Here is a 57,671-nt window from a genome sequence, read left to right on the forward strand (position 1 = left end):
CACCGTTAAGGGTATCGTTATCCAGCACATTGCTGTCAGGGATCACTCCGCTAACACCCGTATCCACGGTATAGCTATCGTCCACAGCATCCAATACATTGTCCATATCAGGACCTACCTGAATGGTTACCGTACCGGAATCACAATTGTCCGTATTGGCCGCCTCGCAGATCGTATAGTCTATGGTATAGGTACCGTCAGCAGTGCCAGGGGCTACGCTCACGCTGCCATCCTCGTTTATCGTCAGTTCGTCCGTTGGGGTCGAAGTAAGCACTACATCCGTAGGCGCTACAGGATCACCGTTAAGGGTATCGTTATCCAGCACATTGCTGTCAGGGATCACTCCGCTAACACCCGTATCCACGGTATAGCTATCGTCCACAGCATCCAATACATTGTCCATATCAGGACCTACCTGAATGGTCACCGTTGCCGAAGCACAAACATTTGGATCGGGGATTACATTACAAACTTGATAAATAATGGTAACAGTCGAATTAGATTCTGACTCTACTGGGGTGTAGGTTACAAAACCTGTTTCTGCATCAAAAGAAACTGTACCTAGGGCACTACCACCAATCATGGTCAAACTGGTAATGCCTAAATTATTGGAATCATTATTTGGCAAGTAATCATCGTTCTCCAAAATATTGATAGCGACTTCGGTCAAAGCAGGGGTTGAACCCGAGTCATCCCTTGCAGTGGCTACAAGTGGATCTGGATCCGTTCCATTGGGATTGCCATCATCATCACAGTCAAGTATCTCCCATGCTGGACTAGGTGTTAAGGTTATACTTTCGGGAAGATAATCACATGGATCCAAAGGATCTGTACCATCTTTTTTCTCGTCCTCATTGGTCACCCCGTCACCGTCACAGTCCAAATCGTTCCAAGTATTGGAAGTTTCCACTGTTTGGTGGGCCAATACAAAATCACAGGAATCCTTGGGATCTGTTCCGTCCTCTATCTCTTTTTCATTTGTTACTCCGTCCCCATCACAATCGGCGGTTAGATAGGCTCCATTTTGTATCAAGGTTATACTTTCCGGATTATAGTCACAGGGATCTAGTGGATTAGTTTCATCTTCTTTCTCCTTTACTGTGGTTACCCCATCCCCGTCATCATCAATATCCCGATAATTCACGTCATCGGTACCATCGGTATTTGGAAGGTCTCCAGCTGGATTATTTATTTCATCATTTACATCGAAGTCATCATTTGCATCATCACCCTCATAACCATCGTCCAAACCATCTTCATCACTATCTATTCCTGTATAAACTTGATTCGGAGTACCATCGAAATTGAAGTCATTTCCTTCGATATTATCTGGGACTCCATCATTATCTGTATCCAAGTCCAAATAATCCGGTAGATCCGTACCATCGGTATTCACTGGAATAAGTCCCTGGTTAACCGGCCCATCATAAGCATTGTCCAACCCATCTTTGTCCTCATCCAGGCCGGTTGGCGGAATATAACCATCAGTAAGCTGGGCCTCCACATTATCAGGAATACCGTCATTGTCCGAATCGATATCTACCCTATCCGGATAGCCATCCCCGTCAGAATCTATATCCTTACTAAAAGTAATTGTCTGAGGATCAATGAAGTTTTCTAGACAAGAAAATTGAATTCCTGACTGCCTAGGGACATCTGTAGTGAAATTCGCTGTAGTCTGGGTTTGTATTCCAAATCTGAAAACAAATGTATTTATGTTAATAAATTGGACAGCTACATTAACCGACGGATGAATATTGGATATTCCGTCATATTCCTTTATTCCACCATTAATTAATAGCCCACCTGATGTATAGTTAAGCCCTACTTCAGTAGGGTTGTCATAAGTATAACTTACAGGAGTATCGAATCTATTGAATTCCTGATATTGAATGTTCCCATCTACGTCTATAAAATTGGCAATTAGTTCATTAAGAACGGTAGTTTCATTGGTTCCTGTTTTCACCATGGTAATTCTTAAATCTACGTAGGGCCTTCTTGTACCATCAGTTGTTGTAAACTCAATTTCAGGTTTAAAAAATTCGGGGTCAACCGAATTTTGGTCCAATGTGCTAATTCTGCCACTTACCACACTTTCAATGGTTACTAAAGCATCAAGATCATTTGTAATATTAGAAAACCTGTATACGGCACCTTCTGACAAAGCATCACCAGATTCCAAGATCGGCGCATTACTGAAATTCAATTTCGGTATACTTTCACAATCAAAACCTGAACTTAGTTCACTGGATTCAAGACTATCGAGTATTCCATCATTGTCAGAATCCAAATCCAGATAATCAGGAATTCCATCCTTATCTGTATCGACAGGAATAAGACCTTCGCCACTTCCTGCAGTTGTCTCATATGCATCATCCAATCCATTTTTATCATTATCCGTCTTGGAAGGAAAGATGTAATTCCGCGAAGCCTGTGCTTCAATATTATCCAATATACCGTCATTATCCGAATCAACATCCAGGTAATTCGGAATTCCATCGCCATCAGTATCAATATCGCCTTCAATTGAATCTATTATACCATCACCATCTGAATCAATATCATCTGAATCTATAATCCCATCACCATCAGAATCCACATAAACAATGTCATATGGTTGAAAAGTAGAAATATTGTCAAAAGAGGCAGTAAGTAGTAAGGCCAAAAAAGCTATTGGCAAAATTAAGGCACCACTCACTTTTCCCTTAAAATTAAAGAAAGTAATTTTTTCCATAAATGATAGTTTTGTTTCAACTAATCACCATGGCATAATAGGTAATAATAGATGTAAGAAGTTGGGGCCAACTCCAAAATTACATGCAAGATATGTCTAAAAAATCAATACTCATAAGGTTTTCAAGCCATAAATTAAAGAAAATCTGCCAATAACCGTATTACTCGACAAAGTGTTAATATTAATTATAATGGACCTTAAATTTGCACCGTTTATCCAATAAAAAGTCTTAAAATCACAATGGCACTTCGTATCTATTTTCTTACGCATTAAGTAGGGAAAAGTGCTTGACATTTTAATGATGATCTTAGAATTAAATCCAATAATCACAATATTCAACAATGCCTAAAAACAAAAAATTAGGCCTTAGACTTATATTAAATTTATGGATTTTACGCACATGAAAAAGTAACCCCAAAAACTTAATAATTAAACCAAAAATCGTTCGCAAAATTTAGCGACTTTACCAACCTCAATAATTACAAAAGGGAATCACTGTAGTCATAATTCCACATTATGCCGATCCATAAACTAGAATATCTTCCAATTATGAAATCTTTGTTGTATTTACCCGAGATTGCCTATTGAAAAAAATTATTTTGACTTATTTTTGCCGAAATCAAATGATCAATGAGTTTTAGGGAACAAATTGAAAGAAGAAGGACTTTCGGAATAATATCGCATCCCGATGCGGGAAAGACAACACTTACAGAAAAATTACTACTATTTGGCGGAGCCATTCAGGAAGCAGGGGCAGTAAAGAACAATAAAATAAAGAAAACTGCAACGAGCGACTTTATGGAAATTGAAAAGCAAAGGGGTATTTCCGTTGCTACCTCTGTACTTGCCTTTCTTTACAAAGACAAAAAAATAAATATCCTGGACACCCCGGGCCACAAAGATTTTGCAGAGGACACTTTTAGGACCCTTACGGCTGTTGACAGTGTAATTGTGGTGGTTGACGTTGCAAAAGGTGTGGAAGAGCAAACTGAAAAATTAGTAGAAGTTTGTAGGATGCGAAACATTCCCATGATTGTTTTCATAAACAAATTGGACCGGGAAGGAAAGGATGCTTTCGACTTATTGGACGAAGTGGAACAAAAACTTGGCCTTTCCGTAACACCTTTAAGTTTCCCCATTGGAATGGGCTATGATTTTAAAGGAATTTACAATATCTACGAAAAAAACATTAATCTATTTAGCGGGGATAGCAAAAAGAATATTGAAGATACCATTGCTTTCGATGACATAAACAACCCACAACTCGAAAAAATTATCGGAGCAAAGGCAGCCACAGAACTAAGGGACAATCTAGAATTGGTTAACGGTGTTTACCCTCCCTTTGACAAGGAAAGTTACCTTAAAGGAACTCAACAACCCGTATTTTTTGGTTCCGCCCTTAACAATTTCGGGGTACGTGAACTGTTGGATTGTTTTATAGACATTGCCCCTTCTCCACGTGCAAAAATGGCCGAAGAGCGTTTGGTACAAGCCAATGAAAAGGAGTTGACTGGTTTTGTTTTTAAAATACACGCCAATATGGATCCCAAGCATAGGGACCGCCTAGCTTTCATAAAAATAGTTTCAGGGACCTTCGAAAGAAACAAACCCTATCTTCATGTCCGCCAAAAAAAGAATTTAAAATTCTCCAGTCCCAACGCTTTTTTTGCCGAGAAAAAAGAAATCGTAGATATTTCGTATCCCGGGGATATTGTGGGATTGCATGATACCGGAAATTTTAAAATTGGTGATACCCTAACAGAGGGTGAAATATTACATTATAAAGGAATCCCGAGTTTTTCACCAGAGCATTTCAGATATATCAACAATGCCGACCCCATGAAAGCCAAACAACTCAACAAGGGCATTGATCAATTAATGGATGAAGGAGTGGCCCAATTGTTCACCTTGGAAATGAATAATAGAAAAGTCATAGGAACCGTAGGTGCTTTACAGTTTGAAGTAATTCAATACCGTTTGGAGCATGAATATGGAGCTAAATGTACCTATGAAAATTTTCCCGTCTACAAAGCGTGTTGGGTGGATCCAAAAGACAAGAACAGTGATGAATTTAAAGAATTTAAACGTGTTAAACAGAAGTTTTTGGCCATGGATAAACGAAAACAACTTGTTTTTCTTGCGGATTCCCAATTTTCACTGCAAATGACACAGCAAAAATATCCGAATGTAAAACTTCATTTCACTTCCGAATTTGATTAAGCTTTACCATAAAACGAAAAAAACCTTCTGCACAAACAGAAGGTTTTTTTTTAAGCTTCACCCGTAGGCCCAAAATTTAAGGGTATCGGAGGCTGTTCATAATCTTTAATAGTGCCATGAGCCTTTTCAAAGCGACTCACATTATCCCCTAATGCCTTTAAGAATTTTTTGGCATGTTGAGGGGTGAGTACAATTCTACTTTTAACCTTTGCTTTGGGAGCACCGGGCATCATACTAATAAAGTCCACTACAAACTCCGACACGGAATGATTGATTATAGCTAGATTGGAATAAATCCCTTCAGCTGTCTTTTCATCCAATTCTATATTGATCTGCTTTTGGTTTTGATCTTTATCACTCATTCTAAAAAATGATTAACTATTACTTTTATGTTAAACTACATTAAACTATTTCTTGGACTTATCCAAAAAAAAACCTCGGTGAATAACACCGAGGTTCTAATTATTTAGAATTTCAATTCCTCTTTTCGAGCCATGATTTCATCGTATTCCTCTTTTGAGCCTACAATGATATTCTCATAATCCCTCATTCCGGTACCTGCAGGTATTTTATGACCTACAATTACATTTTCTTTCAATCCTTCCAGAGTATCAATCTTACCGCTTACTGCAGCTTCGTTAAGTACTTTGGTCGTTTCCTGGAATGAAGCAGCCGATATAAATGATTTGGTCTGTAAGGACGCACGTGTAATTCCTTGAAGAATTGGTGTCGCCGTAGCAGCAACAGCATCCCTAGCAGTTACTAAATTCTTATCATTACGTTTAAGAATTGAGTTTTCATCCCTCAATTCTCGGGCACTTACAATCTGACCCGGTTTCAAGTTCTCCGATTCTCCAGCATCCTCAACTACTTTCTGTCCATAAATCTCATCGTTCTCCTGGATGAAATCATCCTTGTGAACCAATTGATTTTCTAAGAATATAGTATCTCCCGGATCCTCAATACGCACTTTACGCATCATTTGACGAACTACTACCTCAAAATGCTTATCATTGATCTTCACGCCCTGTAAACGATATACTTCCTGAACTTCGTTCACCAAGTATTGCTGTACAGCTGAAGGTCCTTTAATGGACAAAATATCTTCAGGCGTAATTGATCCATCGGATAATGGCATACCGGCACGTACATAATCATTTTCTTGAACAAGAATTTGATTGGACAATTTAACCAAGTATTTTTTAACCTCACCCAATTTGGATTCGATGATTATCTCACGGTTACCTCTTTTAATTTTACCAAAAGAAACAACACCATCAATTTCGGAAACAACCGCAGGGTTAGATGGGTTACGTGCTTCGAACAATTCGGTAACTCTTGGAAGACCACCAGTAATATCCCCAGCCTTGGCTGATTTACGTGGTATCTTAACCAAAATTTTACCTTCTTTAATTTTGTCTCCATCATCTACCATGATGTGCGATCCAACAGGAAGGTTATAAGAACGTAATACTTCATCCTTATTGTTCTTGATCAATAGGGTTGGTATTAATTTCTTGTTCCTAGATTCAGAAATTACTTTCTCTTGGAATCCGGTTTGCTCATCGATCTCTACCTGATAGGTAACACCTTGTTCAATATTCTCATATGCAATCTGTCCAGGGAATTCTGATACAATAACCCCGTTATATGGATCCCAAGAACAAACAACCTGACCTTTTTCGATTTTTTCACCGTTCTTAATGAACAATTGAGAACCGTAAGGAATATTATTGGTACTCAGGGTTATTCCAGACTTGGCATCTACAACCTTAATTTCAGAAGTCCTAGAAATAACGATTTCAGATTTTTTACCTTCACCATCCTGACTGGAAACAGTCCTTAAATCTTCAATTTCTGCAATTCCGCCAAACTTGGCCTCCAATTTATTTTCTTCGGAAATGTTACCTGCAATACCTCCAACGTGGAAAGTACGCAACGTTAACTGTGTTCCTGGTTCACCGATCGACTGAGCAGCAACAACACCCACAGCTTCACCTCGTTGTACCATTTTATTGGTAGACAAGTTTCTTCCGTAGCATTTACCACAAATACCTTTCTGAGCCTCACATGTAAGGGCTGAACGTACCTCTACTTTATCAACCGGAGAAGCCTCAATTTTCTTAACATCGGACTCCATAATTTCTTGACCTGCCCTTAAAAGCAATTCTTCAGAAATAGGGTCATAAACATCATGTAAAGAAACCCTTCCAAGGATACGCTCCCCTAAAGTTTCAACAATCTCTTCGTTTTTCTTAAGAGCCTCTACCTGAACACCTCTTAGCGTTTCACAATCTTCAATATTGATGATTACATCTTGTGAAACATCCACTAGACGACGAGTCAAGTAACCAGCATCCGCCGTTTTCAACGCCGTATCTGCAAGACCTTTACGTGCACCGTGAGTAGAAATAAAGTATTCCAAAATGGATAGACCCTCTTTAAAGTTGGATAAAATAGGGTTTTCAATAATTTCCCCACCTCCAGCTGTAGATTTCTTTGGTTTCGCCATCAATCCACGCATACCGGTCAACTGGCGAATCTGCTCCTTGGAACCCCTTGCACCAGAATCCAACATCATGTACACTGAGTTGAAACCTTGTTGATCTTCACGAATACGCTTCATGGCCAATTCCGTCAACATTGCATTGGTAGAAGTCCAAACGTCAATTACCTGATTGTAACGTTCGTTATTGGTAATGAGCCCCATGTTATAGTTGGCCATAATTCCATCTACCTGAGTATTGGCATCAGCAATCATTTCGTGCTTTTCTGGTGGAATAATAATATCCCCCAAACTAAAGGACAAACCACCTTTAAAAGCGAATTCATACCCCATAGTTTTTATCTTGTCCAAGAAATCTGCTGTTGTTGGTACATCGGTAACTCTTAAAATATTACCAATAATATCCCTTAGCGATTTCTTGTTCAATACCTCATTGATATATCCTGCTTCTTCAGGAACTACCATATTAAACAATACTCTACCTACTGTAGTTGGTATAATTTGATTAACCAATTCCCCAGCTTCATTAAAATCTTTGGCACGTACCTTAATACCTGCGTTAAGATCCAATCTTCCTTCATTAAAGGCGATAACCACCTCTTCATAGGAGTAGAAAGTTAATCCTTGGCCTTTCACAGCTACCTCTGGGGTAGACTTTCTTTCTTTGGTCATATAATATAGACCCAAGACCATATCCTGAGATGGTACGGTAATAGGTGAACCATTTGCAGGGTTCAAAATATTATGCGAAGCCAACATTAACAATTGGCATTCCAGAATAGCTTCTGGTCCCAATGGTAAGTGAACTGCCATTTGATCCCCGTCAAAATCCGCATTAAATGCAGTACATACCAATGGATGTAACCTAATGGCTTTTCCTTCAATAAGTTTTGGCTGGAACGCCTGGATACCCAATCTGTGCAATGTAGGGGCCCTGTTCAACATTACAGGATGTCCTTTTAATACATTTTCCAGAATATCCCAGACAACCGGTTCTTTCTTATCTATGATCTTTTTGGCCGATTTTACGGTTTTTACAATACCTCTTTCTATCAGCTTACGGATAACAAAAGGTTTGTAAAGCTCAGCTGCCATATCTTTTGGCAGACCACATTCGAACAATTTCATTTCAGGTCCAACAACGATTACCGAACGGGCGGAGTAATCCACACGTTTACCCAATAGGTTTTGACGGAAACGTCCTTGCTTACCTTTTAATGAATCTGAAAGTGACTTTAATGGCCTATTGGATTCAGTTTTAACTGCAGATGCCTTACGAGTATTATCAAATAAGGAATCTACCGCTTCCTGAAGCATACGTTTCTCATTTCTAAGAATCACCTCAGGTGCCTTAATCTCTACCAATCTTTTTAGACGGTTGTTTCTAATAATAACCCTTCTATAAAGATCATTTAAATCCGAGGTTGCAAAACGACCTCCATCCAATGGCACCAATGGACGTAATTCCGGTGGAATAACAGGGATAACCTTCATGATCATCCAATCTGGCCTGTTTTCCCTATTTTCCTGTGATTCCCTTAAAGCTTCAACAACTTGAAGTCTTTTCAGGGCCTCGGTTTTACGTTGTTTGGAAGTTTCAGTATTGGCTTTATGTCTTAAATCATAAGACAATTGGCTCAAGTCTATTCTGGCCAAAAGATCAATAAGACATTCCGCACCCATTTTAGCGATAAACTTGTTGGGGTCAGAATCTTCCAAGTACTGATTCTCTTGTGGAATGGACTCTAATATATTTAAATACTCCTCTTCACTTAAGAAATCCATTTTTTGAATTTCCTCGCCTTCTGGTCCTTTGGCAATACCTGGTTGAATTACTACATAACGTTCGTAGTAAATGATCATATCCAATTTCTTGGAAGGTAAACCTAAAAGGTAACCAATTTTATTGGGCAGGGAACGGAAATACCAGATATGGGCAACAGGAACCACCAAATTAATGTGTCCTACCCTATCTCTACGTACCTTTTTCTCTGTTACTTCTACCCCGCAACGATCACAAACAATACCACGGTAACGGATTCTTTTGTATTTTCCACAGGCACACTCATAATCCTTTACAGGACCAAAAATACGCTCACAGAATAGACCGTCCCGCTCAGGCTTGTGCGTTCTATAGTTAATAGTTTCAGGTTTTAAAACCTCACCTCTTGACTCTGCCAAAATAGCTTCTGGAGATGCCAAACCGATTGAAATTTTATCGAACCTTTTAATGGTATTATTATCTTTTAGTCTAGCCATAACTATAATCTGATACTAATTTAATTCTTGTTATTAGGAATAGTGTTCAAAACCTATCCTTGTTATTCTTCCAATCTAATATCCAAACCTAATCCCTTAAGTTCGTGCATTAATACGTTGAAAGATTCTGGCAAACCAGGTTCTGGCATGGTCTCTCCTTTTACGATCGCCTCGTAAGTCTTGGCCCTACCTATAACATCATCCGACTTAACGGTCAATATTTCACGAAGTGTAGCAGAGGCACCATAAGCTTCAAGTGCCCAAACTTCCATCTCTCCAAAACGCTGTCCACCAAATTGTGCTTTACCACCCAATGGTTGTTGCGTAATAAGTGAGTATGGTCCAATGGATCTAGCATGCATCTTATCATCAACCATATGTCCTAATTTTAACATATAGATAACTCCAACCGTTGCTGGTTGATCAAAACGCTGACCTGTACCACCATCATAAAGATACGTATGTCCAAATCTTGGGATTCCAGCTTCATCAGTATAGGCATTAATTTGATCCAAGGTTGCACCGTCAAAAATTGGGGTCGCATATTTCTTCCCTAATTTTAGACCAGCCCATCCCAATACGGTTTCATATATCTGCCCAATGTTCATACGGGAAGGTACCCCAAGTGGATTCAATACAATATCCACAGGTGTTCCATCCTCCAAGAACGGCATGTCCTCATGACGTACAATTCTTGATACGATACCTTTGTTACCGTGACGACCTGCCATTTTATCACCAACCTTAAGTTTACGTTTTTTAGCGATATAAACTTTGGCCAATTTCATAATTCCAGCTGGCAATTCATCTCCTACAGAAATAGTAAACTTATCCCTTCTAAGGTTACCTTGAAGATCGTTAAGTTTTATCTTATAGTTATGTAAAAGGTCCGTTACCAGAGTATTGCTTTCCTTATCCGTTGTCCAAGTTCCACCAACCAGATGGGCAAAATCATCAACAGCGTTCAACATTTTCATGGTATACTTCTTTCCTTTAGGAAGCACTTCTTCCCCAAGGTCATTCAATACCCCTTGTGAAGTTTTACCGTTGACCAATGTAAATAGCTTTTCAACCAATACATCTTTTAACTGTTCAAATTTCACTTCGTATTCCAACTCCAATTTAGCAAGGTCTTCCTTATCTTCAGAACGTTTACGCTTGTCCTTAACAGACCTAGAAAACAACTTCTTTTCAATAACTACTCCCCTTAAAGATGGAGAAGCCTTCAAAGAAGCATCTTTTACATCACCGGCTTTGTCACCGAAAATGGCTCGTAATAATTTTTCTTCAGGTGTAGGATCTGATTCACCTTTGGGAGTAATCTTACCAATTAGAATATCTCCAGGCTTAACTTCTGCACCAATACGGATCATTCCGTGCTCATCCAAATCCTTGGTCGCTTCTTCAGAAACGTTAGGAATATCATTGGTCAACTCTTCAGCACCCAATTTCGTATCCCTTACCTCCAAAGCGTACTCATCTACGTGAATAGAAGTAAAGATGTCCTCACGTACCACTTTTTCAGAAATCACGATAGCATCCTCAAAGTTATAACCTTTCCATGGCATAAATGCCACTACCAAGTTTCTTCCAAGTGCCAATTCGCCACTTTCAGTTGCATATCCTTCACATAGAACCTGTCCTTTTTTAACCTTGTAACCTTTTTTAACAATAGGCTTAAGGTTAATACTGGTTCCTTGGTTTGTTTTCCTAAACTTGACCAACTCATAAGTCTTGGAGTCCTCTTCGAAGCTCACCAATCTTTGTTCTTCTGTGCGGTCGTATTTTATGGTGATTTTTTGGGAATCAACATATTCAATAACCCCATCTCCCTCTGCATTGATCAACACCCTTGAATCAGAAGCTACCTGACGCTCCAAACCTGTACCTACAATTGGAGATTCTGGTTTCAACAAAGGAACTGCCTGGCGCATCATGTTTGATCCCATCAATGCCCTGTTAGCATCATCATGCTCCAAAAATGGAATTAAAGATGCTGAAATAGAAGCGATTTGATTTGGTGCAACATCGGTATACTGAATTTCCGCAGGGTCTACTACCGGGAAATCCCCTTCTTCCCTTGCAATTACCTTCTCCGCAGTAATTTTACCTTTTTCATCCATAGGAATGTTTGCCTGGGCAATTTTCATTCCTTCTTCCTCTTCTGCACTTAGGTACCTGAAATCGTTAATATCTACCGTACCATTTTCCACTTTACGATATGGTGTTTCCAAGAAGCCCATAGGGTTTACCTTGGCAAATACCGAAAGTGAAGATATCAATCCAATATTCGGTCCCTCCGGTGTTTCAATAGGACAAAGTCTTCCGTAGTGAGTATAGTGAACATCACGTACTTCAAACCCTGCTCTTTCCCTAGAAAGTCCACCTGGTCCCAATGCCGATAATCTTCTTTTGTGCGTAATCTCCGCCAATGGATTTGTTTGATCCATAAACTGAGATAACTGGTTGGTACCAAAGAACGAATTGATAACCGAAGACAAGGTCTTGGCATTGATCAAATCGATCGGGGTAAACACTTCATTATCACGTACGTTCATACGCTCACGAATTGTTCTGGCCATACGTGCCAGACCAACACCAAATTGCTGGGATAATTGCTCACCTACAGTCCTAACCCTACGGTTGGAAAGGTGATCAATATCATCGATCTCAGCTTTTGAGTTGATCAACTCGATCAAATATTTAATAATGGTAATGATATCTTCCTTGGTCAAAACCTGCTTGTCCATTCCAATATCCAATCCCAATTTTTTGTTCATTCTATAACGCCCAACCTCACCAAGGTTATAACGCTGATCAGAGAAGAACAATTTATCTATAATACCGCGAGCTGTTTCCTCATCTGGCGGTTCTGCATTACGCAGTTGACGATAAATATGTTCAACAGCCTCTTTTTCAGAGTTTGTTGGATCCTTTTGAAGGGTGTTATGGATAATGGCATAATCGCTCTGTGCGTTATTCTCTTTATGCAAAAGAATAGTTTTCACATCAGCTTCCAATATCTCATTAATATGATCTTTTTCTAAAATAGTATCACGGTCAAGGATAATCTCATTTCTTTCAATAGATACCACTTCGCCAGTATCCTCATCCACAAAATCCTCGTGCCATGTGTTCAACACTCTAGCCGCCAATTTACGACCCAATACTTTTTTCAAGCCGGCATTGGAAACCTTAACCTCTTCAGAAAGGTCAAATATCTCCAAAATATCCTTATCCCTTTCAAAGCCAATAGCTCTGAACAAGGTGGTAACCGGTAATTTTTTCTTTCTATCAATATAGGCGTACATAACACCATTGATATCTGTTGCAAATTCTATCCAAGAACCTTTAAAAGGAATAACCCTAGCAGAATACAACTTAGTTCCGTTAGCATGGAAAGATTGACCAAAGAAAACCCCTGGAGAACGGTGCAACTGAGAAACAACAACACGTTCCGCACCATTGATAACAAAGGTACCACTAGGAGTCATATAAGGAATGGTTCCTAAGTACACATCTTGTACAATGGTCTCGAAATCCTCATGCTCGGGATCTGTACAATATAATTTTAATCTTGCTTTTAATGGAACACTATAAGTAAGTCCACGCTCAATACATTCTTGAATGGAATATCTCGGTGGATCAATGAAGTAATCTAAAAATTCTAATACGAACTGGTTCCTCGTGTCTGTAATGGGAAAGTTTTCCATGAAGGTGTTATACAACCCTTCATTGCCCCTCTCGTCAGATTTAGTTTCAAGCTGAAAAAAATCTTGAAATGATTTAATCTGAATGTCCAAGAAATCCGGATAGTTCGGAGTGTTCTTAGCGGATGCGAAACTTATTCTTTCAGTCTGATTTGTGAACATCTATGGACAAAATTTTGAACGTGAATATTTTAATTGGGTAGTGTACTACAATATACACGGTATGTATAAAAAGGCTTAGGTCTAGCCACAAAAAGCGGAAAGACCTAAACCAAAATAATAATGGTTGTTGTTACTATTATTTAAGCTCAACTTCCGCTCCTGCTTCTTCCAAAGATTTTTTAATTCCTTCAGCTTCGTCTTTAGAAACACCTTCCTTAACGGCTTTTGGTGCGCTATCAACGATATCTTTAGCATCTTTCAATCCTAAACCAGTTAATTCCTTAACCAATTTAACTACTGCTAATTTAGAAGCACCAGCTGCTTTCAATATAACATCAAATTCAGTTTGAGCTTCAGCAGCCTCACCACCTTCAGCAGCACCGCCACCAGCAGCAACAGCAACTGCAGCAGCTGCAGGCTCTATACCGTACTCATCTTTTAATATATTAGCCAACTCATTTACTTCCTTTACTGTAAGGTTAACCAATTGTTCTGCGAAATCTTTTAAATCTGCCATTTTTCTATCGTTTAATAAAATTTTAAAATATAATTGTTTTTAGTGCGTACGTATTATCTTTCTGATAATGTCTTAAGGATTCCGGCAAGTTTACCACCACCAGATTTAAGTCCAGAAATAACATTCTTGGCTGGGGATTGTAACAATCCAATAATTTCTCCAACCATTTCCTCTTTAGACTTAATGCTTTCTAAAGCATCCAATTGATCATCACCAACATAAATTGCTTCGGCAATATATGCTCCTTTCAACAAAGGCTTGTTAGACTTCTTTCTAAAAGTCTTGATAAGCTTTGCAGGTGCATTTCCGGTTTCCGAAAACATTAAAGAGGTATTCCCCTTTAATACAGTAGGAAGTTCACCGAAATCTTTATCCGAAGCCTCCATTGCTTTTGCAAGCAAGGTATTTTTAACTACAGCAAGTTTTATATCAGCCTTGTAGCACGCCCTTCTTAAAGCCGAAGTTGTTTCAGCATTTAATCCAGAAATGTCAGCTAAATATATAGTGGAGCTATCCCCTAACTGTGCAGTTAAATCTTGTATAACATTTAATTTCTCTTCTCTTGTCATAATAAAAATTTTTAACTACCAGTTAAACTACTTTTGGATCTAATGCAACACTTGGACTCATTGTACTGGACATGTAAATAGTCTTTACATATATCCCCTTAGCTGCTGTTGGTTTCAATTTCATCAAGGTTTCCAAAAGTTCATTGGCATTATCTGCTATTTTATCAGCTGAGAAAGAAACTTTCCCGATTGCAGCATGCACAATTCCTGTTTTATCCACTTTAAAATCGATTTTACCAGCTTTTACTTCTGTAACCGCTTTGACAACATCCATAGTAACCGTACCTGTTTTTGGGTTTGGCATAAGACCTCTTGGTCCCAAGACTCTACCTAAAGGACCTAGCTTACCCATAACACTTGGCATAGTGATGATTACATCAACATCGGTCCAACCGCCTTTAATTTTCTCCAAATATTCGTCCAACCCTACGAAATCAGCTCCAGCTTCTTTAGCCTCTGCCTCTTTGTCCGGTGTTACCAAAGCCAAAACTTTTACATCTTTACCGGTACCGTGGGGAAGTGTAACAACTCCACGAACCATTTGATTGGCTTTTCTTGGATCAACGCCCAAACGTACTGCCAATTCAATAGATGAATCAAATTTTGTATTGGTTATTTCTTTTACTAAAGCAGATGCCTCTTCAACAGAATAGAGTTTATTCTTATCTATTTTACCGTGGGCTTCTTTTTGCTTCTTTGTTAATTTTGCCATTCTAAATTGCTTTTAAGATTTTAAAAAGGTCTATTGCCCGAAACTTTTAAACCCATAGATCTAGCTGTACCTGCAACCATACTCATTGCGGATTCTACCGTAAAGGCATTTAGATCTACCATTTTGTCTTCTGCGATCAACTTGACCTGGTCCCAAGATACACTTGCAACCTTGTTTCTGTTAGGCTCGCCAGATCCTTTTTTAATCTTAGCCGCTTCCATTAATTGAACTGCCGCCGGCGGTGTCTTTACAACGAAGTCGAACGACTTGTCTTTATAAACCGTGATCGCAACTGGCAATACTTTGCCTGGTTTATCCTGTGTACGCGCATTGAATTGCTTACAGAATTCCATAATGTTGACCCCGGCAGCACCTAAAGCGGGTCCAACCGGTGGCGACGGATTCGCTGCACCTCCCCTAACTTGTAGTTTAACTACTTTACTTACTTCTTTTGCCATTGTTTAAAATTAAATTTAAAAAGTGTTAATTTGGAAGCAACACTTCTTTTAACTATGTAACAGTTCTTATTAAACTTTTTCTACTTGCATATAACTGAGCTCCAATGGCGTCTTTCTTCCAAAGATTTTCACCATTACTTCCAGTTTGCGTTTTTCTTCGTTAATTTTTTCAACAGTCCCGTTAAAACCATTAAATGGCCCATCAATCACCTTTACAGTTTCACCAAACACAAATGGTATAGCTACACTATCGGTCTTAACAGCCAATTCATCAACTTTCCCTAGCATTCTATTCACTTCCGACTTTCTCAAAGGAACGGGATCCCCGCCTTTGGTCTCACCCAAAAATCCAATTACATTGGTGATCGAACGGATAATATGAATCATCTCCCCTCCAAGGTTCGCTTTGATCATTATATATCCCGGAAAATAAACTCGTTCTTTATTTATCTTTTTTCCATTCCTAATCTGCACCACTTTTTCAGTAGGAACTAGAACCTCCTCCAAATAATCTTCAAAACCAAGCCTAGCAATTTCTGCCTCTATATAGCCTTTTATTTTATTTTCCTGACCACTTACAGCTCTTACAACATACCATTTCTTATCCAATACTTCTGACATACAGTGCTTCTTAATTGATTATGTTATTGAAATACAGTTGTATCAACTTACCAAACAAACTATCAACACCCCAGGTCGCAAGCGCAAAAATTATAGAAAACACGGCCACGATCACCATCAAGTTGGAAGACTCCGCTCTTGAAGGTAATGTAACATTATTTCTAAGTTCGTCTATAGATTCCTTTATATATGTAAACATGCTGCGAAATATTTTTTTTCTTAACAATAAAACAAGGTCTTAAAAATACACTGACGACATCATCCCAATCAGAAAAGAACCCATTATTTTTTTTGCACGGGCGGAGAGGCTCGAACTCCCGACACCTGGTTTTGGAGACCAGTGCTCTACCAACTGAGCTACACCCGTTTATATTTACATTGAAAGGTATCCCGCTTTAGCAAGACACCCTCAATGTAAACAATACTATACTAAAATATTAATCTAATATCTTGGTAACCTGACCAGCACCAACTGTTCTACCACCCTCACGGATCGCAAAACGCAAACCTTCACTAAGTGCAATTGGAGACAACAAGTCAACAATAATAGTAAGGTTATCACCAGGCATAACCATTTCTACTCCACTAGGAAGATTAATAGTACCAGTAACATCGGTAGTTCTTACATAGAACTGAGGACGATAGTTATTATGGAATGGAGTGTGACGTCCACCTTCTTCTTTTTTAAGGATATAAACCTCAGCTTCAAATTTAGCATGTGGCTTAACAGAACCTGGCTTACAAATTACCATCCCTCTTTTAATTTGAGATTTTTCAATACCTCTCAAAAGGATACCAACGTTATCACCAGCTTCACCTCTATCCAATATTTTACGGAACATTTCAACCCCAGTAATTGTAGAGTTCAATTTCTCAGCTCCCATACCGATGATTTCAACAGGATCTCCTGTATTTGCAACTCCAGTCTCAATACGACCAGTAGCAACAGTACCACGACCTGTAATAGTAAATACATCTTCAACTGGCATCAAGAAAGGTTTATCAACATCTCTTTGTGGCAATTCAATCCAGCTATCAACAGCTTCCATCAAAGACATAACTGTATCAACCCATTTTTGTTCACCGTTAAGGGCACCTAAAGCAGAACCAGAGATAACAGGACCATTGTCACCATCATACTCATAGAAAGAAAGCAATTCTCTTACTTCCATTTCAACCAATTCCAAAAGCTCCTCATCATCAACCATATCAACCTTGTTCAAGAAAACAACGATTCTTGGAATACCAACCTGACGTCCTAAAAGGATGTGCTCACGAGTCTGTGGCATAGGACCATCAGTAGCAGCAACAACCAAAATAGCACCGTCCATTTGAGCAGCACCAGTAACCATGTTCTTTACGTAATCCGCGTGACCTGGACAATCCACGTGAGCATAGTGACGGTTCGCGGTAGAGTATTCTACGTGTGAAGTATTAATAGTAATACCTCTTTCCTTTTCTTCAGGAGCGTTATCGATAGAATCGAAACTTCTCATTTCAGAAAGTCCTGCGTTTGCCAATACCGTAGTAATCGCAGCAGTCAATGTAGTTTTACCGTGATCCACGTGTCCAATAGTACCTATATTTAAATGCGGTTTGGAACGATCAAATGTTGCCTTTGCCATGTTTGTTAATTTTAATTCTTAGTTTATATTAGTGTACAAATAATGCCTTAATTGAGCCAATGATGAGATTTGAACTCATGACCTCTTCCTTACCAAGGAAACGCTCTACCCCTGAGCTACACCGGCATCTTTAATTTTAATAATTGAGCTAGGCCCAATTTAAAACTATAACCCTATACCCAAAGTTTTAGAGCGTTGACGAAGTTTACCCTCGGCGGCGCTCTGGACAGGATACGAAAATCTCGTCCATTTAATTTTAATTGCGCAAAGCCCCATCAAAGGAGCTTTTGCTTTTAAAATCTTGAGCGGGAGACCGGGTTCGAACCGGCGACATTCAGCTTGGAAGGCTGACGCTCTACCAACTGAGCTACTCCCGCATTGTAATTTTTAGGCAAACCTAAAAATTAATTTCATTATTTCAAAAAAAACTTTCTGTATTTTCATACAAAGACTAATAAAAGCCTTTTTGTGGGGAGAGCAGGATTCGAACCTGCGAAGACGTAGTCAGCAGATTTACAGTCTGCCCTCGTTGGCCGCTTGAGTATCTCCCCAAACCATATTTTAAAGAACTTAAGAAAATTTAATTTTCTTACTTTTTCAGAGCCGAAAGAGGAACTTCCCTCGACTACGCTCGGGCTAAACTTCTCGCCCCGGACGCTTTTCAACTCTATTTCAAAAATCCAAACAAAAATAAAACTATTTCTGTTTTTTTTGAGCCGATAGAGGGACTCGAACCCACGACCTGCTGATTACAAATCAGCTGCTCTAGCCAGCTGAGCTACATCGGCTTTTGTTACTTTTTTCGTTAAAAAAAAGTCCGCTATTTCTAACGGACTGCAAATGTAGATATTTATTTATTTAATCAAAACTTTTTTTGATAATTTTTTTAAGCATTTAATCTTATTTTTTCTTTTCGCTTAACCAGCTTTCTTTCCAACGAACTACAAGCGGTGTCTATAGCCTCTTCAAAAGACTTACATTGCTTTTTAACCACGAACTTATCTTTTGGAACTAGCACCTTGATTTCCACAATTTTATTCTCCTTGGCACTTGTGTTTTCAACCTTAAGATATACATCGGAACTAATTACTTTATCATAAAACAGTTCCATTTTATTCAACCTTGTCTGAATAAAATCAATAAGCTTTCCGTCTGCAGTGAAATTCACCGATTGTGCATTTACTTTCATAGAATGAAGTTTTAATAGAGTTAAACAATCTAATACAACTAGAGTACTATTTCTTGTTTCTAGGATGAGCCGAGAAATGTACTTTTTTTAATTCCGCAATACTATTATGGGTGTATACTTGTGTTGACGCCAAACTGGAGTGCCCCAACAACTCCTTTACGGAGTTTAAATCCGCACCCTTATTCAGCAAATGTGTAGCAAAGGTATGTCTTAAAATATGCGGACTCTTTTTTACCTTGGCCGACACTAAACTAAAATACTTATTAATAATTCTATAAACAAGTGTTTCATACATTTTATTGCCTTTTTCGGTGAGAAAAATATACGCATCATCCTCAACTGTCTCCAATTCATTGCGCTGAAGATTATAACTCAAAAACAATTCTTTGGTTGCCTCCAAAAGAGGAATTATTCTTTCCTTGTTGCGCTTCCCCAAAACCTTTATCGTCATGGCCTGACAATCTACATCTTTCACTTTAAGCCCAATCAGTTCGGCCCGTCTTATACCTGTCGTATATAACAATTCAATAATTAATTTATCCCGTCTACCTTCAAAATTATCCTCGAAGGGCATTTGGGAAAGCACTCCCTCCATTTCTACTTCAGAAAATGGAATCTCAATTTTTTTTGCAGTTTTAAGAGCCTTATGCTTTGCCAAGGGGTTGATAGATATAATTCCAAGCCCCAACAAAAACTTGTAATATGCTTTTAAGGAAGCTATTTTTCTATTTACAGACCTATGGGAGACCCCTGATTCCACTAAAGCAACAACCCAACTTCTAATTAAGCTATAGGACACCTGATCAATATCACCTACATCGAACTGTTGCTTACAAAAGTTCTGGAATGCAATCAAATCGTTATGGTAGGCTTTGGTAGTGTGTGGAGAATAGTTCTTCTCCAATGATAAATAGGAAATAAAGGATTTAATAGCCATAAATCAAAGTTACAAAAGATAATACCCAATATAATATGGCACAAAAAAAAAGTCCCACCATAAGTGGAACTTTTTATACTGATATGCATTCAAGCAGGATTAGATTTCTTCCTTATCCCTTAAACCTTGAATATATTGAGCTTTCTGAATCTTCGCTCTATTCTCTACAGATGGCTTTGTAAACTGCTGACGCTTTCTCAACTGTCTCATTGTACCTGTCTTATCGAACTTACGCTTGAAACGCTTTAAAGCTCTATCGATGTTTTCTCCTTCTTTTATTGGTATTATTAACATGGGCAATAACCTCCTCTCTTTTGTGATTAAGGCTGCAAATATAAACCTTAAAACTGAATTACAAATATTTATTTTAAAATTTTTCTAGCTATGACCACTTTCTGTATTTCGGTGGTGCCTTCCCCAATAGTGCAAAGCTTGGAATCCCTATAAAATTTTTCTACAGGAAAATCTTTTGTATAGCCATATCCACCGTGAATTTGTACCGCTTCATTAGCTGCTTTAACACATACTTCGGAGGCAAACATTTTGGCCATAGCTCCCAATTTGGTAACATTACGACCCTCGTTTTTAAGAAAAGCAGCCTTATGCAACAGTAATTCCGAAGCCTCAATTTCCGTAGCCATATCTGCAAGTTTAAAGGAAATGCCTTGAAATTGACTAATAGGCTTTCCAAACTGCACTCTTTCTTTAGAATATTTTAGTGCCGCTTCATAAGCCCCTTTGGCAATACCAAGGGACAAAGCTCCAATGCTAATTCTTCCACCATCCAAGATTTTCATAGACTGTACAAACCCTTCTCCTACTCCACCCAGCCTGTTGGCATCGGGAATCTTACAATTATCAAAGACTAATTCGGCCGTTTCACTGGCCCTCATCCCCAACTTATTTTCTTTCTTACCGCTGGCAAATCCAGGTGTTCCTTTTTCTACGACAAAGGCTGTCATACCATGACTATCCCCTTTATCTCCTGTCCGTACAATTACGACGGCAATATCACCACTCTTGCCATGTGTAATAAAATTTTTTGCCCCGTTTAAGACCCAGGAGTCGCCTTCCTTAACCGCTGTAGTATTCATACCTGCGGCATCGGAACCCGTATTGTGCTCGGTTAGGCCCCAGGCCCCAATCCATTCGGCAGTGGCCAATTTTGGAATCCATTTTTTCTTTTGCTCCTCATTTCCAAAGGTGAGAATATGATTTGTACACAAGGAATTATGTGCAGCCACAGATAATCCAATGGAGGGATCCACTTTGGAAATTTCTTCTAGAATAGCTATATATTCATGGTAGCCTAAACCCGATCCACCCAGTTCCGCAGGAACCAAAACCCCCATAAAACCCATTTCCCCGGCCTTTTTAAAAACTTCAATTGGGAAAATCTGCGCCTCATCCCATTCCATTACATAGGGCCTAATATATTGTTCAGCAAATTCTTTGGCAGAGGCTGCCACCATTTGCTGGGTTTCGGAGTAATCAAAACTCATTGTCGAAGAGGTATCAATAACCATTTTAGCAATTTTTTTTATAATTGCAAATATAACTCAATTATATCTAATTTTTCCGTGGGAAAATCTTCGATACCTAATAATTCATCAAATGAATTTATACCACCATTCTTCTCCCTATAAGCCACAATCCTTGCTGCAACGGCATATTTTATATAAACCAATTTTGCAAGATCATATGGGGACGCTTGGTTGATATTGATTTTGGATATGGACGGGCTTTCCAATATTTTATATCGGCCTAGAAGTCTTGCAACCACCTCGGATTCCAGGCCGTAGACGTGACTCAATTGTTTTTCGACCACAAATCCACCTAACATATCTCTAAATTTAACAATGCGCCGGGACAAAACATCTCCAATTCCTTTAATCGACTTTAATTCCTCTGCAGTGACTTTGTTAAGGTCATTGACCTCACTATAAACGGCGGAGTTCCCTATATTCTGAATTGGAACGGTTTTCGAGGTACTTGAAGGGCCCAACTCGTTACTACCTTTGGAATGGCTATTACCCTTATTTGTCCATTCCGGAAATTTAAAATAAGGGGAAATAATTTGCAGAAGGGAATCTGAAACCAAAGTTACATTTTGAAATTCCTTACTGGAATTAACATATTGGTTTTTAGCCCTAAAGGCATGTAAACGATCTATTTCCGCGGTAGACATTCCTACGGTATAGCCCTTGTAATCCGATATATAGTTGGGATTAAATGGGTATAATAGGAATGTATCCTTCTTTCGGATATTATCTTTAAGTTCGTCCAATTTAGCTTGGTATTCCTCATCGACTACAAAGGAATTGTCTTTTTCTAGGGCGGGATAAGACTTGCCCACAAAATAGAGTATTTGAAAAACAACTATGAAAAGTAATAAAAAAAAGATCCCACTTCGTTCCTGTTTATTGAACCTAAAGTGGGATTTTAATGAATTTCTGTTCACGACTCAATATTTTTGCCTAATCAACACCTCATCATTATCCGAATTGGAGTCCGGTTCCGATTTGGACGGCATGGTCAATATTCTATAAAAAAAATAGGCTGCAACGGATATTACTACCCCCTGCGCCAATGACATCGTTATCAAAGCTGCTGAATTCATAATATTGCCCTCTTTTCTGACTGCGTTGTTAACAAGATAAATATACTAAAAATGAAATAAATTCAAATAACCCCAACAACAAGAACCTACCAATATTCCTATAAAACACCCTATTGGAAAAAAACCTTTTCGACAATTACTTCCCCTAGCCTTTTCTTTAGTCCTATTTCCAAAACCGCGGTCTGCTTTACCTAAAATTAATATTACTATAAACCCATAAACCACTCTTTATAGGTAGTTATTTTAAAATAGACATGTACTCTATTTGTATTTTCAACCGAGAATGTGATGTGCAGTGCCCGCATTACAAAAAGTGGTGTATTACATACTTAAATGCTGTAGCCCGCCTAAATTCTTACTCAGGATAGGTCTTCCCTACTACCTGTCTCCAATAAAATATCAAAGCGAAAAGGATTATCCCAAAAAATACGGTGTTGAATCAATTGTATTAAATATAAAATCCCACTTCGTTCCTATTCAAGGAACTCAAAGTGGGATTGAAGTTTATTATTTTAAAGTCTACTTATGCCTCTTCCTTTTTTTTATAAAGCAAATTCGCCTTCAGTTTAATTAGATAGTCATCAAGATCTCTTTTTACTTCCCCGGACATTAAATAAAGCCCAATAATATTAGGGAATGACATTGCCAGGATCATCATATCGGAAAAATCCAATACCGCACCCAAACTCACCGAGGCACCTACCACGACGAACACTAGGAATAACATCTTATAAACAAATTCCACTTTTTTACTTTTTCCAAAAAGGTAGGTCCAAGCGCGCATCCCATAATAGGACCAAGAAATCATAGTTGAAAATGCAAACAGAAACACTGCCAAGGCTAAAACATATGGGAACCAAGATAGAACACTACCAAAAGCATCAGAAGTCAACTGGGCCCCTGCCATTCCTTCTACTTCGTGCATACCTGTAAAGATTAAAACCAATGCAGTTAAGGTACAAACCACTACCGTATCTATAAAGGGCTCCAAAAGCGCAACAAAGCCTTCCGATGGCGGATGATTTGTCTTTGCTGTACTGTGTGCAATTGCAGCAGAACCCACTCCGGCTTCGTTGGAGAATGCAGCCCGTTGAAAACCAACGATCAGCACCCCTATAACACCACCTCTAAGTGCACTTGGGCTAAAAGCACCGTCTACAATAGCTGCAAAAGCAGGTCCAATATTTTCTATATTGATTATGATTACTGTTAAGGCAGCCAGAATATAAATGGAGGCCATAATGGGAACCACTCTACCCGTAACATTGGCAATACTATTTATACCTCCAATAATTACAACCCCAACAAGTATTGCTGTAATTATTCCAAACCAGAACCCATTGCCTTGCAATGCCGGGAACTGTCCGGAAAGCTGTTCAAAGGATTGATTTGCTTGAAACATATTTCCTCCCCCAAAAGAAGCTCCTACAGCCAAAACTGCAAATACTCCGGCAAGTACTTTACCGAATCCTTTTAAGTTTCTTTTCTCCAAACCGTAACGTAAATAGTTCATTGGGCCGCCAAACACTCGGCCATCGGGAAGTATATTTCTATATTTAACCCCCAAGGTACATTCCACAAATTTGGAAGACATACCCAACAAGCCACATACGATCATCCAAAATGTTGCACCAGCACCTCCAAGGGAAACTGCTACACCTACCCCGGCTATATTCCCGAGTCCGACCGTTCCGGATACTGCAGTTGCCAATGCTTGAAAATGGGTTACTTGACCTGGAGCATCCGGGTCATCATATTTACCTCTGGCAAGGTCAAGGGAATGCCTGAAGCCTCTAATATTTATAAAACCCATTCTCAACGTAAAGAAAGCGGCCCCGATAACCAGCCATACTACGATGAATGGAATTGCCTTTTGCTGTGGATCACCATTGGGATGCGTAATAATAACAGGTTCATCATATTTTATCTCTGCCAAGATATGTGCCCCTTGTTCTATTACATGCTCCTGATTTTCGGAATTATAAATTACTCCGCCTTCCTTGGCCAAATGCTTTATTTTTCCATTTACTGGTGAAATTATCGTTTCGGTGGTTCCATCTTTTTTGGAAATAACGGCAATTTCATCTCCCTTTTTTACGTCTTGCCCCTCAGACTTTAACCATTGTTTTAAAATAAATTTATCCTGTAACTCTGGCGACCATCCCGGAATAGCAATACGTTTCACATCCGAGTATGCCACTGGATCGTAGATTCCAATCGCTGCGAAGGGATCCCAAAAAAGAACGGATCCCAAAGCGCTTACCGCCGGTGTCATAACTCCATTAAAAAATTCAGTAATGGCCTGCGTAGGAACTTTGTACTGCTTGGTCACCTTCAATCCATTTGAATCGGTAATAGTGACCATATAGGTTAACCCTTCAACTAAATTGGTAGCTTGATTGGCAGTTAAAGGAGTACTTTGATTACTCCATTTATACTGGTAAGGAGGAGTACCTCCGTCTACCTCTAATTTTATAACACCATCATTGATATTGCTTGAAGGATTGTAAATAGACTCCTTTACTACAAGTTCTTGAGAAAATAAGACAAATGAAAATAGTAAGAAGATGGAAGATATATAATTCTTCATAAGTAGCTGAAAAAGTTTAATTTTTGTTGGTTAAGCCTAAAATATCCGAGCAATATCCTAAAAATAATTCTTGAAATCAAATATAATTGGCAATATACTTATTCTATATGGAACATGTCATTTAATTTTTTAATCTGTTCCGGCCTGCCCAATACAATTACTTTCCCCTGTGGCTGCAATTTTAAATCGGCCTCGGGATTGATAATATAATTACCATTTGGCTCTATATAACCTATAATTGTACAGCCCGTCTTTTTTCTCAAATCCAGATCACGGAGGGAATGATTATCTACTCTTGCCATAAAAGATTCTATGGTTACCTCTTCCAAATTGGTCGTATGCTCCCCCTCTGTGGAAAGTTTGTCCATGAAAGTTATTAGATCCGGCATGACCACTAGGGATGCCATATGATCTCCGCCGATCTTGTCCGGCATTATTACCTTGTCCGCCCCGGCAAGTCTCAATTTCTTTTGTGATGTTAATTGGGATGCCCTACTGATAATAAACAAATTTTTATTCAATTGCCTGGCAGAAAGTACCACAAATAGATTTGCTGCATCATCCGGCATGGCGGTAATTAAATATTGTGCCCTATCTATCCCAGCTTCTATCAAAGTTTCATCCTCATTTGCATCACCTTCTATAAAAAGAATATCCTCTTCAAATTTCTCAATTACTTCCTTATTCCTTTCAATTACCACAAAAGGCCTGTTATATGCCTTTAATCTTTCTGCCGCCTGATTTCCATTGCGGCCAAAACCGCAAATAATGACGTGGTTGCTTATACTGCTGATTTTATTTTTCACCCTTTTTTTCTTTAAAAGTTGAAGCGAATTTCGACTTAGAACATATTCGGTTATTACTGAAATTGCAAATGCAAATATAAATACACTAGTGATGATTAAAATTACTGTAAAGATCTTTGCCTCCACATTTAACGGACGTACTTCCGAAAAACCAACGGTAGTTACCGTTATTATGGTCATATAAAAGGCATCTACCCAGGTATAGTCTGACAGGAACCTGTATCCAAACACTCCAAACAACAGGACCATGACCAATAAAGTCAGGGCCAAATACATTCGGGAGCGAAAAAGTCTAATCATATTCAAAGATCAAATACAGAGGTCCTTTTGGTGTATAAAAGATCTTTTATCCTCAACCAAAAAGCCATAAACAAATACAGGGCAAATCCAAAACCCAAGGTAACGAAAGTAAGATATATAAAGGTGGTACGGACCACCCTGGTCCTTATGCCCATACGCTCAGCTATTCGCCTACAAACCTCAAATCCTCTTTTCTGAAAATAATAAAGTACTGTGTAGAAAATGTTCATGCGTTAAAATTAGGGTTTTCTATTTAATAATTGATGGCCCACAGCACATTGTAAACATTTATTTTTGGTACAGTATTCATTGTATAACTGCAAAACAGCCTGACTCTCTTTTGCCGAAGGGAAATGCAGTTTGAGCATCTCAAATTTGGATATAACAGTATTGCTTTCCGATGATGTACCTGAAATAATATTAATTATCTCCTCATTTACATCTCTACCCATATGCTTTGCATAACTTAATTTAATAGGAAGAATAGTATTGATAATAAGTAAATCAACAAATTTTCTGGAAAGCTTTGTGCCATATTTCCTGGAAATTTTTCCAAATGTATAATGGTTGTCCCAATAATCACTGGCAGTAACTTTAAAAACCTTATAAATTTCCCCAGCACTTTTAACACCAATAACTTTACTAAATATGTTTTGGTGAAGTGAATACAAATTGGCTAATTGAGAAAGCCTTATTGTAGGGAAGTTGGATGGTCTCAATTTAAAAAACTCCGGTTTTTTCATTGGCCGATCCACAAGACCATATTTTGCCTTTAGAAAGTGGAATTCGCTTTTCAATTTTTCATAATAATCATCCCCAACAATATCGTCTTCCAAAAGCCCAGCTAAACCGTACAGGACACTTTCCAATTGCAAGGTATTGCCCTGTATTTTGCGCACCATTGGGTATTGAATCCGTTTGGCAATTTCAAAAAAAGTCTCGCCGTTTATTTTTAAACCAAAATTTTTGAATAACAGAATAAAAAATACCTGCTCCCAATCGTTATTGTATTCCAATAATAGTTGGGCCACCAAATCAGTTTTCTTTTCCAAACGTTCAAAATAGAGGACCTCCAACCAATTCTGCAAAATAAAATCATCAATATTTCCGATCTCATTCCTACAATTGATCAATGACCTCTCATTATGGTAGAACAATTTTTGATATTCCAATAATATACTCGATGAAATATAATCTTTAAGAACCAAGGTTGGAATTGCTGTATTATCACTTCTGAAAACATCGCAGTCATCCTCCCAAACCACATGAAGAATTACATTGTGGTAATTAGGGTCTATTTCGTGATTGTGGGCATACCAATCGGAGGATTTAATATGCATCTCCACAGTACCCGCCCATAATTGTTCATCTATCTGAATCTTGGCGTTAAAAAAGTCTGGGCCCGATAAGTAGTTATGCGACCCAACATCCAATATATGAATGGATTCGTTTTTGGAGCCCAGCAAATTCTCCAATTGAAGTTTTTTGTACTTCCAAATAAAATGCAAAAGATCTTCCCGCATAATTAAATGTAAAGAAAAAACTACAAGATCACAAGCCTAATATCGGAATATGATAGGCATTACAAGGGTTCCCAAGAAACCTTAAATAAAGGGTATAGGCCTACAAGTAGACTACTCTACGACCTCACCTTCCCAATTCATAAAACCACCTTCCAAATTAAAGGCGTTCTCAAAACCCAATTTATTCATAATGGCACATGCCTGACCACTTCGTTGGCCAGACCTACAATAGACATAATAGTTTTTTGTTTTGTCCAACTTCTCCAATTCGGCCACAAATTCTTGACCTAGGTATATATCTATATTGGTTGCGTTAGGTATGTAGCCTTCTTCCACCTCTTCCGGAGTCCTTACATCCAGTAAAAATGCATTGTCGTCGCTTTCCAATTGTTCACTCCATTCCTCTTGTGATAAATCTGCCATTTGTTTTCTTATTTAGTCCTCAAAAATAATGCATTACAAAAAATCATCCAATAATTGAGGTATAAATATGTAAAGGACCTTATAGCCGAAATAAACCTACCCCTTTTTTTTTACCGTATATGACCATTTAAATATTTAACAAATTTTTATCACCAAGATTATTGTATCATTTAATTAAACACGTACATTTGTCTATACAATTATTGTAGCGACATGAATGTAGAAAAAATTATTAAAACCGAGACACAAATTCCTATAGCAAGTAGGACCATTATACATTTAAGTCTAGTGGAGGGCAAGATCAATGAAATCATGACCACAGCACTTAAGCCGCACGGTGTGTCCCTTCAGCAATTTAATGTGCTAAGAATATTAAGGGGTCAAAAGGGAAAACCCGCCAATCTATCGACGCTGAACGAAAGGATGGTAACCAAAATGAGCAATACCACTAGGCTAGTAGACAAGTTGATCTTAAAAGGATACGTGGATCGTATGGTTTGTCCTAGCAATCGCAGGAAGGTGGAAATAAATATTACGGTCCAAGGAGAAAGTGCATTGTCCGAAATGGATACCGCCATGAAAGAAGCACAAGAAAAGTTATTAAAAAACTTTACCGTGGAAGATTTAACTGCTTTGAATGTACTATTGGATAAATTTTAGTGAACATAAAAACGATTACAATTAATTATTAAATTCAAAACATGAATACATATATTGAAAATTTGAACTGGCGCTATGCCACCAAAAAATTTGACGCTTCTAAAAAAGTGTCCAAAAAGGATTTGGAAATTTTATTGGAAGCTACTTCCTTAAGTGCATCATCCTATGGTTTACAACCTTATGAAATTCTAGTAATAGATAATACGGAACTCAGAAGTAAGTTACAACCAGCCGCTTGGGGACAGTCCCAAATTACAGAAGCCTCGCATTTAATTGTTTTGGCCAACCAGTCCACTTTTGGTGAAGAATTGGTCGATGATTATTTGGAAAACGTAAGCGAAACCAGAGGAGTTCCGGCAAATGACCTGCAAGGGTATGCAGATTTTATGAAGTCAAAATTAATGCCGCTATCCGAATCGTCCAAAGCTATTTGGACGGCAAGACAAACCTATATAGCACTGGGAAATTTATTATCCGCAGCTGCTGACCTTAAAATAGATACATGTCCAATGGAGGGTTTTGACAATGCCCAATTCAATGAAATACTTGGGTTAACCAAAAAAGGACTTAACGCGGCAGTCCTTGTTGCAGTAGGCTACCGATCAGAAGAGGACAGTACCCAACATTATAAAAAAGTCCGTAAATCCAAAGAAAATTTAATTACACATTTATAAATAGAAACTCTAACACAAATTATCTTAAAATTGAAATTATGAAAAAAAATGCATTAAGTTTAGTATTGGCCGTATTTACAGGTTTAACCGCTGTTGCTTCTACACCAGTGGACAAAGAAGTAAAACAAGTAAAAACCACAGAAAGTACCGTTACCTGGAAAGGATACAAAGTTACCGGTTCCCATCATGGAACAATAGCCCTAAAAGAGGGGTCCTTAATTTTTGAAGGTGATAAATTAACAGGAGGGGAATTTGTGGTGGATATGCCAACATTGGTTTCAAATGACTTGCAAGGTGAATACAAAGGGAAGTTGGAAGGTCATTTAAAATCTGATGACTTTTTTGGGGTTGAAGCAAATCCTACTTCCAAATTGGTTTTCACTACCGTAAAAGCCACTGGAAAAAATTCATATGAAGTTAACGGAAATCTTACTGTAAAGGGAAAAACGAACCCAGTAACCTTTGACATCTCTGTATATGGAAACAAGGCAACGGCCACTATGAAAGTTGATCGTTCATTGTACGACGTTAAATACGGATCAGGTAGTTTCTTTGATAACTTAGGAGACAAAACCATTTATGACGAATTTGACCTAGTAGTAGATTTGGTATTCTAAACGTATCCATATAGCAATGTTTAAAACCTCACAATTGTGGGGTTTTTTATTTTTTACGTAACACAGGTTTGTAAATTTAAAATTCCTTCTTATATTTGGCCTTCAATGAAGAACATGGTATCAAATACTTGGTGGTGGAGTAACTTACGAACAACATCGTGAGCAAAGCATCATTGTAGTATAACTATATAAAAGGCTTGTCATCACGACAAGCCTTTTTTTCGTTTATCATAGAAATCATAAGCCCTATTGGCACTTAGTAGCAACAAACAGAATTATCATGAAATACCAATTAGTTTCGCATCATAAAAAAATACTTGCAGACACCATTACCCCTGTAAGCGTTTATCTAAAAATAAGGGATCGTTTTCCAAATAGCATTCTTTTGGAAAGTAGTGACTACCATGCCAATGACAATAGCTTTTCCTATATCTGTTGCAATCCCATTGCTTCCATAAAAGTGGAAAATGAGACTGTCATTAAACAATTTCCTACCGGCACCACGGAAGAAACCAACATTACGGAACACACGGACATCCCTGGAATTTTACACGATTTTAGTCAAAAATTTGATTCCCAGAACAACAACTTTAAGTTTATAAACAATGGCTTGTTCGGATATATGGCCTATGATGCGGTTCGGTATTTTGAAGATATTGACATATCAAAAAAAGGTAACAGCATCTCCATACCCGACATCTATTATGCTGTCTATCAAAATATAGTGGCCATTAACCATTTTAAAAATGAGGCCTATATTTTTGCTCACTGTTATGAATCCGAAAATAACATTGGGGAAATAGAACAGATTCTCAGCGCCAAGAATTTTGCTTCCTACAATTTTTCCAAAGAGGGAAGTCCAGAATCCAATTTAAAGGACGAGGAATATATGGAACACGTAGAACTGGCCAAAAAGCATTGCAACAGAGGGGATGTCTTTCAATTGGTATTGTCCAGAAGATTTTCCCAAGAATTTAAGGGAGATGAATTCAATGTATATCGTGCCCTACGATCAATAAACCCATCACCCTATTTGTTTTATTTTGATTATGGCGATTTCAAAATTTTTGGAAGTTCACCGGAAGCCCAACTGATCGTAAAAGAGGGCAAGGCTGAAATCCACCCCATTGCAGGAACTTTTAAAAGGACGGGTAACGATGAACAGGATGCCGAGTTGGCCAAGAAATTAAAAATAGATGACAAGGAGAATAGCGAGCACGTTATGTTGGTAGATCTTGCCAGAAACGATCTAAGTCGCAATGGAACTATGGTAAAGGTGGAAAACTATAGGGAGGTTCAGTTCTTTTCCCATGTAATCCATTTAGTATCCAAGGTAACCGGACAAAAGAAAAAGGATATCCCCACTATGAAAGTGGTTGCCGACACCTTTCCTGCCGGAACCTTAAGTGGTGCACCTAAGCATATGGCCATGCAACTAATTGAAAAATATGAAAAAACCAGTAGGGGCTATTACGGCGGAGCCATAGGATTTATGGATTTCAATGGCAATTTTAACCACGCTATTATGATCCGGACCTTTTTAAGCAAAAATCATCAATTACACTACCAGGCCGGAGCCGGTTTGGTGGCTGCTTCGATTCCTGAAAATGAACTTCAGGAAACATATAACAAATTAGGAGCCCTGACCAAAGCACTTGAAATAGCGGAAACTATCTAAAACGCCCATTAATTTGCCCCGTCTTTTCTTAAAAAGGACATTTGGCAAGAACAATATAAAATGTTCAACAGAGGACATCAATAGTATGAAAGAGAATACAGATAATAAAACAAATACCAATTCCTTGGAAAAAGGCCAAGGAAAGTCCATATTGGTAATAGACAATTACGATAGCTTTACCTACAACCTGGTACATTATTTGGAAGATTTGGATTGCATCGTAACCGTTAAAAGAAATGATCAAATAAGCCTGGAGGAAATTGAGGGTTTTGACAAGATCGTTCTTTCGCCGGGTCCTGGAATCCCGGATGAGGCAGGTCTACTCAAAGAAATTATAGCCATGTACGCACCAACAAAAAGTATATTTGGTGTATGCTTGGGTCAACAAGCCATTGCGGAGGTCTTTGGGGGTTCATTGGTTAACATAGACCAAGTCTACCACGGTATCGCCACCAAAATAGATATTGTAAAGGATGATATTTTGTTTGATGGATTGCCCAAAGAAATTGAGGTGGGACGCTACCACTCCTGGGTAGTAAATCCGGACCTTCCAGAAGTATTGGAGGCAACTTCTTTTGATGAAAATGGACAGGTCATGTCTCTGCGCCACAAAATATACGACGTAAGTGCCGTACAATTTCACCCAGAGTCTGTATTGACTCCCTATGGGAAGAAAATATTGGAGAATTGGGTGAAAAATTAGAAGCAATTAATGAGTACGAACTATTAATTTTCTTTAACGTACTTATCAATAACAAAATATAGAAACCGAGCTTCATAGGTACTCCGTACTTATGTCTCAACACCATAGAAATAATGAAAGATATTCTAAACAAACTGATCAATCACGATGTGCTTCCAAAAGAGGATGCCAAACAGGTTTTGGTCAATATTGCCAAAGGAGATTACAATACAAGTCAGATTGCCGCTTTTTTAACCGTTTATATGATGCGTAGTGTCACCATAGAGGAATTGGAGGGCTTTAGGGACGCGCTATTGGAACTTTGTTTAGCGGTGGACTTATCTCAATACAACCCAATAGACCTATGTGGTACAGGTGGTGACGGCAAGGATACCTTCAACATTTCTACCTTGGCCAGTTTTGTTACGGCCGGGGCCGATGTTAAAGTAACCAAACACGGCAACTATGGTGTTTCCTCCAAATGTGGCAGCAGTAATGTCATGGAGTTTTTGGGGATAAAATTCAGTAATGATGCAGGATTTCTAGAAAAATGTATAGACGAGGCCGGCATTTGTGTACTACACGCTCCACTATTTCACCCCGCGATGAAGAATGTAGCTCCAATCCGTAGAGAACTAGGTGTTAAAACTTTCTTTAATATGTTGGGGCCCATGGTGAATCCTGCCTTTCCAAAGAACCAAATGGTTGGAGTATTTAACCTAGAGCTGGCTAGAATGTACGGTTACCTTTATCAAAAGACCGATAAGAATTTTACGGTTTTGCATGCCCTGGACGGCTACGATGAAATTTCATTGACAGGAAATACAAAAACCATTACCAACAAAGCCGAAGGAATGTTAAAGCCTTCCGATTTTGGAGTGGAAGCCATTTTGGCGTCGGACATAGTGGGTGGGGATAGCATTGAAGAATCCGCTCAGGTTTTTCTCAATGTTTTACAAGGAAAAGGCACTACACCACAAAATAATGTAGTCTGTGCCAATGCAGGTATCGCCATAGCCACAGTTAAGGGAATAAGTCCTAGGGAAGGCTTTGAGCAAGCCAAAGAATCCTTGGTCAGTGGAAGAGGGTTGGCAGCCTTAAAAAAATTACAGGCGTTAAGCCAATAACAAATAATAATTAAACCGCCCAGCACAGACTGGCGTTATAGTACCCATGAATATACTGGACAAAATAGTTTTGGATAAGAGAAAGGAAGTAGATTTAAAGAAATCGATTATCCCGGTTTCCCAATTGGAAGCTTCTGCATTGTTCAACAGAACTACCGTTTCATTGGCAGATGCCCTTAGAAATAGCAATAGTGGAATAATCGCGGAGCACAAACGCAGGTCTCCGTCCAAATCGGTCATCAACCAAAACAACAGTGTTACAGAGGTAGCAGTAGGCTATGAAAACGCAGGTGCCTGTGGCATGTCCGTTTTAACCGACGGAAAGTATTTTGGAGGTTCATTGGATGATCTATTATTGGCCAGGGCATCTGTTCAAATGCCATTACTTCGTAAAGAGTTCATCATAGACGAATATCAACTTTTGGAAGCCAAGGCCTATGGCGCAGATGTAATTTTATTAATTGCCGCCATATTGACACGTGCCGAGATAAAAGCCTTTTCCGAATTTGCCAAACAATTACATTTGGATGTATTGTTGGAAGTTCACAACGAAGAAGAATTACATAAATCCATTATGCCCAGTTTGGACATGTTGGGTGTAAATAATCGAAATCTAAAATCTTTTGAAGTAAGCCTCGATACCAGTAAAAATTTATCCACTTTAATTCCTGACGATTTTGTGAAGGTTTCAGAAAGTGGCATAAGTAACATTGAAGCTATCCGGGAATTAAAACCCTATGGATACCTAGGATTTTTAATAGGGGAGAATTTTATGAAAACCGATAATCCTGGAGAAAGCGCCCTCAATTTTATTAAATCGATTAAATAACAAAATAGCCATGAAACTGAAAGTATGTGGTATGAATTTAAATATTTTGGAGGTAGCCGCCCTTAATCCGGATTATCTTGGTTTTATATTTTGGAAACCCTCCAAACGGTTTTTTGAAGGAAATATTCCGCATTTACCAGCTTCCATTAAAAAAATAGGTGTTTTTGTAGATGCCTCTATTGAAGAAGTTTTAGAAAAAATTGAAACCCATGGTTTGGATGCCGTTCAATTGCACGGAAATGAAAGTCCAGCATTTTGTAGCAACCTTAAAAGATTTAACAATGACCGTACAAAAGCTTTAGGGGCGCCAAACCTTAAAATCATAAAAGTGTTTTCTATAAAGGACGATTTTGACTTTGGTGTTTTGACTCCCTATGAAGAAGTATGCGATTATTATCTTTTTGACACCAAAGGGAAATTACCCGGAGGCAATGGCTACACCTTTAGTTGGGAGGTTCTGGAAAACTATCACTCCACCAAACCTTATTTTCTAAGTGGTGGAATAGGCTTGGACGAGATTGAAAAGATAAAGGAATTTCAAAAAAGACCGGAATCAAAGTATTGTCATGCTATTGATGTCAATAGTAAGTTTGAATTGGAACCGGGATTAAAGGATATTGACCAATTGAAGGAATTTAAAGAAGTGTTGAGAATGGAGTAGTTCGAATCCAATACTCAATACCAGTACTGAATACTAGATTATAAAATCATGAATTACAACGTAGACGAAAAAGGTTATTATGGAGAATTCGGGGGAGCTTTTATTCCGGAAATGCTCTACCCTAATGTTGAAAACCTCAGGCAGCAGTATCTGGAAATAATGGCAGAGCCATCATTTAAAAAGGAATTTGACCAATTATTGAAAGATTATGTGGGCAGGCCTTCACCTCTGTATTTTGCCAAACGTTTGTCCGAAAAGTACAACACCAAAGTTTATTTAAAGCGGGAAGACCTAAATCATACCGGTGCCCATAAAGTTAATAATACGATAGGCCAAATATTAATGGCCAAACGCCTTGGCAAAACAAGGATTATCGCCGAAACAGGTGCCGGTCAACATGGTGTGGCGACAGCTACGGTATGTGCCCTTATGGGAATGGAATGTATTGTGTATATGGGAGAAATAGATATTGCCAGACAGGCTCCCAATGTTGCCCGTATGAAAATGCTTGGAGCAGAAGTAAGGCCAGCACTGTCCGGAAGTAGAACCCTTAAGGACGCCACCAATGAAGCCATTAGGGATTGGATCAACAACCCTGTGGATACCCATTATATTATTGGATCTGCTATTGGCCCACACCCCTACCCCGATATGGTAACACGGTTTCAATCCATAATTTCCGAGGAGATAAAATGGCAGTTGAAAGAAAAGGAAGGCAAAGAAAACCCAGACTACGTAGTGGCATGTATAGGTGGCGGCAGTAATGCGGCAGGCACCTTCTACCATTTTCTACATGAAAAGGAAGTGGGCATAATTGCTGTTGAAGCGGCTGGAAAAGGTGTGGATAGTGGTGAAAGTGCGGCAACTTCAGTTCTTGGAAAAATGGGAATTATTCATGGATGTAAAACCCTGTTGATGCAAACTGTAGATGGGCAGATTACGGAACCCTATTCCATTTCCGCGGGACTTGATTATCCCGGGGTTGGACCAATGCACGCACATTTATATAAAACAGGAAGAGCCGAATTTATTGCGGTAACAGACGATGAGGCCATGCAGGCCGGCATGGTATTGTCCAAATTGGAAGGAATTATACCCGCCATAGAGTCCTCACATGCCTTTGCCATTCTGGAAACCAGAAAGTTTAAACCAGAGGATGTGGTAGTTATTAACCTTTCTGGCCGAGGTGATAAGGACTTGGACACCTACATTAAATATTTTAAACTGTAAGCCTCTTATACATTCCCGCCAAGGTGGAAATGCAAAAAAAATAAAGTTAGAATGAACAGAATACACCAAAAACTACAGGCAGATAAAAAAATATTATCCATATACTTTACTGCAGGTTACCCATCTTTGAACGATACTGTTAAGATTATTCAAGATCTTGAAAAAAACGGAGTTGATATGATAGAAATTGGATTGCCCTTTAGCGATCCGTTAGCCGATGGTCCTACCATACAGGCCAGTTCTACCATGGCCCTGAAAAATGGGATGACCACAGCGGTATTATTTCAGCAATTGAAGGATATTAGAAAATCGGTTTCCATACCCTTGATCCTAATGGGATATTTTAACCCTGTTTTGCAATACGGAGTAGAGGATTTTTGCAGGAAATGTCAGGAAATTGGGATAGACGGACTTATTTTACCCGATCTGCCCTTGGACGAGTATCAGGAGAACTATGAAGCAATATTTAAAAAATATGGCCTTGTTAATGTCTTCTTGATTACTCCTCAAACCAGTGATGAACGTATCCATCAGATCGATGCGGCTTCGGACGGTTTCATTTATATGGTAAGTTCTGCTAGTGTAACAGGTTCCCAAGATGGATTCGGCAATAACCAGGAAACCTACTTTCAACGCATTGCCAATATGAAGTTGAAAAACCCACAGGTGGTCGGTTTTGGAATAAGTAATTCAGAAACCTTCCAACAGGCAACTAAACAAGCCAAGGGAGCAATTATTGGTTCCGCTTTTATTAAATTTTTGACACAAAACGGTGTAGATAAAATTGGGGATTTCGTAAAGGGAATTCGAAAATAGTCCTATGGAAATTATAAATAATTGGAAAATAGTTTTGTTTTTGTGCCTAAGCCTTGGCTTGGCCCCCTATTTCCCCGAACCCCATATTCTAAGTAAATTAAAATGGATAATGGGAGGTGCAATTGGAATGAAACCCATGGACTGGTTCGATGTGATTCTCCATGGATTTCCATTTGTTTTGTTAATAAGGATATTGATCTTGAAAGTCTTAAAAAAGTAAGTTCTTTATACATTCTTAAACCATTTTTGGATTCCTGCCCACGCAGGAATGACATTCTAATAAAACTAATTGCTCCCTTAAAACAATTCCACAGATTAAAAAGAGCAATCTTCCTAAATTTAATTTTTATACCAAGGATAGTAAAACCGTTTCAAACCGTCCAATCATTTTCACATTGTTATTCCTGCGCAGGCAGGAATCCAATAGACTGGTATACCCTTTTTATCAGTTCTTTATTGTTTACTAAAAACGACCTATGAATCGAAATTGGAAACTTCCCTTAATATCAGCTTTACTCCAATAACTACATGATCGGATATTAGCCTGCCTTTATTCACACATTGTCATTCCTGCGCAGGCAGGAATCCAATGATCTAGAATTATTTTTGACCATCCATTTTATTTAACCATAAAGCAGATTGTTTATCCAAATTTAACATCTACCTTTAATACAATAAACCACTAATTCTTAGCCCTTTAAATACCTTAAAAAAGTAGTTGCCCCCTGAATAAGTTGAATAACTAAATTGTCATTAATAAAAATGTCATGAAAACAATTCGCTTACTTCTAACATTACTACTTGTCAGTTCAATTTTAGTAGGGCAGACTAAAGAATTCTCAAAAGATTATTTTTTACAAAAAAGTAAAAAACAGAAAACTACTGCCTGGATTTTATTAGGCGGAGGAACGGCTATGTTCGTTGGCGGTGCAGCTTTATTTGATGCCAATTTTTATGGTGGATCAAATAGTGGCGCGGACATAGGCGGATTTATTATGTTGGCAGGAATCATAGCCGATGGGGCCAGTATTCCCTATTTCATTAGTGCCGGCAAAAATAAGAGGACAGCCATGTCATTTACATTTGATTACAAACCAATTTATTTATCCAGTGATAACTTGGCTGCAACACAAGCGTATCCGACGCTTTCCTTGAAAATTAAAATTTAGTCCTTAACATTCACTAACAAAGGTTTATAAAGGCTTTAACGGAACTTTTCAGGTCTTTTTATTAAGTTGGGAAGGAACCTTAAAACTTAAAAAAAATGGGAATTATGAATGATAAGAGAAAGTTTAAAAGAAAAGTCGAACAATCCAATCCTACCAATCCCACAGGGAATACCAATGTGGATACCAATAACTTTGACATTGAAAAGGAAACTATAAAAGATCAACAGAACAAGCATTAGTAGATGCTAAGTAATTCCACAAGTTAAATATATAATGGAATTATTCTAGAAAAAATCTTTATACTGCAAAACCCTGAAATCGATAGTATTGATTTCAGGGTTTTTGTCTTTCATTTTTTTATATGCCTCCAAGCTTCCAACAGCCCTATTGGCCGCCCCGGAAGGCGCAGTTAGCGACACAGTTCTAATGACTCTCCCATCACCTGACAAATCTGCTTCCTGAGGCCAACATGAATTTTCCTTATCGGCGCTTGGAAGAACGAATTGGTGAATGCGGGGAACTTTATTGGAAATCAATTCCAGGTTCAATCCATGTTCCTTTAAATATCTTCTAAAAAAATATTCAGGTCCATTTTTGCTATTTCCTCCAGTGAACAATAGGGTATTTACTTGGGAATACTGTTGTAAATAAGCAAACATGTCCCTTAATACAATATTCTCCATACCTATATCTGAGGCATCCATCTTAGAGCGTTCTGCACTTTGCACTATATCACAAATACCTATTTTGCGTTTCTTTAAAAAACCCATTCGTTGTTGAACGGCCTTTTCCGTAGTTTCAAAATCTAAATTCAGTTTAAAAATACGATCTAAAATAGACCACAACTGACCATCCCGGCTACCATAGCAGAAATCGACATCTCCTTCCTTTAAGTCGCCGGTGGTAAATCTTGGCGGTGGCAAAGTCCCTACGATCAGTTTTGTGGCACCCTCGAACAAAAAAGGTTTATACGGATGTGTATGTAGAAACATTGTGTTATGGGCTTAGGGAATTAAACAGAATTTTTGAACGTACAAAGGTACATGGCTAAAACAAAAAGTTGCAGGGAATTCCCGAAAAATTCGGACCAACCCTGCAACTATCCCATAAAGCAATCACTACTATGCTTTTATTTCAATACTATTACCAAATCCTCGGAATTTACCAAAGATCCACCTTGTAACAGAACCCTATCCACAATACCCTCTTCCGTTGCCGTAACCGTTGTTTCCATTTTCATGGCCTCAATAACAAAAAGTGGCTGGTTCTTTTTTACTTCTTGATTTTTCTTCACTAGTACATTGGACAACATGCCCTGCAACGGAGCACCGATCTCCTTGGCATTGGACATATCGGCTTTTACATTTTCTACCTTATCTACTTTTACAGATTTATCCTTGATAATTACATTCCTCAATTGCCCGTTTACCTTAAAGTATATGCTAACATTACCGGCATCATCGGGTTCGCCTCTAAGCATAAGGGAAACAAGAATATTTTTACCCCTGTCCAACTCTACAATTATCTCCTCCCCTATTTCCATTCCATAAAAGAAATTCTTGGTAGGGATATTCATAACATTGCCATACTTCACATGATGATTATAGGCATCGGTAAAAACTTTGGGATATAATTTATAGGATAGGAAATCGGTAATAAGCAATTCTCGACCCATTCCTGAACTGAACTTTCTTTTGAAAGCATTAAATTCCTTATCAAAATCTATAGGTTCCAAATGGGCATTTGGCCTATCGGTAAAAGGTTTTTCATCCTTTAGAACAATTTTCTGCAACATTGCAGGGAAACCACCGACCGGCTGGCCCAAATCTCCCTTAAAGAAGCCTATTACGGACTGAGGAAAGGAAATAGTATCCCCTCTTTCAAGTACATCTTCTGCCGTTAGCCCATTGCTGATCATATATTGCGCCATATCTCCGACCACTTTGGAACTAGGGGTTACCTTTACAATATCGCCGAACAATTTGTTAACCTCTCCATACATTTTGGTAACCTCGGGAAATTTATCCTCCAATCCCAAGGCTATGGCCTGCCCTTTTAGATTGGAATACTGTCCACCAGGAATTTCATGTTTGTACACTTCACCTGTACCCGACTTCAATCCTGACTCAAAGGTATAGTAGTAATTGCGCACCGTTTCCCAATAATTGGAATATTCAGCCAATTTATCGGTATTCATGTTATTCTCGCGTTCGTTAAACCGCAACATCTCTACCACCGAATTAAAATTGGGCTGGGAAGTAAGCCCTGACAATCCGCCCAAAGCAACATCTACTACATCCACACCGGCCTCAATTGCCTTTAGATACATGGCTGCTTGCGTAGAGGAGGTGTCATGCGTATGAAGATGAATAGGGATATTGATTTCTGATTTTAAAGCCGAAATCAATTCGTAGGCTGCATAGGGTTTTAATAAACCAGCCATATCCTTTACCCCCAAAATATGTGCCCCCGCATTTTCTATATCCTTCGCCAATTGCACGTAATATTTGAGGTCGTACTTGGTTTTGGAAGGATCTAAAATATCTCCAGTATAACAAATCGACCCTTCGGCCAATCCACCTGTTTTGGTACGCACATAATCAATACATGGCCCCATGGATTTCATCCAGTTCAGCGAATCGAAAATTCGAAATACATCTACCCCGGATTTATAGGATTCCTCAACAAACCTCTCTATCAAATTATCCGGATAAGCGGTGTAACCAACTCCGTTGGACCCCCTAATCAACATTTGTAACAAAATGTTGGGCATCGCTTTACGCAACAATTCCAATCGCTCCCAAGGATTTTCCTGTAAAAATCTAAGGCAAACATCAAAGGTGGCTCCTCCCCAAACTTCCAGACTAAAAATCTCAGGATGGTTCTTGGCATAACCCTCGGCAACTTTCAACATATCTACCGTTCTCATACGGGTAGCCAACAAACTTTGATGGGCATCGCGCATGGTGGTATCTGTAAAATGGATCTTTTTTTCCTTCTTCAACCATTGGGCAAATTGTTCCGGACCCAGTTCGGTAAGAAGGTCCTTGGTTCCCTTGGGATAGGCTTCGGTTTTTGGAAAGGAAGGGACTTTGGGTTTGGAAAAAATATGATCTCTATCCAATTTCTTCACATCAGGATTACCGTTTACAATGGTTTCCCCTAAAAACTCTACCAATTTATTGGCCCGGTTCCGAGGTTCCACAAACTTAAACAGTTCAGGTTCATTCTTAATGAAATTCACGGTAACCTTACCTTCCCTAAAAGTAGGATGCTTTAAAATATTGTCCAAAAATGCCATATTGGTCTTTACCCCTCTAATACGGAATTCCGCCAATGCCCTACGCATTTTTCTACAAGACCCGTCCAATGTTCTACTGATTGCCGATACCTTCACCAACATGGAATCAAAAAAGGGCGATATGGCCACGCCCTGATAAATACTACCAGCATCTAACCTAATACCTAATCCAGAAGCACTTCTATAGGTTGTAACTACTCCATAATCTGGCTTAAAATCGTTTCCAGGGTCCTCTGTGGTTATTCTACATTGTAGCGCATATCCCGTAACCACCACGGAGGCTTGATCTTGGATTTTAATTTGCTTATCGGATAGTTTATATCCTCCGGCAATAAACAGTTGAGCTTTTACCAAATCGATGTTCGTAATCATTTCGGTCACCGTATGCTCTACCTGTATTCTTGGGTTTACTTCAATAAAATAGATACTGCCATCATCATCCACCAAAAATTCGACCGTTCCAATATTATTATAGTCCACGGCACGACAAATATCAATGGCGTATTTGTATAGATTATCTTTTGTTTCCTGTGGCAGGCCTATGGATGGAGCAAACTCTATTACCTTCTGATAGCGACGTTGTACGGAACAATCCCGCTCAAATAAATGCACAATATTGCCATGTGTATCGGCAACAATCTGAATTTCTATATGCTTGGGATTTTCCACAAATTTCTCCAAGAAAACCGTATCATCGCCAAAAGCGTTCAGAGATTCCCTTCTTGCCTCCGGGAATCCTTTTTTGAGCTCATCCTCGGTTCGGATAACCCGCATTCCTCGTCCACCTCCACCAGAGGCAGCTTTAAGCATTAATGGATAACCAATTTCCTTTGCTTCTGAAAGCGCAATATCAATGTTGGTCAAATCCTTATCACTACTTCTAATAATTGGAATATTATTGGCAACAGCCACATCCTTGGCTGTAATCTTGTCCCCCAAAGCCTTCAGTACGGAAACCTTTGGACCTACGAAAATAATTCCGTTATCCGCACATTTTTGGGCAAATTTGGCATTTTCGGACAAGAAGCCATATCCTGGGTGAATGGCATCTACATTATTGTCCTTAGCAATTCTGATCAGGGCGTCAATATCCAAATAGGGCTTTAGCGGCTCATTGTCCTCCCCTATCTGATAACTTTCGTCTGCCTTGTAACGGTGCAGGGAATAGCGATCCTCGTAAGTATATACTCCTACAGTTTTTAAACCTATCTCCACACATGCCCTAAAAATACGTATGGCAATCTCTCCCCTATTTGCTACTAATACCTTTTTTATTTTCAACCTTTTACGTTTTAGAATTGCTTAGTTTAATAAAATTTTACTCTTCTACAAACTTAGCATATTAGGGCTAGGTCGCCAATATGTTAAAAGTATATCTTTCAAGAAATTTGTTACAAATCAAAATTAGGGGTAAAAAAGTAGTTTATTCGAAACTTGATAATGAACTATTTATGTTCTAACTTTAAAAAAGATAAAATATAAACACAAATGGGAAAAGGTGATAAGAAATCGAAAAGAGGTAAAATTGTTAATGGTACATGGGGTGCTAGACGCAAAAGAAAAATTAAAAAAAGACCCACAATCGAAGAAAAGATAAATCCTGGGAAGAAAAAATAAGGGCTGGCCGTTAATTCCAATTAATCGACCCTAAAATTCAAAATAACATCCCCCGCTTCGGATATGTTTAGTGCATAGGTGTAAAACCCATTTTCCAATGGTGTTTCACCCACAAAATCTATAGGCTGTAAAATGTAATTCTCTTCACCAACCTTTATATTTATATATGCATATTGATAAGCAGTTTCATATTCCAAATACCCGGAATATTCGTCTGCTCCGATATTTTCGTGAAGCATTGCCTCACTACCAACTTGCACTAGATCAAAGGTAACACTGCTTTCATTTTTTATTCTAATATTGACTCCATCCAGATTGTCATCCCGATCGGAACAACCTATGAAAATAGCAGCAACCAAAACCAGAAAAGCGAATCGTTTCATATTAATCTCAATTAAGTAGGACTTATTTGAAATAACGCTTTTTTTTCAAAAATATTCTATCGTATAAAAACAGGTTGGTTTTCCTTTAAAGTATGTTCCTTACTAAACATATATCCATCCATATTAAACCCTTTTACATCCTCTATGGTTTTGGCCTCGGTATCCAAAATATAACGTACCATGGTTCCCCTTGCCTTTTTCGCGAAAAAACTTATAATCTTTAAATTATCATTCTTCCAATCCTTAAATACTGGGGTAATCACCGGCACTTTTAGATTTTTTTCGTCCACGGCACTAAAATATTCATTGCTGGCCAAATTAAGGAACAGCTCATTGTCCTTCAATTCAGAATTTAGATGATCCGTAATCTGCTTTTTCCAAAATTCATATAGATTCCTTTTACGTCCTATCTTCAATTGCGTTCCCATTTCCAAACGATAGGGCTGCATAAGATCTAAGGGTTTTAGAACACCGTACAAACCTGATAATATTCGTAGCTTTTGTTGAAGACCTTCTAATTTTTCTGCAGCAATAGTGTAAGCATCAAGACCTTGGTAAACATCACCACTAAAAGCATATATGGCCGGCCTAGCATTTTCCTCAGTAAAGGGTACCGAAAACTGCTGGTTCCTTTCCCAGTTGAGCTCCGCAAGATTGGCCGAAATACCCATTAATTTTGCTAAAGCCTTTGGATTTTTCTTTGCCAAAACCTTATTCAACTGTTCCGCCTCTTTTAAAAAATGGGGTTGAGAAAATTCCTTTGTGGGCAATTTACTTTCAAAATCCAAAGATTTTGCAGGTGATATAACTATTTTCATGCTTGGGTCTTATTAAGAATAAGGTCAAAAATAATAGCTGATTATTAAATTACCTAACCCTTTAAAATCTTGTTTTCAATATTGGTATAAAAGAAACCTATTCTGCTTGACTGTGCTTGGAATATTGCTTCCATTTTTCAATACAGTTGGCCATATCCTCAGGGATTTCGGAATCGAACCTCATAAATTCTCCAGAAACAGGATGTACAAACCCTAAGGTCTTTGCGTGAAGGGCCTGCCTAGGTAAAATTTTAAAGGCGTTATCCACAAATTGCTTGTATTTAGTAAAAGTGGTCCCCTTCAATACTTTTTCGCCCCCATATCGCTCATCATTGAACAATGTATGTCCAATATGCTTTAAATGCACTCTTATTTGATGTGTTCTTCCCGTTTCCAGCGTACAGGCGAGCATGGTTACATATCCAAGGCGTTCCAAAACCATATAATGGGTTACCGCCTCCTTGCCCTGCTCCCCTTCAGGGAAAACCTGCATCTGCAATCTGTTTTTAGGATTGCGACCTATATGACCTTCAATGGTTCCTGTATCCTCCTCAACATTTCCCCATACTAGGGCTATATACTCTCGTTCGCTGGATTTATCAAAAAACTGTTTAGCCAAATGCGTCATAGCAGCTTCGGTCTTGGCCACCACCAGTAGACCGGAAGTATCCTTATCTATTCTATGTACAAGGCCAGGACGTTCGTCACTATTTTTCGGCAAATTGTCAACATGGTAGATCAAGGCATTGATCAAGGTTCCTGAATAGTTACCATGTCCAGGATGTACCACCATCCCAGCCGGCTTATTCACCACCAAAAGCACATCATCCTCATAGACAATATCCAAGGGTATGTTTTCTGGTGTCAATAAATTTTCGTGCGGTGGATGGGCAAACATGACCCGTATGTGATCCCCAGCCTTTACTTTGTAATTTTGCTTAACAATAGCACCGTTTACCCAGACATTGCCATCTTTTGCGGCCTGTTGAATTTTATTTCGCGTAGCGTTTTCAATGAAATTCATTAAAAACTTATCTATCCTTAATGGGTCTTGGCCTTTAGAAGCTGTAAAACTATGATGCTCAAAAAGTTCCTCCTCATTTAATTCAAACTCATCCTGTGCTTCCATAATTATTCGGACTCTGCCTTAACTTCTGCTCTTGGGGTAATATTACCATTGCCACAAACCAATTCAATCTTCGAAGTTTTGGGCAATTTGTCACCTGGGACAATGTATTTTCCTTTGTACTTTATATTGTAAACCATATCCTTTCCCAATTCGTCCACATAAGTAACACGTTCCACCTCTAAACCAACAGCTTTGAGCATAGAACTTGCATTCCTTTGGGTAACCTGAATAATATTGGGAATAGTGACCTTTTTATAACCAGAGGGATTAACGGTAATATAAATTTTCCTGCTCTCCTTTACCTTACTCCCTGCACGAGGTGTCTGATCTATAATGGAAAACCTTGGATAGGAGGGATTATAATTAGCCGAATCCAGTACTTCATATCGTAATTTTGATTGATCGATTATTGACCTCATCTCCGTCACCGATAATTTGGCTAAATCGGGGACCTCAACAAACTTACCGTGATTGGTAGTAGCCTTCAGCCATTGCATTGCACCAATAACCAACAATACAGAAACTACCAACGCCAATACCAACTGAATCAAAAAAGATTTACTCGTTAAAAACTTTAAAAAATTTCGCATAGTATATTTTCTTGTGTCGCAAAGATAGAAAACCGAACGCTTTTTCTTTACTTTGAATGCATGATATTTGTTTATTGATTTTGGCGGGCAGATTGCTTTTAAAATATACCTTTAAAATTAAGGCTATTCTTTAAAAATACTTGCGTACCAATAACTTAAATAACGTTCTAAATGACCAAGTATTAAATATTAGATTTAACGAATGAAAAAAAATATTGCAATTATAATGGGTGGCTACTCTAGCGAGTATAAGATTTCCTTAATAAGCGGAGGTGTGGTTTACGACTTTCTGGACAAGGAAAAATTTAACGCCTACAGAATCCATATTTTCAAAGACAAATGGGTCTATGTAGACCACAATCAGAACGAATTTAATGTTAACAGGCATGATTTTACTGTATCCCTGGACTCCGAAATTTTAAAATTTGATTGCGTATTCAACGCCATTCATGGCACTCCCGGTGAGGATGGCCTAATGCAAGCCTATTTACAGCTTATTGGAATTCCACAAACTTCCTGCGACTACTACCAAGCCGCATTAACCTTCAACAAGCGAGACCTATTAAGTGTTTTAAAACCATACGGGATAAAATCCGCTCCATCATATTATATGAACTTGGGCGACCCCATTAACGAAGATGCCATAATAGAAAAAGTAGGTTTGCCGTGTTTTGTAAAAGCCAATAAAGCCGGTAGCAGTTTTGGTATTTCCAAAGTCTATAAGAAAGAAGAATTATTAAAGGCCATTGAAAATGCTTTTAAGGAAGACAATGAAATACTTATAGAGTCTTTTTTAAATGGAACCGAAGTTTCAGTTGGAGTGATTAAATACAAGGGGGAGACCAAAGTGCTGCCCATCACCGAAATAGTATCTGAGAATGATTTCTTTGATTACGAAGCCAAATATGAAGGAAAATCACAAGAAATTACTCCGGCAAGAATAACCAAGGATCAAGAGAAAAAAGTGACTGAAATTGCAAAAAAGGCTTATGAGGTACTAAAAATGAAAGGATTTTCCAGAAGTGAATTCATTTTTGTAGATGGTGAACCTTTTATGTTGGAAATGAATACCACCCCAGGACTCACTACCGAGAGCATTTTACCCCAACAGGCCAAAATAGCGGGTATCCCCCTTTCAGAACTCTTTGAAAGTGCCATTTGGGAAGCATTGGGATAAATTAAGTAATTTTAAAAACAATACCCACCTAAAAAAATAATGGGTATATATATCAACGACCTTTTTCAGTCCTATTTACAACAATAGAGAAAGGTAAAACTTAATAGTGTAAGAATGAAAAGACGTGCCATCTTTCCGGGTTCCTTTGATCCATTGACCCTTGGACATTACGATATAATAAAAAGAGGAATCACTCTTTTTGATGAAATCATCATTGCCATCGGGGTTAACACAGATAAACAATATATGTTTTCCCTGGAGGAGCGTAAAAAATTTATATCCGAGGCCTTTAAGGATGAATCTCAAATAACAGTTCTCACCTATCAAGGATTAACCGTAGACTTTTGCAAAAAAGTAAATGCTGGATTTATCCTTAGAGGCCTTAGAAACCCTGGGGATTTCGAATTTGAAAAGGCAATAGCCCATACCAATCGAAAGCTTTCCGAAATAGAAACCGTTTTCTTGCTGACCTCTTCCGGCAAATCTTACATTAGTTCCTCCATAGTTAGGGATGTCATAAGAAATGGTGGTGACTACACTGGTTTGGTACCAGATTCGGTTAGAACAAAATAGGACAATTCTATTCTTTTGGGATTCCCAAAAATTCAAGTGCATTTATTAAATTATCAAGAATTTCCATGGACCAAGGACTACGGTATCTCTAGCTAGCACGGTCTTAAATCCAACTAAATTTGATAGAAAAATCCTTCATTTTAACAGTACACCACTAATTTTGTCCAATTCACAACAATCTATTCGCAGGTTCACATAATCATACTACTATTGTAGGAAAATGCGACAGATGATTATGAAGACCCCCATTGTATCCAACCAATTCCTGATAAAGCAGCTGCCTAAGCCTACTGCTTTTATCAATAAGGAATTCAAGGTTGTTCTCGCGTCTGATAAGTGGGCTGAAGATTTTAATTTTCAGGGTAAAGATTACATCGGAAAATCCATAAATGAATTGTTTAAAAATGTAAGCAATAAATTGACAGAGACTTTGTTGGCATGCTTCGATGGCAAATTTCCTGAGTCAGGCACAGACGTTTATTTAGACAATAGCTCCAAAGAAAAATGGTTTCAATGGAACAACATTCCGTGGTACGATGAACAGGAAAATATAATTGGTGCCATCATCCAAACCGAAGATGTAACAGATCGCGTTAAAAACGAATTAAGAATTGAGAAACTCGAATTCCTGCAAAAAGAAACTGGTGAACATGGTAAAATAGGCAACTGGGAATACCATAAGCAACAAGATAAGTTCATTTGCTGCGGCATGATAAGGCGTATTTTCGAGGTCGATGACGATTATGAAATAGATATAGATAATTCCGTTAATTTTTACAAGGCAGGCTATAGCAGAAATACCATTTCCATGGCTATTTTTTCGGCGAGGGAGAAGAAAACTTCCTGGAACGAAAAATTGCAGATCGTTACCGCCAAAGGAAATGAAAAATGGGTAAATGTTTCCGGAAAGCCCTTGTACAAGAGTGGCGAATATGTGGGACTCATAGGAATTGTCCAAGACATAACGGATTTTGTACAGAAAGAACAAAAAACCAAAGACAATGAGCACCTCCTAAAAACACTTATCAACAACCTGCCATTACAGATTTACATTAAGGATACCCAATCTAAAAAATTATTGGCCAACAAATCTGAATTGCAGTTTTTAGGAATAGAAAACGAGAACGACATTATAGGCAAGGATGATTTTGACCTATATGACAAGGCTACGGCACAAAAATTTCGGGATGAAGATGTAGAAGTGATGATTTCCCAAAACGCTATGTTGAACAAAGAGCTGACCCGTACCAACCCGGACGGTTCCGTTGTTACCTTTCTTTCCTCCAAGATCCCATTGAAGGGAGATAATGGTGAGGTTACCGGCCTTGTGGGTATAAGCATGGACATTTCTGAGCAAAAACAAAAGGAAAAGGAACTAAAAAGCCTTATTTCCGTCACCTCTTCCCAAAATAAAAAGTTGATAAACTTTGCCCATATAGTCTCCCATAACTTAAGGTCCCATTCTGCCAATTTTGCAATGTTATTGGACTTCTTGGCCAGCGAGGAAGACGAAAAGGAAAAATTAAGAATTATGGATATGCTTACGGATTCTTCAAAAAACCTAATGGACACCCTTCATAATTTAAATGATATTGTGGCCATTAATACAGAATCCAACATAATCAAGAAAGAGGTAAACGTCAATAAAAAAGTAAACGCTGTACTTAAGAAACTTAAAGCACAGTTGGATAGGAACAAGGCCACGGTGATAAGCGAAATATCCGATGACGTAAAAATAAATGTTGTTCCGGACTACTTGCAGAACATTTTGACAAACATAATTACCAATGCACTAAAATACAAGAAACCGGATGTTGACCCAATTATAAAATTAAGCCTTAATTATGTTCAAAATTATACTGTGTTGAGTATTGAGGACAATGGATTGGGATTGGATCTAAAAAAATACGGAACCAAGTTATTTGGAATGTACAAAACTTTTCATGGGAATGCCGATGCCAAAGGATTGGGACTGTACATTACAAAAAATCAAATAGAAGCCATGCATGGCAAAATAAGTGCCAGCAGTCAGGTTGGTATTGGAAGTACTTTTAATTTATACTTTAATGAAAAAAATTAATTCAATTTTCATTGTTGATGATGACCCGATAACGGTTTATGGAATTAAAAAAATATTAAATTCCGTAGCCACTTGCGATGGCATTTTTGAATTTAAAAATGGACAAATGGCCATTGACCGTATAAAGAAAATAATCATCGAAAAATCAGATCTTCCCGAATTAATTTTTTTGGATATTAACATGCCCATAATGGATGGTTGGGAATTTTTGGACGAGTTTATAAAATTACCTATAATTAAAAGTATCAACATAAATATTGTTACGTCCTCCATTGACCAATATGACAAGGACAAGGCTGAAAATTTCAAGTCGTTGACACACCACAGCATCATATTCAACAGCAAACCCATTCGAAGATCGGAAATAGAAGAAATTACCACTGCCATTTCAGTTTAATACCCAAGTTTTAGCTAACTTTGAGTTTTTGAGAATTAATTTTGGGCGTATTTCAACACAATTAACTCCAAACACACCCTAAATTTCCTATTAACGGCAAAGCAGTTTTTTTTGAGTTTTAAACAAAATTTTAATGTAGCATGAAACTTCTGGTAAGACTTTTTCTAGTGCTCTGTCTTATTTCTTGCGAGACCAAAAAAGAAAGAAAAACCGAAAACATTGAGACTGTTTTTGAGCGTAGCAATGGAGAAGAAACAGCAACTTATCTTCAAGTAATTGACTTCTACCTGCAACTTGCCAAAGAATTTCCCGAAATAAATATTCAGATCATAGGTAATACCGATAGCGGTAATCCCTTACATATGGTTACCTACAATCCAGATGCCGATTTTAATTTTCAAAAAATTGGAAGGGATAAGAGCATCCTATTTATAAATAACGGCATACATCCAGGAGAAAGCGATGGCATAGACGCAACAATGCTCTTATTTAGGGACTTGGCCATGAAAAACATGGATTCCCCCAAAAACACGGTTGTAGTTACCATTCCTGTCTATAATGTTGGCGGGGCACTAAACCGGAATTCAACATCCCGGGTAAACCAAAATGGACCTAAAGCCTATGGATTTAGGGGCAACGCAAAAAACTATGACCTAAATCGCGATTTTATAAAATCGGATACCAAAAACGCCCATACTTTTGCCAAAATTTTCCATTTAATAAAACCCGATATCTTTATTGACAACCATGTTAGTAATGGTGCTGATTACCAATACACACTTACCCACTTGTTTACACAGCATAATAAACTTGGAGGGGACTTGGGTAATTACCTACATAAAGAGATGATGCCCGCCTTGGAGAATTCATTGACCGAAGCGGACTGGGATATTTCTCCGTATGTAAATGTATTTAATCAAGTACCGGAAAAGGGATTTTCCCAATTTATGGACTATCCCAGGTATTCTACCGGATATACTACACTATGGAACACCTTGGGCCTCATGATTGAAACCCATATGCTAAAACCCTATAAACAAAGAGTAGAAGGCGTATACGCTTTAATGACCAAAATTTTGGATCTATCTGAGAAAGACTACAAAAAGATTAAAAATTTAAGGGAGAATGCTTTTGAAGTATATCTAGAGAGACAAAACTACCCGCTTCAATGGGCCATAGACACCACACGAAGTACGGTTCTGGAATTCAAAGGTTACGAAGCCGATGAATTTAATAGTGAAATAACGGGCTTTCCCAGACTAAAATATGATAGAAACCGGCCGTTTGTAAAGGAAGTCAACTATCAAAATTACTATATTCCAGTCCACGAGGTAGAAATCCCTAAAGCATATGTAATAAGAAAGGGCTTTGACAAAATAATAGACTTACTGACTGTGAACCAGATAAGCTTCAAAACCTTAAAAGAAGATACTTCCTTTGCTGTAGAGTCATACAAGATAGACAGTTTTAGCACTTCCAAAAATTCCTTTGAGGGCCATTATCCTCATTACAATACCAAAGTGCTTCGGACCAACAAAAAAGTAGATTTCACTGCAGGTGATATTCTGGTCCCCACAAATCAAAAAGGGATGCGCTATTTATTGGAGACTTTGGAGCCGGAAGCTACGGACTCCTTCTTTAATTGGAATTTTTTCGACGCTATCTTACAGCAAAAAGAAGGGTTCTCACCATATGTCTTCGAAGATCTTGCGCTGGAAATTCTACAGGAGGACAAAGAAATCAAAAACCAATTCGATCTAAAAAAAGAAATCGACAGTACGTTTGCCAGCGATTGGTATGCCCAATTGGACTGGATCTTCAAACGGTCCAAATACTACGAACCGGAACATATGCAATATCCCATTTACAGAATCCTAAAAGATTAAACCACTAATCTTCGAACAGAATTTTGATATTCGCATAAGAATTTTCCAAGGCTTTTTTAATTTTTTCCGGGCCTTTCCATTTTACTTTTTCTATTCCCTCACTGGCCTCGCCCACTAAAACCCCTTTATAACTTGTTTTCATGGCAAACCAATGCACTTCCTTTAATTTATAACTTCCATTCCTCTTAAAAAGGTGATAGGTGGTCCTTAGAAAATTTTCTATTTTCAATCCCTTTACCCCGGTTTCCTCCTCAACTTCACGCAAAGCACATTCCTCAATAGTTTCTCCCTTATCCAATTTTCCCTTTGGGAGATCCCATTTATCGTTTCGGTAAATAAAAAGCACTTTCCCCTCTTTATTGGTTACCACCCCACCGGCCGCAACCACTAATGGTATTTTCTTTGAAAATTTCTTTAAAATTTCCTCATGATTAGGGTGATAAATAAAAGCTGCATTAAGTTTTTTGCTGGCCAAAGAGTCAATTGCTTCGTTTATAGCAGACCCGTTCAACAAAAAATATTTATTATTTGCCGTATCCGATAATTTATTTGTTAAAATCAGAGGTGCCTCATTAACAAAAACTTTATACATTTGCGTCATGGTTTTAGACAAAGACACTGCCAAAAAAACTGCAGAGCTTCTGCTACAAATTAATGCAATTAAGTTGAAACCTGAAAATCCATTTACATGGGCTTCAGGATGGAAATCTCCAATTTATTGCGATAATAGGATAATCCTCTCATACCCAAGCATTAGAAATTATGTTCGGGAACAAATGGGAAAGCAAGTAGAAAGCCTGTACGGCAAGCCAGATGTGATAGCTGGAGTAGCTACTGGGGCTATTGGAATAGGTATGTTGGTTGCGGAATATTTAGGGCTCCCCTTTATTTATGTTAGGCCGGAGGCCAAATCCCACGGGCGCCAAAATCAAATAGAAGGCAACTTACAGGCCAATCAGAGCGTGGTGGTCATTGAAGATTTGATCAGTACCGGAAAAAGCAGCTTAAATGCCGTAGAAGCATTGAAGAACAACGGTGCACATGTAAAAGGTATGCTTGCAATTTTCACCTACGGATTCGATGTAGCCAATGAAAATTTCAAAAAATACGGTTTGGACCTGCATACACTGAGCGATTACGATTATTTAATTCAACAGGCCTCGGATACAAATTATATCAAGGAGAATCAACTAAAAACTTTACTAGAGTGGAAAAGCAGCCCCTCTACATGGCAATCATAAATTATGTACTTAGAAACACCAAAGAAAAAAGTTAATAAAAGCGGTAAGGAAGTTTTTGATTTTCTTAACGACGTGAAGAATTTTGAAACTCTTATGCCACAAAACATCAGTAAGTTTGAGGTAATCAATGAGAACCGTTTTTTGTTTGCCCTCACTGGAATGCCGGAAATTGTTCTTCAAAAGAAACATCAAACGCCTTATTCCCAATTAACTTTTGGTGCTGCAAGTGACAAATTACCCTTTACCTTAACAGCGGATATTACGGAAATAAATGATAATGAAAGTGAAGTGGCCCTAAGTTTTGAGGGCGAGTTCAATGCAATGATGGCAATGATGATAAAATCACCCATCAACAATTTCATTGGAACACTATCCGAAAATCTTTCCAAATTATAGGTAATCCTATATTTTAGTCCTAATACAATAGTTTCACTTCTTTTAGGTTAAACTCCTTTAGAATGTTGTCTTCCATTAAAATCTTTAGCTTTCCACCACTGGAAACCCCTTTTATAAAGCCCATAAACATCTCATTATCCTGATCAGTAAAAGTGGAGGGCTTGTCCTTTCTAAAAAGTTTTGTCTCATACAGTTCAAAAAGACGCTTTTGTTGCCCTTCCCCGCTTTTCCCAAGCAATCCTTTTAGGTTTTCTACAATACTAAGAAGTAGTTCCTCCAGGTTGAATGTTCTTCCCAATAATAGCTTTAAAGAGGATACATTGGGCAGGTTATTGAACGTTAATTGATTTACATTTAAACCGATTCCGATAATAGATGCCTGAATATGTTGTCCGGACAAAATATTTTCAATGAGAATTCCACAAATCTTGGAATGTCCTGACATAATGTCGTTAGGCCATTTAATCTTTAGATCAGGTACTTGAAGTTGGGATAATGTTTCGTAAATTGCCAACGAAACACAAATATTTAAGACAAATTGATCAACGACCCGAATGTCTTGAGGCTTAACTAAAACACTAAAGGTCAGGTTTTTACCAGGTTCAGAAAGCCAATTTGTTCCCATTTGCCCACGACCTTTCAATTGGGAATGGGCCATTACCACCGTAAAATCCCCTAGATTTTTGTTGAACATCAGATCCTTTAAATAGGCATTTGTGGAGTCCGTGGCACTAAGTTTGATTAATTGCATTTACAATCTTATGATTATTATATAATGTATTGTTAAAAACAATAGTTAAAAAAACAAAAAAATAATAACTTTGTAAAAATTTAAAATTTTTGAATGCAGAAAAGGAAAAGTAGCGCAGATGAGTTAATTGCCTTAATTTTAAGTGGAATAGAAGAGGTTAAAGGACATGATATAAATTTACTTGATCTAAGAGATATTGAGAATACTGTTTGTGACTACTTTATTATTTGTAATGGTACTTCCAACACACATGTAAACGCCATTGTAGGCTCCATCCAAAAAACCGTTAGTAAAGCAATTCAAGACAAACCTTGGCATGTAGAAGGTTCGGATAATGCCGAATGGGTTTTAATGGACTACGTAAACGTAGTGGTACATGTATTTCAAAAACAAGTGAGAGAATATTATGATATAGAAGGACTTTGGGGAGATGCCAAAGTAACATCAGTTGAAAGTAGCTTCAAACAGTAAAAAAAAATAATGGCAAAAGAAAATAATACAAGTCCCAAAAAACCCAAATTCAATACTTGGTGGATATATGGCTTAATAGCGATATTATTAATTGGTTTTCAATTTTTCGGTAGCGGAAACTTTGCAAATACCAAAAAAGCAAGTACCTCCGAACTTCAGGAGTATCTGAGAAATGGGGATATTAGAAAAATATTGGTCATCACCAATACTAGACAAGCAAAAATCTTCCTAACGGAAGAAGCTTTAAACAAGGAGGTTCACAAGGATGTTTCTGATCAACCTTTTTCATTGACTGCCACTGCCACACCACAGTATATAGTAAACTATGGAGATCAGCAGAATTTTGAAAACGAAATCAATGATATTAAAAAGGAAAACAATTTAGATACGGAGCTTACGTACGACCAGGAATCCAATGTACTCACCGAACTTCTATTAACACTACTTCCATTTGTGCTCATCATAGGTATTTGGATATACCTAATGCGACGTATGTCCGGTGGTGCCGGTGGTGGTGCAGGAGGACAGATATTCAACATTGGAAAATCCAAAGCCAAACTGTTTGATGAAAAAACAGATACAAGAACCTCATTTAAAGATGTTGCGGGATTGGAAGGTGCCAAGGAAGAGGTAGAGGAAATAGTAGAGTTCTTGAGAAATCCGGATAAATACACTTCCTTAGGTGGTAAAATTCCTAAAGGTGCACTATTGGTAGGCCCTCCAGGAACCGGTAAAACCTTGTTGGCCAAAGCAGTTGCAGGAGAAGCGAAAGTTCCTTTCTTTTCTCTTTCTGGTTCAGATTTCGTTGAAATGTTCGTGGGAGTAGGAGCTTCTAGGGTAAGGGACTTATTTAAACAAGCCAAAGACAAATCCCCTGCCATTATTTTTATTGATGAGATCGATGCCATTGGTAGAGCCAGAGGCAAGAATAATTTCACAGGCTCCAATGACGAAAGGGAAAACACCTTGAATCAATTATTAACGGAGATGGATGGTTTTGGCACCAACACCAATGTTATAGTATTGGCGGCTACGAACCGTGCAGATGTATTAGACAAGGCATTAATGAGAGCTGGTCGATTTGACAGACAGATATATGTTGACCTTCCGGATATTAGGGAGCGTAAGGAAATTTTCGAAGTTCACTTAAGACCCATAAAAACGGCCGAAACATTGGACTTGGATTTTCTAGCAAAACAAACTCCTGGTTTTTCAGGTGCCGATATTGCCAATGTTTGTAACGAAGCGGCATTGATCGCAGCCCGTAAAGAAAAGAAAGCGGTGACCAAACAAGACTTTTTGGATGCCGTGGATAGGATTGTTGGCGGTTTAGAGAAAAAGAATAAAATAATCACCCCCGGTGAAAAGAAAACCATTGCCTATCACGAAGCGGGACACGCAACAGTAAGCTGGATGTTGGAACACGCCGCACCGCTTGTAAAAGTAACTATAGTACCTAGAGGCCAATCTCTTGGTGCAGCATGGTATTTGCCTGAAGAACGCTTAATTGTTCGCCCAGATCAAATGAAAGATGAAATGTGCGCTACCTTGGGAGGTAGAGCTGCTGAAAAAGTAATCTTTGACCAGATATCCACAGGTGCACTTAGCGATTTGGAAAAAGTAACCAAGCAAGCTAGGGCCATGGTAACCATTTACGGTTTAAATGATGAGATAGGAAATTTAACCTATTACGATTCATCCGGTCAAAATGAATACGGTTTCTCCAAACCCTATAGCGAGCAGACCGCATTGACCATAGACAAAGAGATTTCCAAGCTTATTGAGGAGCAGTATGTGAGAGCGGTTGAGTTATTATCCCAAAACAAAGATAAACTTACCGAATTGGCAGAGCGATTATTGGAAAAAGAAGTTATATTTAAGGACGATTTGGAAAAGATTTTCGGTAAACGCCTTTTTGAAAGAGACAAGAGGATGGAAGCTGAGGAAGCGGCCGAAAAAGAAGAAAAAGCCAATGCTGCCGAAAAAGAAGAAAAAGCCAAAAAGGATACTCCAAAATCGGAAACAGAAATAAAAAAATAAAACAATAAATAATTCGTTGTTCTTAAAGACTAAGGGACCAAAGGAGCGTTTTAGATATTAATGGGATTATTTGATAAACTTTTTGGGGGAGGAAAAAGAAGGGTTTCCAAAGAAACGGTGGAAACAAGAGGGCAGCATATGCCCGACTTAAATATTCCCGTTGACGAAAAGTTTACCATTAATTTTAAACACAACGG

General features: G+C 38.3%; 54 protein-coding genes and 5 tRNA genes (1 of these 59 running past the window's edge). 24 read left to right on the forward strand and 35 right to left on the reverse strand.

Features of this window, described 5'->3' with window-relative positions; translation table 11 throughout:
* Positions 1-2,734, reverse strand: a 2,734-nt coding sequence (locus H4O18_RS14130; protein WP_187585682.1) for an Ig-like domain-containing protein, incomplete at its 3' end; no start/stop codon positions are given.
* Positions 2,735-3,364: 630 nt separating this feature from the next.
* Between H4O18_RS14130 and H4O18_RS14135 the strand changes: the two genes are divergently transcribed.
* Entirely contained in the window at positions 3,365-4,954 is a 1,590-nt protein-coding gene (locus tag H4O18_RS14135; RefSeq protein ID WP_187585684.1) for a peptide chain release factor 3, read from the forward strand.
* Between the two features lie 50 nt (positions 4,955-5,004).
* On the opposite strand, the gene H4O18_RS14140 is transcribed toward H4O18_RS14135, so the two are convergent.
* From H4O18_RS14140 to H4O18_RS14265, 26 genes are all read right to left on the reverse strand, one after another.
* The gene (locus H4O18_RS14140) at positions 5,005-5,316 is read right to left on the reverse strand and encodes a DUF3467 domain-containing protein (RefSeq protein ID WP_072863284.1); all 312 of its coding nucleotides are present in this window, start codon (positions 5,314-5,316) and stop codon (positions 5,005-5,007) included.
* A 104-nt stretch (positions 5,317-5,420) separates the two neighbouring features.
* The gene (gene rpoC, locus H4O18_RS14145; RefSeq protein WP_187585686.1) at positions 5,421-9,719 is read right to left on the reverse strand and encodes a DNA-directed RNA polymerase subunit beta'; all 4,299 of its coding nucleotides are present in this window, start codon (positions 9,717-9,719) and stop codon (positions 5,421-5,423) included.
* Between the two features lie 62 nt (positions 9,720-9,781).
* Positions 9,782-13,591 carry a DNA-directed RNA polymerase subunit beta gene (rpoB, locus tag H4O18_RS14150; RefSeq protein WP_187585689.1) on the reverse strand — a complete coding sequence of 1,270 codons (3,810 nt, stop codon included), beginning with the start codon at positions 13,589-13,591 and terminating at the stop codon, positions 9,782-9,784.
* 136 nt (positions 13,592-13,727) lie between these two features.
* Entirely contained in the window at positions 13,728-14,108 is a 381-nt protein-coding gene (rplL, locus tag H4O18_RS14155; protein WP_111625450.1) for a 50S ribosomal protein L7/L12, read from the reverse strand.
* Positions 14,109-14,161: 53 nt separating this feature from the next.
* Positions 14,162-14,677: a 50S ribosomal protein L10 gene (gene rplJ / locus H4O18_RS14160; RefSeq protein ID WP_103477258.1), complete on the reverse strand. Its 516-nt coding sequence runs from the start codon at positions 14,675-14,677 to the stop codon at positions 14,162-14,164.
* Positions 14,678-14,699: 22 nt separating this feature from the next.
* The gene (gene rplA, locus H4O18_RS14165) at positions 14,700-15,389 is read right to left on the reverse strand and encodes a 50S ribosomal protein L1 (protein WP_187585691.1); all 690 of its coding nucleotides are present in this window, start codon (positions 15,387-15,389) and stop codon (positions 14,700-14,702) included.
* Between the two features lie 20 nt (positions 15,390-15,409).
* Positions 15,410-15,847, reverse strand: coding sequence for a 50S ribosomal protein L11 (rplK, locus tag H4O18_RS14170; protein ID WP_103442762.1), 438 nt, complete (start codon positions 15,845-15,847; stop codon positions 15,410-15,412).
* Positions 15,848-15,916: 69 nt separating this feature from the next.
* Positions 15,917-16,468, reverse strand: coding sequence for a transcription termination/antitermination protein NusG (gene nusG / locus H4O18_RS14175; protein WP_103442761.1), 552 nt, complete (start codon positions 16,466-16,468; stop codon positions 15,917-15,919).
* 10 nt (positions 16,469-16,478) lie between these two features.
* Entirely contained in the window at positions 16,479-16,667 is a 189-nt protein-coding gene (gene secE, locus H4O18_RS14180; protein ID WP_187585693.1) for a preprotein translocase subunit SecE, read from the reverse strand.
* A gap of 95 nt (positions 16,668-16,762) precedes the next feature.
* A tRNA-Trp gene (locus H4O18_RS14185) sits at positions 16,763-16,835 on the reverse strand.
* A gap of 70 nt (positions 16,836-16,905) precedes the next feature.
* Positions 16,906-18,093, reverse strand: coding sequence for an elongation factor Tu (gene tuf / locus H4O18_RS14190; RefSeq protein ID WP_187585695.1), 1,188 nt, complete (start codon positions 18,091-18,093; stop codon positions 16,906-16,908).
* A 54-nt stretch (positions 18,094-18,147) separates the two neighbouring features.
* Positions 18,148-18,219 (reverse strand) — tRNA-Thr (locus tag H4O18_RS14195).
* A 178-nt stretch (positions 18,220-18,397) separates the two neighbouring features.
* Positions 18,398-18,470, reverse strand: a tRNA-Gly gene (locus H4O18_RS14200).
* A gap of 92 nt (positions 18,471-18,562) precedes the next feature.
* A tRNA-Tyr gene (locus H4O18_RS14205) sits at positions 18,563-18,644 on the reverse strand.
* Positions 18,645-18,807: 163 nt separating this feature from the next.
* Positions 18,808-18,881, reverse strand: a tRNA-Thr gene (locus H4O18_RS14210).
* Positions 18,882-18,979: 98 nt separating this feature from the next.
* A complete protein-coding gene (gene hpf, locus H4O18_RS14215; RefSeq protein ID WP_103442758.1) occupies positions 18,980-19,282 on the reverse strand; it encodes a ribosome hibernation-promoting factor, HPF/YfiA family in 303 nt (100 codons plus the stop codon).
* A gap of 46 nt (positions 19,283-19,328) precedes the next feature.
* Positions 19,329-20,219: a tyrosine-type recombinase/integrase gene (locus H4O18_RS14220; RefSeq protein ID WP_187585697.1), complete on the reverse strand. Its 891-nt coding sequence runs from the start codon at positions 20,217-20,219 to the stop codon at positions 19,329-19,331.
* A gap of 99 nt (positions 20,220-20,318) precedes the next feature.
* On the reverse strand, positions 20,319-20,513 hold the full coding sequence (rpsU, locus tag H4O18_RS14225; RefSeq protein ID WP_031444836.1) for a 30S ribosomal protein S21: 195 nt from the start codon (positions 20,511-20,513) through the stop codon (positions 20,319-20,321).
* 68 nt (positions 20,514-20,581) lie between these two features.
* Entirely contained in the window at positions 20,582-21,721 is a 1,140-nt protein-coding gene (locus H4O18_RS14230) for an acyl-CoA dehydrogenase family protein (protein ID WP_187585872.1), read from the reverse strand.
* 38 nt (positions 21,722-21,759) lie between these two features.
* Entirely contained in the window at positions 21,760-22,680 is a 921-nt protein-coding gene (locus H4O18_RS14235) for a helix-hairpin-helix domain-containing protein (protein ID WP_187585699.1), read from the reverse strand.
* A 3-nt stretch (positions 22,681-22,683) separates the two neighbouring features.
* Positions 22,684-22,839, reverse strand: a complete 156-nt coding sequence (locus tag H4O18_RS14240) for a hypothetical protein (protein WP_187585701.1) — start codon at positions 22,837-22,839, stop codon at positions 22,684-22,686.
* Positions 22,840-23,362: 523 nt separating this feature from the next.
* Complete coding sequence (locus H4O18_RS14245) at positions 23,363-25,429, reverse strand: amino acid carrier protein (RefSeq protein ID WP_187585703.1); 2,067 nt, start codon at positions 25,427-25,429, stop codon at positions 23,363-23,365.
* A gap of 98 nt (positions 25,430-25,527) precedes the next feature.
* Positions 25,528-26,535 carry a potassium channel family protein gene (locus tag H4O18_RS14250; protein ID WP_187585705.1) on the reverse strand — a complete coding sequence of 336 codons (1,008 nt, stop codon included), beginning with the start codon at positions 26,533-26,535 and terminating at the stop codon, positions 25,528-25,530.
* 2 nt (positions 26,536-26,537) lie between these two features.
* The gene (locus H4O18_RS14255; protein ID WP_187585707.1) at positions 26,538-26,765 is read right to left on the reverse strand and encodes a PspC domain-containing protein; all 228 of its coding nucleotides are present in this window, start codon (positions 26,763-26,765) and stop codon (positions 26,538-26,540) included.
* Positions 26,766-26,774: 9 nt separating this feature from the next.
* Positions 26,775-28,058, reverse strand: a complete 1,284-nt coding sequence (locus H4O18_RS14260) for a DUF2851 family protein (protein WP_187585709.1) — start codon at positions 28,056-28,058, stop codon at positions 26,775-26,777.
* Between the two features lie 111 nt (positions 28,059-28,169).
* Positions 28,170-28,481 carry a rhodanese-like domain-containing protein gene (locus H4O18_RS14265; protein ID WP_187585711.1) on the reverse strand — a complete coding sequence of 104 codons (312 nt, stop codon included), beginning with the start codon at positions 28,479-28,481 and terminating at the stop codon, positions 28,170-28,172.
* A 213-nt stretch (positions 28,482-28,694) separates the two neighbouring features.
* On the opposite strand from H4O18_RS14265, the gene H4O18_RS14270 reads away from it, so the two are divergent.
* The 12 genes from H4O18_RS14270 (at position 28,695) to H4O18_RS22390 (ending at position 38,863) form a co-directional block, all read left to right on the forward strand.
* Positions 28,695-29,141 carry a MarR family winged helix-turn-helix transcriptional regulator gene (locus tag H4O18_RS14270; protein WP_187585713.1) on the forward strand — a complete coding sequence of 149 codons (447 nt, stop codon included), beginning with the start codon at positions 28,695-28,697 and terminating at the stop codon, positions 29,139-29,141.
* Between the two features lie 41 nt (positions 29,142-29,182).
* A complete protein-coding gene (locus tag H4O18_RS14275) occupies positions 29,183-29,815 on the forward strand; it encodes an NAD(P)H-dependent oxidoreductase (RefSeq protein ID WP_187585715.1) in 633 nt (210 codons plus the stop codon).
* Between the two features lie 38 nt (positions 29,816-29,853).
* Positions 29,854-30,432 (forward strand): YceI family protein, encoded by a 579-nt coding sequence (locus H4O18_RS14280; protein WP_187585717.1) that lies wholly within the window; start codon positions 29,854-29,856, stop codon positions 30,430-30,432.
* Between the two features lie 280 nt (positions 30,433-30,712).
* Positions 30,713-32,110, forward strand: coding sequence for an anthranilate synthase component I family protein (locus tag H4O18_RS14285; protein WP_187585719.1), 1,398 nt, complete (start codon positions 30,713-30,715; stop codon positions 32,108-32,110).
* An 85-nt stretch (positions 32,111-32,195) separates the two neighbouring features.
* Positions 32,196-32,813, forward strand: coding sequence for an anthranilate synthase component II (locus H4O18_RS14290; protein WP_187585722.1), 618 nt, complete (start codon positions 32,196-32,198; stop codon positions 32,811-32,813).
* Between the two features lie 113 nt (positions 32,814-32,926).
* Positions 32,927-33,919 carry an anthranilate phosphoribosyltransferase gene (trpD, locus tag H4O18_RS14295; RefSeq protein ID WP_187585724.1) on the forward strand — a complete coding sequence of 331 codons (993 nt, stop codon included), beginning with the start codon at positions 32,927-32,929 and terminating at the stop codon, positions 33,917-33,919.
* A 46-nt stretch (positions 33,920-33,965) separates the two neighbouring features.
* Positions 33,966-34,748 (forward strand): indole-3-glycerol phosphate synthase TrpC, encoded by a 783-nt coding sequence (trpC, locus tag H4O18_RS14300; RefSeq protein ID WP_187585726.1) that lies wholly within the window; start codon positions 33,966-33,968, stop codon positions 34,746-34,748.
* Positions 34,749-34,758: 10 nt separating this feature from the next.
* A complete protein-coding gene (locus H4O18_RS14305; protein ID WP_187585728.1) occupies positions 34,759-35,409 on the forward strand; it encodes a phosphoribosylanthranilate isomerase in 651 nt (216 codons plus the stop codon).
* A 48-nt stretch (positions 35,410-35,457) separates the two neighbouring features.
* The gene (gene trpB / locus H4O18_RS14310) at positions 35,458-36,639 is read left to right on the forward strand and encodes a tryptophan synthase subunit beta (protein WP_187585730.1); all 1,182 of its coding nucleotides are present in this window, start codon (positions 35,458-35,460) and stop codon (positions 36,637-36,639) included.
* Positions 36,640-36,690: 51 nt separating this feature from the next.
* Entirely contained in the window at positions 36,691-37,455 is a 765-nt protein-coding gene (gene trpA, locus H4O18_RS14315; protein WP_187585732.1) for a tryptophan synthase subunit alpha, read from the forward strand.
* Between the two features lie 767 nt (positions 37,456-38,222).
* Positions 38,223-38,624, forward strand: coding sequence for a hypothetical protein (locus H4O18_RS14320; RefSeq protein WP_187585734.1), 402 nt, complete (start codon positions 38,223-38,225; stop codon positions 38,622-38,624).
* A gap of 104 nt (positions 38,625-38,728) precedes the next feature.
* On the forward strand, positions 38,729-38,863 hold the full coding sequence (locus tag H4O18_RS22390; protein WP_281387350.1) for a hypothetical protein: 135 nt from the start codon (positions 38,729-38,731) through the stop codon (positions 38,861-38,863).
* Positions 38,864-38,908: 45 nt separating this feature from the next.
* Here H4O18_RS22390 and H4O18_RS14325 read toward each other — a convergent pair whose 3' ends face one another.
* Both H4O18_RS14325 and H4O18_RS14330 read right to left on the reverse strand, forming a co-directional pair.
* Positions 38,909-39,616: a uracil-DNA glycosylase family protein gene (locus tag H4O18_RS14325; RefSeq protein ID WP_187585736.1), complete on the reverse strand. Its 708-nt coding sequence runs from the start codon at positions 39,614-39,616 to the stop codon at positions 38,909-38,911.
* Between the two features lie 137 nt (positions 39,617-39,753).
* Positions 39,754-43,206, reverse strand: coding sequence for a pyruvate carboxylase (locus H4O18_RS14330; protein ID WP_187585738.1), 3,453 nt, complete (start codon positions 43,204-43,206; stop codon positions 39,754-39,756).
* 207 nt (positions 43,207-43,413) lie between these two features.
* Here H4O18_RS14330 and H4O18_RS14335 point away from each other — a divergent pair, with 207 nt between their 5' ends.
* A complete protein-coding gene (locus H4O18_RS14335) occupies positions 43,414-43,542 on the forward strand; it encodes a 30S ribosomal protein THX (RefSeq protein WP_103442737.1) in 129 nt (42 codons plus the stop codon).
* Positions 43,543-43,562: 20 nt separating this feature from the next.
* Here the strand turns inward: H4O18_RS14335 and H4O18_RS14340 are convergent, their stop codons facing one another.
* From H4O18_RS14340 to H4O18_RS14355, 4 genes are all read right to left on the reverse strand, one after another.
* Complete coding sequence (locus tag H4O18_RS14340) at positions 43,563-43,925, reverse strand: hypothetical protein (protein ID WP_187585740.1); 363 nt, start codon at positions 43,923-43,925, stop codon at positions 43,563-43,565.
* Positions 43,926-43,981: 56 nt separating this feature from the next.
* Complete coding sequence (gene yaaA / locus H4O18_RS14345) at positions 43,982-44,743, reverse strand: peroxide stress protein YaaA (RefSeq protein ID WP_187585741.1); 762 nt, start codon at positions 44,741-44,743, stop codon at positions 43,982-43,984.
* A gap of 97 nt (positions 44,744-44,840) precedes the next feature.
* Entirely contained in the window at positions 44,841-45,872 is a 1,032-nt protein-coding gene (locus H4O18_RS14350) for an RluA family pseudouridine synthase (protein WP_187585743.1), read from the reverse strand.
* A 2-nt stretch (positions 45,873-45,874) separates the two neighbouring features.
* On the reverse strand, positions 45,875-46,462 hold the full coding sequence (locus H4O18_RS14355) for a PASTA domain-containing protein (protein WP_187585745.1): 588 nt from the start codon (positions 46,460-46,462) through the stop codon (positions 45,875-45,877).
* Between the two features lie 202 nt (positions 46,463-46,664).
* On the opposite strand from H4O18_RS14355, the gene H4O18_RS14360 reads away from it, so the two are divergent.
* From H4O18_RS14360 to H4O18_RS14380, 5 genes are all read left to right on the forward strand, one after another.
* Positions 46,665-47,639, forward strand: a complete 975-nt coding sequence (locus H4O18_RS14360) for a D-alanine--D-alanine ligase (protein ID WP_187585747.1) — start codon at positions 46,665-46,667, stop codon at positions 47,637-47,639.
* Between the two features lie 114 nt (positions 47,640-47,753).
* Positions 47,754-48,212 carry a pantetheine-phosphate adenylyltransferase gene (gene coaD, locus H4O18_RS14365; protein ID WP_187585749.1) on the forward strand — a complete coding sequence of 153 codons (459 nt, stop codon included), beginning with the start codon at positions 47,754-47,756 and terminating at the stop codon, positions 48,210-48,212.
* Between the two features lie 229 nt (positions 48,213-48,441).
* Complete coding sequence (locus H4O18_RS14370) at positions 48,442-50,292, forward strand: PAS domain-containing sensor histidine kinase (protein WP_187585751.1); 1,851 nt, start codon at positions 48,442-48,444, stop codon at positions 50,290-50,292.
* On the forward strand, positions 50,279-50,689 hold the full coding sequence (locus tag H4O18_RS14375) for a response regulator (protein WP_187585753.1): 411 nt from the start codon (positions 50,279-50,281) through the stop codon (positions 50,687-50,689). Before H4O18_RS14370 ends, H4O18_RS14375 begins: the two co-directional genes overlap by 14 nt.
* A 140-nt stretch (positions 50,690-50,829) precedes the next feature.
* Positions 50,830-52,575 carry a M14 family metallopeptidase gene (locus H4O18_RS14380; RefSeq protein ID WP_187585755.1) on the forward strand — a complete coding sequence of 582 codons (1,746 nt, stop codon included), beginning with the start codon at positions 50,830-50,832 and terminating at the stop codon, positions 52,573-52,575.
* A gap of 4 nt (positions 52,576-52,579) precedes the next feature.
* Here H4O18_RS14380 and H4O18_RS14385 read toward each other — a convergent pair whose 3' ends face one another.
* Positions 52,580-53,167: an NUDIX hydrolase gene (locus H4O18_RS14385; protein WP_187585757.1), complete on the reverse strand. Its 588-nt coding sequence runs from the start codon at positions 53,165-53,167 to the stop codon at positions 52,580-52,582.
* 7 nt (positions 53,168-53,174) lie between these two features.
* Between H4O18_RS14385 and pyrE the strand changes: the two genes are divergently transcribed.
* Positions 53,175-53,816 (forward strand): orotate phosphoribosyltransferase, encoded by a 642-nt coding sequence (pyrE, locus tag H4O18_RS14390; protein ID WP_187585759.1) that lies wholly within the window; start codon positions 53,175-53,177, stop codon positions 53,814-53,816.
* A 3-nt stretch (positions 53,817-53,819) separates the two neighbouring features.
* Entirely contained in the window at positions 53,820-54,212 is a 393-nt protein-coding gene (locus H4O18_RS14395; protein ID WP_187585761.1) for an SRPBCC family protein, read from the forward strand.
* A gap of 19 nt (positions 54,213-54,231) precedes the next feature.
* Here the strand turns inward: H4O18_RS14395 and H4O18_RS14400 are convergent, their stop codons facing one another.
* Complete coding sequence (locus H4O18_RS14400) at positions 54,232-54,963, reverse strand: biotin--[acetyl-CoA-carboxylase] ligase (RefSeq protein WP_187585763.1); 732 nt, start codon at positions 54,961-54,963, stop codon at positions 54,232-54,234.
* A gap of 93 nt (positions 54,964-55,056) precedes the next feature.
* Between H4O18_RS14400 and rsfS the strand changes: the two genes are divergently transcribed.
* The 3 genes in view from rsfS to H4O18_RS14415 are tightly spaced (at most 60 nt apart) and all read left to right on the forward strand, a layout consistent with a single transcriptional unit that may run on beyond the window.
* Positions 55,057-55,434, forward strand: a complete 378-nt coding sequence (gene rsfS, locus H4O18_RS14405) for a ribosome silencing factor (RefSeq protein ID WP_187585765.1) — start codon at positions 55,057-55,059, stop codon at positions 55,432-55,434.
* Between the two features lie 9 nt (positions 55,435-55,443).
* Complete coding sequence (ftsH, locus tag H4O18_RS14410) at positions 55,444-57,474, forward strand: ATP-dependent zinc metalloprotease FtsH (RefSeq protein ID WP_187585767.1); 2,031 nt, start codon at positions 55,444-55,446, stop codon at positions 57,472-57,474.
* Positions 57,475-57,534: 60 nt separating this feature from the next.
* Positions 57,535-57,671, forward strand: partial view of an LUD domain-containing protein gene (locus H4O18_RS14415; RefSeq protein WP_187585769.1) — the 5' portion only. The gene runs 475 nt beyond the window's last position; 137 of the gene's 612 nt are visible here — the first part of the coding sequence; its start codon is at positions 57,535-57,537; the stop codon falls past the right edge of the window.

This window comes from Arenibacter arenosicollis, assembly GCF_014397245.1.
Classification (GTDB): domain Bacteria; phylum Bacteroidota; class Bacteroidia; order Flavobacteriales; family Flavobacteriaceae; genus Arenibacter; species Arenibacter arenosicollis.

Excerpts from the sequence above, each read along its gene's own strand:
- trpC (WP_187585726.1), top strand. The coding sequence starts at position 33,966 with ATGAATATACTGGACAAAATAGTTTTGGATAAGAGAAAGGAAGTAGAT.
- H4O18_RS14350 (WP_187585743.1), bottom strand. The coding sequence starts at position 45,872 with ATGGAAGCACAGGATGAGTTTGAATTAAATGAGGAGGAACTTTTTGAG.
- H4O18_RS14220 (WP_187585697.1), bottom strand. The coding sequence starts at position 20,219 with ATGGCTATTAAATCCTTTATTTCCTATTTATCATTGGAGAAGAACTAT.
- trpA (WP_187585732.1), top strand. The coding sequence starts at position 36,691 with ATGAACAGAATACACCAAAAACTACAGGCAGATAAAAAAATATTATCC.
- H4O18_RS14340 (WP_187585740.1), bottom strand. The coding sequence starts at position 43,925 with ATGAAACGATTCGCTTTTCTGGTTTTGGTTGCTGCTATTTTCATAGGT.
- rsfS (WP_187585765.1), top strand. The coding sequence starts at position 55,057 with ATGCAGAAAAGGAAAAGTAGCGCAGATGAGTTAATTGCCTTAATTTTA.
- rplK (WP_103442762.1), bottom strand. The coding sequence starts at position 15,847 with ATGGCAAAAGAAGTAAGTAAAGTAGTTAAACTACAAGTTAGGGGAGGT.
- H4O18_RS14135 (WP_187585684.1), top strand. The coding sequence starts at position 3,365 with ATGAGTTTTAGGGAACAAATTGAAAGAAGAAGGACTTTCGGAATAATA.
- H4O18_RS14325 (WP_187585736.1), bottom strand. The coding sequence starts at position 39,616 with ATGTTTCTACATACACATCCGTATAAACCTTTTTTGTTCGAGGGTGCC.
- H4O18_RS14265 (WP_187585711.1), bottom strand. The coding sequence starts at position 28,481 with ATGGCAGATTTATCACAAGAGGAATGGAGTGAACAATTGGAAAGCGAC.
- H4O18_RS22390 (WP_281387350.1), top strand. The coding sequence starts at position 38,729 with ATGAATGATAAGAGAAAGTTTAAAAGAAAAGTCGAACAATCCAATCCT.
- H4O18_RS14355 (WP_187585745.1), bottom strand. The coding sequence starts at position 46,462 with ATGCGAAATTTTTTAAAGTTTTTAACGAGTAAATCTTTTTTGATTCAG.
- rpsU (WP_031444836.1), bottom strand. The coding sequence starts at position 20,513 with ATGTTAATAATACCAATAAAAGAAGGAGAAAACATCGATAGAGCTTTA.
- rpoC (WP_187585686.1), bottom strand. The coding sequence starts at position 9,719 with ATGGCTAGACTAAAAGATAATAATACCATTAAAAGGTTCGATAAAATT.
- yaaA (WP_187585741.1), bottom strand. The coding sequence starts at position 44,743 with ATGAAAATAGTTATATCACCTGCAAAATCTTTGGATTTTGAAAGTAAA.
- H4O18_RS14245 (WP_187585703.1), bottom strand. The coding sequence starts at position 25,429 with ATGAAGAATTATATATCTTCCATCTTCTTACTATTTTCATTTGTCTTA.
- ftsH (WP_187585767.1), top strand. The coding sequence starts at position 55,444 with ATGGCAAAAGAAAATAATACAAGTCCCAAAAAACCCAAATTCAATACT.
- rplL (WP_111625450.1), bottom strand. The coding sequence starts at position 14,108 with ATGGCAGATTTAAAAGATTTCGCAGAACAATTGGTTAACCTTACAGTA.
- H4O18_RS14400 (WP_187585763.1), bottom strand. The coding sequence starts at position 54,963 with ATGCAATTAATCAAACTTAGTGCCACGGACTCCACAAATGCCTATTTA.
- trpB (WP_187585730.1), top strand. The coding sequence starts at position 35,458 with ATGAATTACAACGTAGACGAAAAAGGTTATTATGGAGAATTCGGGGGA.
- trpD (WP_187585724.1), top strand. The coding sequence starts at position 32,927 with ATGAAAGATATTCTAAACAAACTGATCAATCACGATGTGCTTCCAAAA.
- H4O18_RS14320 (WP_187585734.1), top strand. The coding sequence starts at position 38,223 with ATGAAAACAATTCGCTTACTTCTAACATTACTACTTGTCAGTTCAATT.
- H4O18_RS14395 (WP_187585761.1), top strand. The coding sequence starts at position 53,820 with ATGTACTTAGAAACACCAAAGAAAAAAGTTAATAAAAGCGGTAAGGAA.
- H4O18_RS14360 (WP_187585747.1), top strand. The coding sequence starts at position 46,665 with ATGAAAAAAAATATTGCAATTATAATGGGTGGCTACTCTAGCGAGTAT.
- rplA (WP_187585691.1), bottom strand. The coding sequence starts at position 15,389 with ATGGCAAAATTAACAAAGAAGCAAAAAGAAGCCCACGGTAAAATAGAT.
- pyrE (WP_187585759.1), top strand. The coding sequence starts at position 53,175 with ATGGTTTTAGACAAAGACACTGCCAAAAAAACTGCAGAGCTTCTGCTA.
- H4O18_RS14335 (WP_103442737.1), top strand. The coding sequence starts at position 43,414 with ATGGGAAAAGGTGATAAGAAATCGAAAAGAGGTAAAATTGTTAATGGT.
- H4O18_RS14255 (WP_187585707.1), bottom strand. The coding sequence starts at position 26,765 with ATGAACATTTTCTACACAGTACTTTATTATTTTCAGAAAAGAGGATTT.
- H4O18_RS14270 (WP_187585713.1), top strand. The coding sequence starts at position 28,695 with ATGAATGTAGAAAAAATTATTAAAACCGAGACACAAATTCCTATAGCA.
- H4O18_RS14280 (WP_187585717.1), top strand. The coding sequence starts at position 29,854 with ATGAAAAAAAATGCATTAAGTTTAGTATTGGCCGTATTTACAGGTTTA.
- tuf (WP_187585695.1), bottom strand. The coding sequence starts at position 18,093 with ATGGCAAAGGCAACATTTGATCGTTCCAAACCGCATTTAAATATAGGT.
- secE (WP_187585693.1), bottom strand. The coding sequence starts at position 16,667 with ATGTTTACATATATAAAGGAATCTATAGACGAACTTAGAAATAATGTT.
- H4O18_RS14275 (WP_187585715.1), top strand. The coding sequence starts at position 29,183 with ATGAATACATATATTGAAAATTTGAACTGGCGCTATGCCACCAAAAAA.
- H4O18_RS14230 (WP_187585872.1), bottom strand. The coding sequence starts at position 21,721 with ATGAGTTTTGATTACTCCGAAACCCAGCAAATGGTGGCAGCCTCTGCC.
- nusG (WP_103442761.1), bottom strand. The coding sequence starts at position 16,468 with ATGTCAGAAGTATTGGATAAGAAATGGTATGTTGTAAGAGCTGTAAGT.
- coaD (WP_187585749.1), top strand. The coding sequence starts at position 47,754 with ATGAAAAGACGTGCCATCTTTCCGGGTTCCTTTGATCCATTGACCCTT.
- H4O18_RS14305 (WP_187585728.1), top strand. The coding sequence starts at position 34,759 with ATGAAACTGAAAGTATGTGGTATGAATTTAAATATTTTGGAGGTAGCC.
- H4O18_RS14370 (WP_187585751.1), top strand. The coding sequence starts at position 48,442 with ATGATTATGAAGACCCCCATTGTATCCAACCAATTCCTGATAAAGCAG.
- H4O18_RS14375 (WP_187585753.1), top strand. The coding sequence starts at position 50,279 with ATGAAAAAAATTAATTCAATTTTCATTGTTGATGATGACCCGATAACG.
- H4O18_RS14285 (WP_187585719.1), top strand. The coding sequence starts at position 30,713 with ATGAAATACCAATTAGTTTCGCATCATAAAAAAATACTTGCAGACACC.
- H4O18_RS14260 (WP_187585709.1), bottom strand. The coding sequence starts at position 28,058 with ATGCGGGAAGATCTTTTGCATTTTATTTGGAAGTACAAAAAACTTCAA.
- H4O18_RS14380 (WP_187585755.1), top strand. The coding sequence starts at position 50,830 with ATGAAACTTCTGGTAAGACTTTTTCTAGTGCTCTGTCTTATTTCTTGC.
- rplJ (WP_103477258.1), bottom strand. The coding sequence starts at position 14,677 with ATGACAAGAGAAGAGAAATTAAATGTTATACAAGATTTAACTGCACAG.
- H4O18_RS14140 (WP_072863284.1), bottom strand. The coding sequence starts at position 5,316 with ATGAGTGATAAAGATCAAAACCAAAAGCAGATCAATATAGAATTGGAT.
- rpoB (WP_187585689.1), bottom strand. The coding sequence starts at position 13,591 with ATGTTCACAAATCAGACTGAAAGAATAAGTTTCGCATCCGCTAAGAAC.
- H4O18_RS14240 (WP_187585701.1), bottom strand. The coding sequence starts at position 22,839 with ATGAATTCAGCAGCTTTGATAACGATGTCATTGGCGCAGGGGGTAGTA.
- H4O18_RS14385 (WP_187585757.1), bottom strand. The coding sequence starts at position 53,167 with ATGTATAAAGTTTTTGTTAATGAGGCACCTCTGATTTTAACAAATAAA.
- hpf (WP_103442758.1), bottom strand. The coding sequence starts at position 19,282 with ATGAAAGTAAATGCACAATCGGTGAATTTCACTGCAGACGGAAAGCTT.
- H4O18_RS14250 (WP_187585705.1), bottom strand. The coding sequence starts at position 26,535 with ATGATTAGACTTTTTCGCTCCCGAATGTATTTGGCCCTGACTTTATTG.
- H4O18_RS14290 (WP_187585722.1), top strand. The coding sequence starts at position 32,196 with ATGAAAGAGAATACAGATAATAAAACAAATACCAATTCCTTGGAAAAA.